General features: G+C 41.6%; 53 protein-coding genes and 1 pseudogene (1 of these 54 running past the window's edge). 29 read left to right on the forward strand and 25 right to left on the reverse strand.

Going from position 1 to position 57,671, the window contains the following annotated elements:
- The 5 genes and pseudogenes from F8S12_RS16560 to F8S12_RS16580 form a co-directional block, all read right to left on the reverse strand.
- Positions 1 to 176: pseudogene (locus F8S12_RS16560) on the reverse strand (IS701 family transposase); the annotation flags it as partial.
- 206 nt (positions 177 to 382) lie between these two features.
- A complete protein-coding gene (locus F8S12_RS16565) occupies positions 383 to 1,084 on the reverse strand; it encodes a Uma2 family endonuclease (RefSeq protein ID WP_196517242.1) in 702 nt (233 codons plus the stop codon).
- Positions 1,085 to 1,187: 103 nt separating this feature from the next.
- On the reverse strand, positions 1,188 to 1,931 hold the full coding sequence (locus F8S12_RS16570; protein ID WP_196517243.1) for a Uma2 family endonuclease: 744 nt from the start codon (positions 1,929 to 1,931) through the stop codon (positions 1,188 to 1,190).
- Between the two features lie 68 nt (positions 1,932 to 1,999).
- Positions 2,000 to 2,170, reverse strand: a complete 171-nt coding sequence (locus F8S12_RS16575; RefSeq protein WP_196517244.1) for a hypothetical protein — start codon at positions 2,168 to 2,170, stop codon at positions 2,000 to 2,002.
- A gap of 56 nt (positions 2,171 to 2,226) precedes the next feature.
- Positions 2,227 to 2,553: a hypothetical protein gene (locus F8S12_RS16580; RefSeq protein ID WP_196517245.1), complete on the reverse strand. Its 327-nt coding sequence runs from the start codon at positions 2,551 to 2,553 to the stop codon at positions 2,227 to 2,229.
- Positions 2,554 to 2,703: 150 nt separating this feature from the next.
- Between F8S12_RS16580 and F8S12_RS16585 the strand changes: the two genes are divergently transcribed.
- The 4 genes from F8S12_RS16585 to F8S12_RS16600 all read left to right on the forward strand — a co-directional run bounded on the left by F8S12_RS16585 (position 2,704) and on the right by F8S12_RS16600 (position 7,502).
- Positions 2,704 to 4,053, forward strand: coding sequence for an FAD-binding oxidoreductase (locus tag F8S12_RS16585; RefSeq protein WP_196517246.1), 1,350 nt, complete (start codon positions 2,704 to 2,706; stop codon positions 4,051 to 4,053).
- Positions 4,054 to 4,111: 58 nt separating this feature from the next.
- Positions 4,112 to 5,467, forward strand: coding sequence for a (Fe-S)-binding protein (locus F8S12_RS16590; protein ID WP_196517247.1), 1,356 nt, complete (start codon positions 4,112 to 4,114; stop codon positions 5,465 to 5,467).
- A gap of 247 nt (positions 5,468 to 5,714) precedes the next feature.
- Positions 5,715 to 5,948, forward strand: coding sequence for an EF-hand domain-containing protein (locus F8S12_RS16595; protein ID WP_196517248.1), 234 nt, complete (start codon positions 5,715 to 5,717; stop codon positions 5,946 to 5,948).
- 255 nt (positions 5,949 to 6,203) lie between these two features.
- Positions 6,204 to 7,502, forward strand: coding sequence for a cation:proton antiporter (locus F8S12_RS16600; RefSeq protein WP_196517249.1), 1,299 nt, complete (start codon positions 6,204 to 6,206; stop codon positions 7,500 to 7,502).
- Between the two features lie 119 nt (positions 7,503 to 7,621).
- On the opposite strand, the gene F8S12_RS16605 is transcribed toward F8S12_RS16600, so the two are convergent.
- The 3 genes from F8S12_RS16605 to crtD all read right to left on the reverse strand — a co-directional run bounded on the left by F8S12_RS16605 (position 7,622) and on the right by crtD (position 11,037).
- Complete coding sequence (locus F8S12_RS16605; RefSeq protein WP_196517250.1) at positions 7,622 to 8,011, reverse strand: hypothetical protein; 390 nt, start codon at positions 8,009 to 8,011, stop codon at positions 7,622 to 7,624.
- 216 nt (positions 8,012 to 8,227) lie between these two features.
- A complete protein-coding gene (locus F8S12_RS16610) occupies positions 8,228 to 9,334 on the reverse strand; it encodes a saccharopine dehydrogenase family protein (protein WP_196517251.1) in 1,107 nt (368 codons plus the stop codon).
- A 179-nt stretch (positions 9,335 to 9,513) separates the two neighbouring features.
- A complete protein-coding gene (gene crtD, locus F8S12_RS16615) occupies positions 9,514 to 11,037 on the reverse strand; it encodes a C-3',4' desaturase CrtD (RefSeq protein WP_196517252.1) in 1,524 nt (507 codons plus the stop codon).
- 671 nt (positions 11,038 to 11,708) lie between these two features.
- On the opposite strand from crtD, the gene F8S12_RS16620 reads away from it, so the two are divergent.
- On the forward strand, positions 11,709 to 12,989 hold the full coding sequence (locus F8S12_RS16620) for a M16 family metallopeptidase (protein WP_196517253.1): 1,281 nt from the start codon (positions 11,709 to 11,711) through the stop codon (positions 12,987 to 12,989).
- Between the two features lie 216 nt (positions 12,990 to 13,205).
- Here F8S12_RS16620 and F8S12_RS16625 read toward each other — a convergent pair whose 3' ends face one another.
- Complete coding sequence (locus tag F8S12_RS16625; RefSeq protein WP_196517254.1) at positions 13,206 to 14,333, reverse strand: metallophosphoesterase family protein; 1,128 nt, start codon at positions 14,331 to 14,333, stop codon at positions 13,206 to 13,208.
- Positions 14,334 to 14,564: 231 nt separating this feature from the next.
- Between F8S12_RS16625 and trmB the strand changes: the two genes are divergently transcribed.
- Positions 14,565 to 15,224: a tRNA (guanosine(46)-N7)-methyltransferase TrmB gene (trmB, locus tag F8S12_RS16630; protein ID WP_230968059.1), complete on the forward strand. Its 660-nt coding sequence runs from the start codon at positions 14,565 to 14,567 to the stop codon at positions 15,222 to 15,224.
- Between the two features lie 68 nt (positions 15,225 to 15,292).
- On the opposite strand, the gene F8S12_RS16635 is transcribed toward trmB, so the two are convergent.
- From F8S12_RS16635 to F8S12_RS16670, 8 genes are all read right to left on the reverse strand, one after another.
- Positions 15,293 to 16,603, reverse strand: coding sequence for an aminopeptidase P N-terminal domain-containing protein (locus F8S12_RS16635; RefSeq protein ID WP_196517255.1), 1,311 nt, complete (start codon positions 16,601 to 16,603; stop codon positions 15,293 to 15,295).
- 58 nt (positions 16,604 to 16,661) lie between these two features.
- Positions 16,662 to 18,608, reverse strand: coding sequence for an amino acid transporter (locus F8S12_RS16640; RefSeq protein WP_196517256.1), 1,947 nt, complete (start codon positions 18,606 to 18,608; stop codon positions 16,662 to 16,664).
- A gap of 380 nt (positions 18,609 to 18,988) precedes the next feature.
- Entirely contained in the window at positions 18,989 to 20,494 is a 1,506-nt protein-coding gene (locus F8S12_RS16645) for an HlyD family secretion protein (protein WP_196517257.1), read from the reverse strand.
- 14 nt (positions 20,495 to 20,508) lie between these two features.
- Positions 20,509 to 21,300: an IS4/Tn5 family transposase DNA-binding protein gene (locus F8S12_RS16650; protein ID WP_230968060.1), complete on the reverse strand. Its 792-nt coding sequence runs from the start codon at positions 21,298 to 21,300 to the stop codon at positions 20,509 to 20,511.
- Between the two features lie 81 nt (positions 21,301 to 21,381).
- Positions 21,382 to 22,146: a ferritin-like domain-containing protein gene (locus F8S12_RS16655; RefSeq protein WP_196517258.1), complete on the reverse strand. Its 765-nt coding sequence runs from the start codon at positions 22,144 to 22,146 to the stop codon at positions 21,382 to 21,384.
- Between the two features lie 193 nt (positions 22,147 to 22,339).
- On the reverse strand, positions 22,340 to 22,954 hold the full coding sequence (locus tag F8S12_RS16660; protein ID WP_196517259.1) for a J domain-containing protein: 615 nt from the start codon (positions 22,952 to 22,954) through the stop codon (positions 22,340 to 22,342).
- 230 nt (positions 22,955 to 23,184) lie between these two features.
- Positions 23,185 to 23,796 carry an ATP-dependent Clp protease proteolytic subunit gene (locus F8S12_RS16665; RefSeq protein ID WP_196517260.1) on the reverse strand — a complete coding sequence of 204 codons (612 nt, stop codon included), beginning with the start codon at positions 23,794 to 23,796 and terminating at the stop codon, positions 23,185 to 23,187.
- A 113-nt stretch (positions 23,797 to 23,909) separates the two neighbouring features.
- The gene (locus F8S12_RS16670; RefSeq protein ID WP_196517261.1) at positions 23,910 to 24,572 is read right to left on the reverse strand and encodes an ATP-dependent Clp protease proteolytic subunit; all 663 of its coding nucleotides are present in this window, start codon (positions 24,570 to 24,572) and stop codon (positions 23,910 to 23,912) included.
- 243 nt (positions 24,573 to 24,815) lie between these two features.
- On the opposite strand from F8S12_RS16670, the gene F8S12_RS16675 reads away from it, so the two are divergent.
- From F8S12_RS16675 to F8S12_RS16695, 5 genes are all read left to right on the forward strand, one after another.
- On the forward strand, positions 24,816 to 26,072 hold the full coding sequence (locus F8S12_RS16675) for a vWA domain-containing protein (protein ID WP_196517262.1): 1,257 nt from the start codon (positions 24,816 to 24,818) through the stop codon (positions 26,070 to 26,072).
- A complete protein-coding gene (locus tag F8S12_RS16680) occupies positions 26,069 to 27,349 on the forward strand; it encodes a vWA domain-containing protein (RefSeq protein ID WP_196517263.1) in 1,281 nt (426 codons plus the stop codon). Before F8S12_RS16675 ends, F8S12_RS16680 begins: the two co-directional genes overlap by 4 nt.
- A 16-nt stretch (positions 27,350 to 27,365) precedes the next feature.
- Complete coding sequence (locus F8S12_RS16685; protein WP_196517264.1) at positions 27,366 to 27,713, forward strand: hypothetical protein; 348 nt, start codon at positions 27,366 to 27,368, stop codon at positions 27,711 to 27,713.
- Entirely contained in the window at positions 27,710 to 28,108 is a 399-nt protein-coding gene (locus F8S12_RS16690; RefSeq protein ID WP_196517265.1) for a HEPN domain-containing protein, read from the forward strand. Before F8S12_RS16685 ends, F8S12_RS16690 begins: the two co-directional genes overlap by 4 nt.
- Before the next feature lie 302 nt (positions 28,109 to 28,410).
- Positions 28,411 to 28,548 carry a hypothetical protein gene (locus tag F8S12_RS16695; RefSeq protein WP_196517266.1) on the forward strand — a complete coding sequence of 46 codons (138 nt, stop codon included), beginning with the start codon at positions 28,411 to 28,413 and terminating at the stop codon, positions 28,546 to 28,548.
- Between the two features lie 93 nt (positions 28,549 to 28,641).
- Here the strand turns inward: F8S12_RS16695 and F8S12_RS41655 are convergent, their stop codons facing one another.
- The 3 genes from F8S12_RS41655 to F8S12_RS16705 are packed head-to-tail and all read right to left on the reverse strand — an operon-like array spanning position 28,642 to position 29,557.
- Positions 28,642 to 28,770, reverse strand: a complete 129-nt coding sequence (locus F8S12_RS41655) for a hypothetical protein (protein WP_269144826.1) — start codon at positions 28,768 to 28,770, stop codon at positions 28,642 to 28,644.
- 15 nt (positions 28,771 to 28,785) lie between these two features.
- Entirely contained in the window at positions 28,786 to 29,256 is a 471-nt protein-coding gene (locus F8S12_RS16700; protein WP_181931243.1) for a hypothetical protein, read from the reverse strand.
- Positions 29,234 to 29,557: a type II toxin-antitoxin system Phd/YefM family antitoxin gene (locus F8S12_RS16705; RefSeq protein ID WP_181931244.1), complete on the reverse strand. Its 324-nt coding sequence runs from the start codon at positions 29,555 to 29,557 to the stop codon at positions 29,234 to 29,236. Before F8S12_RS16705 ends, F8S12_RS16700 begins: the two co-directional genes overlap by 23 nt.
- A 464-nt stretch (positions 29,558 to 30,021) precedes the next feature.
- Here F8S12_RS16705 and F8S12_RS16710 point away from each other — a divergent pair, with 464 nt between their 5' ends.
- The gene (locus F8S12_RS16710) at positions 30,022 to 31,620 is read left to right on the forward strand and encodes an AAA family ATPase (protein WP_196517267.1); all 1,599 of its coding nucleotides are present in this window, start codon (positions 30,022 to 30,024) and stop codon (positions 31,618 to 31,620) included.
- Positions 31,617 to 32,480 (forward strand): HNH endonuclease, encoded by an 864-nt coding sequence (locus tag F8S12_RS16715; RefSeq protein WP_196517268.1) that lies wholly within the window; start codon positions 31,617 to 31,619, stop codon positions 32,478 to 32,480. The genes F8S12_RS16710 and F8S12_RS16715 overlap by 4 nt, the downstream gene beginning before the upstream one ends.
- A 240-nt stretch (positions 32,481 to 32,720) precedes the next feature.
- Here the strand turns inward: F8S12_RS16715 and F8S12_RS16720 are convergent, their stop codons facing one another.
- Positions 32,721 to 33,362: a restriction endonuclease subunit R gene (locus F8S12_RS16720; RefSeq protein ID WP_196517269.1), complete on the reverse strand. Its 642-nt coding sequence runs from the start codon at positions 33,360 to 33,362 to the stop codon at positions 32,721 to 32,723.
- 192 nt (positions 33,363 to 33,554) lie between these two features.
- Between F8S12_RS16720 and F8S12_RS16725 the strand changes: the two genes are divergently transcribed.
- Positions 33,555 to 33,800, forward strand: a complete 246-nt coding sequence (locus F8S12_RS16725) for a type II toxin-antitoxin system RelN family antitoxin (RefSeq protein WP_196517270.1) — start codon at positions 33,555 to 33,557, stop codon at positions 33,798 to 33,800.
- Positions 33,793 to 34,158 carry a type II toxin-antitoxin system RelE family toxin gene (locus F8S12_RS16730; RefSeq protein WP_196517271.1) on the forward strand — a complete coding sequence of 122 codons (366 nt, stop codon included), beginning with the start codon at positions 33,793 to 33,795 and terminating at the stop codon, positions 34,156 to 34,158. Before F8S12_RS16725 ends, F8S12_RS16730 begins: the two co-directional genes overlap by 8 nt.
- Positions 34,159 to 34,811: 653 nt before the next feature.
- On the opposite strand, the gene F8S12_RS16735 is transcribed toward F8S12_RS16730, so the two are convergent.
- The gene (locus tag F8S12_RS16735; protein WP_196517272.1) at positions 34,812 to 37,016 is read right to left on the reverse strand and encodes a vanadium-dependent haloperoxidase; all 2,205 of its coding nucleotides are present in this window, start codon (positions 37,014 to 37,016) and stop codon (positions 34,812 to 34,814) included.
- Between the two features lie 763 nt (positions 37,017 to 37,779).
- On the opposite strand from F8S12_RS16735, the gene F8S12_RS16740 reads away from it, so the two are divergent.
- The 4 genes from F8S12_RS16740 to F8S12_RS16755 all read left to right on the forward strand — a co-directional run bounded on the left by F8S12_RS16740 (position 37,780) and on the right by F8S12_RS16755 (position 41,914).
- A complete protein-coding gene (locus F8S12_RS16740; protein WP_196517273.1) occupies positions 37,780 to 38,793 on the forward strand; it encodes an iron ABC transporter substrate-binding protein in 1,014 nt (337 codons plus the stop codon).
- A gap of 120 nt (positions 38,794 to 38,913) precedes the next feature.
- The gene (locus F8S12_RS16745) at positions 38,914 to 40,611 is read left to right on the forward strand and encodes an ABC transporter permease (protein ID WP_196517274.1); all 1,698 of its coding nucleotides are present in this window, start codon (positions 38,914 to 38,916) and stop codon (positions 40,609 to 40,611) included.
- A gap of 145 nt (positions 40,612 to 40,756) precedes the next feature.
- Positions 40,757 to 41,494 (forward strand): COG4280 domain-containing protein, encoded by a 738-nt coding sequence (locus F8S12_RS16750; protein ID WP_196517275.1) that lies wholly within the window; start codon positions 40,757 to 40,759, stop codon positions 41,492 to 41,494.
- Positions 41,495 to 41,614: 120 nt separating this feature from the next.
- The gene (locus tag F8S12_RS16755) at positions 41,615 to 41,914 is read left to right on the forward strand and encodes a hypothetical protein (protein ID WP_196517276.1); all 300 of its coding nucleotides are present in this window, start codon (positions 41,615 to 41,617) and stop codon (positions 41,912 to 41,914) included.
- A 327-nt stretch (positions 41,915 to 42,241) separates the two neighbouring features.
- Here the strand turns inward: F8S12_RS16755 and F8S12_RS16760 are convergent, their stop codons facing one another.
- On the reverse strand, positions 42,242 to 42,673 hold the full coding sequence (locus tag F8S12_RS16760) for an MAPEG family protein (protein WP_196517277.1): 432 nt from the start codon (positions 42,671 to 42,673) through the stop codon (positions 42,242 to 42,244).
- Positions 42,674 to 43,632: 959 nt separating this feature from the next.
- Here F8S12_RS16760 and F8S12_RS16765 point away from each other — a divergent pair.
- Together F8S12_RS16765 and F8S12_RS16770 are read left to right on the forward strand one after the other, a co-directional pair.
- Positions 43,633 to 44,310, forward strand: a complete 678-nt coding sequence (locus F8S12_RS16765) for a potassium channel family protein (protein WP_196517278.1) — start codon at positions 43,633 to 43,635, stop codon at positions 44,308 to 44,310.
- Between the two features lie 5 nt (positions 44,311 to 44,315).
- Positions 44,316 to 44,888, forward strand: coding sequence for a DUF3124 domain-containing protein (locus F8S12_RS16770; protein ID WP_196517279.1), 573 nt, complete (start codon positions 44,316 to 44,318; stop codon positions 44,886 to 44,888).
- Positions 44,889 to 45,122: 234 nt separating this feature from the next.
- On the opposite strand, the gene F8S12_RS16775 is transcribed toward F8S12_RS16770, so the two are convergent.
- Positions 45,123 to 46,676, reverse strand: a complete 1,554-nt coding sequence (locus F8S12_RS16775) for a cation:proton antiporter (RefSeq protein ID WP_196517280.1) — start codon at positions 46,674 to 46,676, stop codon at positions 45,123 to 45,125.
- A gap of 951 nt (positions 46,677 to 47,627) precedes the next feature.
- Between F8S12_RS16775 and F8S12_RS16780 the strand changes: the two genes are divergently transcribed.
- From F8S12_RS16780 to F8S12_RS16790, 3 genes are all read left to right on the forward strand, one after another.
- Positions 47,628 to 50,612, forward strand: coding sequence for a bifunctional YncE family protein/alkaline phosphatase family protein (locus F8S12_RS16780; protein WP_196517281.1), 2,985 nt, complete (start codon positions 47,628 to 47,630; stop codon positions 50,610 to 50,612).
- Between the two features lie 178 nt (positions 50,613 to 50,790).
- On the forward strand, positions 50,791 to 51,327 hold the full coding sequence (locus F8S12_RS16785; RefSeq protein ID WP_196517282.1) for a PEP-CTERM sorting domain-containing protein: 537 nt from the start codon (positions 50,791 to 50,793) through the stop codon (positions 51,325 to 51,327).
- 317 nt (positions 51,328 to 51,644) lie between these two features.
- Positions 51,645 to 52,472, forward strand: coding sequence for an Rpn family recombination-promoting nuclease/putative transposase (locus tag F8S12_RS16790; RefSeq protein ID WP_196517283.1), 828 nt, complete (start codon positions 51,645 to 51,647; stop codon positions 52,470 to 52,472).
- 73 nt (positions 52,473 to 52,545) lie between these two features.
- Here the strand turns inward: F8S12_RS16790 and F8S12_RS16795 are convergent, their stop codons facing one another.
- A complete protein-coding gene (locus F8S12_RS16795; protein ID WP_196517284.1) occupies positions 52,546 to 53,622 on the reverse strand; it encodes a PIN/TRAM domain-containing protein in 1,077 nt (358 codons plus the stop codon).
- A 241-nt stretch (positions 53,623 to 53,863) separates the two neighbouring features.
- Between F8S12_RS16795 and hemW the strand changes: the two genes are divergently transcribed.
- From hemW to F8S12_RS16820, 5 genes are all read left to right on the forward strand, one after another.
- Positions 53,864 to 55,045 (forward strand): radical SAM family heme chaperone HemW, encoded by a 1,182-nt coding sequence (hemW, locus tag F8S12_RS16800; protein WP_196517285.1) that lies wholly within the window; start codon positions 53,864 to 53,866, stop codon positions 55,043 to 55,045.
- Between the two features lie 10 nt (positions 55,046 to 55,055).
- Positions 55,056 to 55,946, forward strand: a complete 891-nt coding sequence (locus F8S12_RS16805) for a UTP--glucose-1-phosphate uridylyltransferase (RefSeq protein WP_196517286.1) — start codon at positions 55,056 to 55,058, stop codon at positions 55,944 to 55,946.
- A gap of 65 nt (positions 55,947 to 56,011) precedes the next feature.
- Entirely contained in the window at positions 56,012 to 56,230 is a 219-nt protein-coding gene (locus F8S12_RS16810) for a hypothetical protein (protein WP_196517287.1), read from the forward strand.
- Positions 56,231 to 56,281: 51 nt separating this feature from the next.
- A complete protein-coding gene (locus F8S12_RS16815; protein ID WP_196517288.1) occupies positions 56,282 to 57,406 on the forward strand; it encodes a THUMP domain-containing class I SAM-dependent RNA methyltransferase in 1,125 nt (374 codons plus the stop codon).
- A gap of 49 nt (positions 57,407 to 57,455) precedes the next feature.
- Positions 57,456 to 57,671, forward strand: partial view of a hypothetical protein gene (locus tag F8S12_RS16820; RefSeq protein WP_230968061.1) — the 5' portion only. Its footprint extends 48 nt past the window's final position; 216 of the gene's 264 nt are visible here — the first part of the coding sequence; the start codon lies at positions 57,456 to 57,458; its stop codon lies off the right edge, out of view.

Below are 57,671 nucleotides of genomic sequence, written 5' to 3' on the forward strand. Positions count from 1 at the left end.
AACCAAAATAGTAAGAGTGGTTGGGCAATGAGACGCAGATTATTTAAAGTATTCTTCCATCCGCATTCATGGTTCCATTGTTGATGATTAGAAAAATCAACATCACTATTTTCTTGTACCTCAGTTTCAATTTGACGAGATTTATTTAAGCCTAACAAGGCTGGAGAATTTAAACTATGGTAGCAACTGTTGGGTGAGCATCTCTTGCCAAATGTTTCAAGATTTGTAATTCTACATCCATTGCCCTATTTACCTTTCAGGGTTTTATTTTTTTATTCTTTTATTCAGAATACCCGGAAAGTGACAGAAGAGGGATACTATATTGGTCAACGCTTTATAAAAACAGGCGATCGCTTACGGTATTAGATGCGATCGCAGTAATCTAAATTATATCTGGATCGATGTTTAATTCTCGCAGTTTTACTGCCAAACGTTCTACTTTTTGTTCTGCCTGTTCCATTCTTTGTTCTGCCTGTTCTGCCGTTTCTTCAGGTGTTGGCACTAGTTGCCCAACAGGTGTAAAAAACCGCAATAGTCCCTGATAAATTCCCAAATATAAACCTAGCTGATGACTCCACAAATGTCCTTGTTCATTTGCTAGTAAAGGTTGATATTTTCCATCTACTAAATGAAATCCGGCAAATTCTTGTGTATAAGGGTCAAACCAAAAATAATCAGGGGTGCGGAAAATATCTTGATAAATTTCTTTCTTTAAACCTTTATCTGTTTTCGCTGTTGATTCTGACATCATTTCTACAATGACATGGGGATATTTGCCATACTCTTCCCAGACTACCCAACTTTTTCGGATTTTACGTTCTGTTTTTAATACTACAAAAAAGTCTGGGCTACTAAGGTGTCTTGATTTTAGTTGTTGCGTATTGTAATAAATAGTCAGATTTCCCGTCGCATAAAAATCATTTCTGTCTCGCCACAACAATTTCAGGCATTCTAAAAGTAAGATTAGTTGTTGCATATGCAGTTCTGTTTCCCAGGGAGGTTCGTCACTATATAAATCACCTGGTGGAAATATCACATCTTTCGAGATGTCTTCTTGAGAATCTAATTCTTGAGCAATGGTCATAGAATCGATACTGCATCAAGTAGTTATGGATTTATTTTATCACTAGCGATCGCATAGCATTCCGTAGGCGATTACCTACGGTACGCTACGCGAACGCAGCAGTCTAAATTGTATCTGGATCAATATTTAACTCTCGCAGTTTTACTGCTAAACGTTCTGCCTTTTGTTCTGCTTGTTCTGCCTTTTGTTCTGCTTGTTCTGCCTTTTGTTCTGATTGTTCTGCCTTTTGTTCTGCTTGTTCTGCCGTTTCTTCAAGTGTTGGTACTAGTTGCCCAACAGGTGTAAAAAACCGCAATAGTCCCTGATAAACTCCCAGATATAACCCTAGTTGATGACTCCACAAATGTCCTTGTTCATTTGCTTGTAGAGGTTGATATTCTCCATCTACTAAATGAAATCCCGCAAATTCTTGTGTGTAAGGGTCAAACCAAAAATAATCAGGGGTGCGGAAAGTATCTTGATAAATTGTTTTCTTTAAATCTTTGTCAGTCTTCGCTGTTGAGTCAGACAAAATTTCTAGAATTACATTTGGATATTTGCCATCTTCTTCCCAGACTACCCAACTTTTACGAGTTTTGCGTTCAGTTCCCAGTACTACAAAAAAGTCTGGCCCCCGGAAGTGTTCTGATTTAAGTTGGCGCGGACTATAGTAAATAGTCAGGTTTCCAGCTGCATAGAAATCGTTTCTATCTCGCCATAGCCATTTTAGGCATTTGAGTAAGAGCATAATTTGCTCTAGATGTAGTTCGCTTTCCAAGGGAGGCTCATCACTATATAAATCACCAGGGGGAAAAATAACATCTTGACAGATGCCTTTTTGAGAATCTAATTCTTGAGCAATGGTCATAGAATCGATACTGCATCAAGTGGTTATGGATTTATTTTATCAGTTTTGTAGTAGGCGATCGCTTATTTTTAGGGCAATGGTAAATAAACTATTCGGTCTTGATATTCATCTTCTTCTGAAGCCAAAGCAGCTATTATTAATTCTTCTATATTTTCACCAATACTCAAATTGGGATTGAGGATACAAATTCCTGGTATATAACGCTTAACAGCGATATGATCAGCTAAATATCCCGGCATAGAAGTTCGGTTGTTTGTCACAAGTACAAAACTATTCTTCTCACACCAACACAGAATTACTGGATCAAGTGTACTTGTAGGTGGAGTTCGACAACTTTTTTCATATTAATAGCTCCAATAACTGTAATGAAACTATATTTATCTAACCCCACACTACAATGCAACTTTCTGAAGTTGAAGAGATGCGATCGCTTATACTTAGAGTGGTTTTGGGGTTGTCTGTGGTGCATCGTTAAATAGCCTCGATTCAAAGTCCCAGGTAGAAAACCCAGGTAAAGACTGCTGCTAGAGTGAAGCAGGGGCGAATTTTCCGAGATGTTTAACTCAGTATTGCAGAACGTCAAGGAACCTTTGGTTGTCTGGAACTCATAGAAGTACCTCATGCCCTTTTGGGTGTAACGCCAATGGAAGTTGCGAGTTTTACCGATGAATTCGGAGCAAACTTACCTAAGCGTATGAATAGAAATGCGCTTTTTGGTCAGGTTAACCAGTAAATTAGAGGTAGGGTGTAAAAAATAAACTAAATCAAAGTAATGTCTAACGACAAGCCGCAAGCCGTCTGCGCGTCTCATCTTGCATCTATCATCGGTGAAGAAAATGCTGTTTGCCTGTGGGAAAATATCGAAGTAGGTCAGCAAGAACGTATCCAACGGGCTGTAGCTTCTGGAAATTATCCCAGTTGTATCGTTTATCCGCGTACCCAACAACAGCTAGCCGCAGTCATTGCAACAGCTCACAGTCACAACTGGCGCGTACTCCCCTGCGGTAGTGGCAGTAAACTTAGCTGGGGCGGTTTAGCTAAGGGCATTGATGTCGTAGTTAGTACAGAACGTATTAACCAACTGATTGAACACGCTGTTGGCGATTTGACAATCACGGTAGAAGCTGGGATGAAGTTTTCTCATCTCCAAGCACTTTTGGCAAACTCGCGGCAATTTCTTGCCCTTGACCCCACAGCACCAGAGTCGGCAACCATTGGCGGTATTGTTGCCACAGGTGATACAGGTTCTTTGCGGCAACGTTATGGTAGTGTGCGTGACCAGTTACTAGGTATTACCTTTGTGCGTGCTGATGGACAAGTCGCCAAAGCTGGGGGAAGAGTAGTTAAAAATGTTGCCGGATATGATTTGATGAAGTTGTTTACTGGGTCTTACGGCACATTAGGCTTCATTAGTCAACTAACTTTTCGGGTGTATCCGCTACCAGAGGCATCGGGGACAGTGGTACTGACTGGCACGGCGGAGGCTGTATCTCAAGCGGCTGATATCCTCCGAGGTTCGGCGTTAACACCAGTCCAAGCTGATTTGTTATCAACTAAATTGGTGTCTAGTTTAGGGTTGGGTCAAGGGCTGGGATTAATTGCCCGCTTCCAAAGTATTAGTGAGAGTGTTAAAGAACAGTCAAACCGAGTTTTGGAAGTAGGGCAAAAATTGGGCTTAGATGGGGCAATTTTTGCCGATGGTGATGAAGCTAATCTATGGCAGAGATTGCAAGAACGAATACATACTGCTGCTACAGAATCTGTAATTACCTGCAAAATAGGAGTGTTACCTACTGCTGCTGTAGAGATTTTGACTCAAGTGGAGTTAGGTTTGATTCATATAAGTAGTGGTTTAGGTTTGTTACAATTAGAGGATAAAAATCAAGTTTTGAAAGTGCGCGATGAGCTACACTCCGCCGGAAGCGATGCCTACGGCGGGCTGCGCCTACGCACTCAAGGTTACAATGGGTTTTTAACAATTCTGGAAGCACCAGTAGCAGTTAAAGAACAAATAGATGTTTGGGGTTATATGGGGAATGCTTTGCCGTTGATGCGCCGTATTAAAGAACAGTTTGATAGTAAAAATATTTTAAGTCCTGGTCGGTTTGTGGGTGGGATTTAGTATTAACTTGCCGCAGGCTACCGATAAGGATATTAAGGAAGAGAGAGAATAAATAATTATGCAAGTTTCAGAAAATTCTGTTAATAATACGGCTAGTTTAAAGAATTTAAAGGGGTTTGATGAGAATCATCCGCCTGACCCGAAGTTGATTGATAGTTGTGTACATTGTGGGTTTTGTCTCGCAACTTGTCCGAGCTATCGGGTGCTTGGCAAGGAGATGGATTCTCCTAGAGGACGCATCTATTTAATGGATGCAATTAATGAGGGTGAAATTGCCCTGAATACAGCAACAGTAGAACATTTTGATTCTTGTTTGGGATGTCTTGCTTGTGTAAGTACTTGTCCTTCTGGTGTGCAGTATGACAAGTTGATTTCTGCAACTCGTCACCAAGTTGAACGGAATTATCCCCGCAGTTTGCCAGACAAATTCTTTCGTCAACTAATATTTTCTTTGTTTCCCTATCCCAATCTTTTACGATTTTTATTAGTTCCGTTGTTAGTTTATCAAAAGTTGGGGTTTGCTAAATTCTTTCGCGTTACAGGTTTACTCAACAAAATATCGCCCCGTTTGGCAGCAATGGAATCAATTCTGCCAGAAATTACTCTCAAATCTTTTCAAGATAATTTGCCTACTATCATCCACGCTCAAGGTGAAAAGCGTTACCGAGTTGGGATGATTTTGGGTTGCGTGCAACGGTTGTTTTTCTCTTCAGTGAATGAAGCGACGGTGCGAGTTTTAACGGCGAATGGTTGTGAAGTTGTCATTCCGAAATCTCAAGGTTGTTGTGCTGCGCTTCCCGAACACCAAGGACAAACAGAACAGGCAAAAGCTTTAGCAAGGCAGATGATTGATAGTTTTGCTGATACTGATGTAGATTTTGTAATTATCAACGCTGCTGGTTGCGGTCATACTTTGAAGGAATACGGCCACATTTTAGAAAATGACCCAGAATATCGGGAAAAGGCGAAGGATTTTGCAGCTAAAGTTAAAGATGCTCAAGAGTTTTTGGCAACTGTTGGCTTAACAGCGAAACTTTCACCATTGGCTGATAAACCCTTGAATTTAGTTTATCAAGATGCTTGTCATTTATTGCATGGCCAAAAGATTAGCGTGCAACCGCGTCAGGTATTGCGACAAATTCCCGGCGTGAAGTTGACAGAACCAATAGATGCGGCTTTGTGTTGTGGCAGCGCTGGGGTTTACAATATGCTGCAACCGGAAGTGGCCGATGAATTGGGTCAGCAAAAAGTGCAGAATTTACTAAATACTGGTGCTGAATTAATTGCTTCTGCTAATCCGGGGTGTACTTTGCAAATTACGAAGCATTTGCAGTTGCAAGGTAAGAAGATTTCAGTTATTCACCCGATGGAGTTGTTGGATTATTCGATTCGGGGTGTGAAGCTGGAATTATAGATATTTCTTGTGGGTTGGACATTTTGTTATTAATGTCAACTTAACGTAAAAGTTGGTAGACCTCTAGCTGGAAAAATCTGTTTGGCGTAGGCGAGACAATGCGATCGCGGCGCTACGACCCTGTATCACAGCCTACACCTAATCTAAGCCCCAGCGATACCCGTTTCTACGTCTAAGGATATAAGTTTGTTTAATTTTGAGATATTTAATGAGATATTAAATTGAAAATGAATTCAGATAGAAACTTATGACAACTGAGCAAGAGCTTCAATCTCTTTTTAATAGTTTAGATCGCGATCAAGACGGCAAAGTCTCCATTCATGAGCTTTTTTTAAGTCCTGGCTTAAGTGCAATCATCTCATCAGAAACAAATACCAGTAGCCCCCAGGAATTACTAGTACGGTATGATGCGGACGAAGACGGTAGTATTACCTTTGAAGAGTTAAAGGAAGCAGTTGAGAAAGCTAGTAATTTAACCTAGCGGTCAAAAAAACCAATACCCAAAATCCCTCTCCAGCCCACGCTTTGAGGGATTTGCAATTTTCATGGTCATTGGTGACTCGCTAGCCCAAAAGAGAATTGAACTAATTGATCAAGTTGTTGATAAAGGCGATCGCAGTGGATTCATCAATAAAGCCGGATAATTTTCATAAAATCTACCTATAGGTGATTTCTCACAATAAGCTATTGCAACTAAGCTGACAGAGAAATACCTAATTTTTATATACTTTTCTATATGGTAGATATCTATATCATTAACCTATTTGTGATTGGTCTACTTTTGCTGATGGTCACATTAGGGTCAGGTTGGATTTCTCGCTTACCTCTTTCTTTTGCCATTATTTATTTAGTGGTTGGTATTTTGCTAGGCCCTTATGGCTTAGGATTGATTCAATTACGTCGAGATGAAGTTTTCAACGCCGAATTGCTGAAGAGATTAACAGAACTTGTAGTAATTATCTCTGTGTTTGGCTGCGGCTTAAAAATCGTTCGCCCTCTCAAGTTAAGGCATTGGGATATTACGGTGCGATTGATTGGATTTCTAATGCCAATTTCAATTTTTGCCCTGGCTGCTGTGGGTAAATTGTTTTTAGGTATGAATTGGGGCGAGGCGATTTTGTTGGGAGCAATTCTCGCACCTACAGATCCAGTATTAGCATCAGAAGTACAACTGACCGATACTAACGACCAAGATGAGTTGCGCTTTGGTTTAACTTCTGAAGGGGGGTTAAATGATGCTTTAGCTTTTCCCTTTGTTTATTTTGGCATTCATGCGCTAAAAGATGACAACTGGGGCAACTGGTTTCAGCAGTGGGTTTTGGTTGATTTGATTTGGGCGATCGCTGCTGGTATAGTAATGGGAATTGTTGTAGCTAAAGCAATAGTTTGGATTGAACAAAGACTTGCAAAAGGCCGTCCTGCTGATGAGTTAATGGAAGACTTTGTGGCTATCAGCACGATTTTACTAAGTTATTCCTTAACAGAAATTGTTAATGGTTATGGATTTCTGGCAGTATTTGTGGCTGGGTTAGTTGTTCAACGCAGTTATAGAAATCCTGAAAAACCACTGGCACAATTGGAATTTATTGAGCGAATTGAAAAGCTACTAGAAGTTGGGACAATTTTGTTATTGGGTTCAATATTGTTATTTCAGCCGATGGTCAATTATGCTGGTCAATCTTTGTTAGTAATAATTTTATTATTCTTCATCATTCGACCCGTAGGAGTTTGGATTAGCACCATAGGTAAACGTTCTCTAGACTCACACCGTCGAACTTTGCATCCAGGAACTCGTTGGTTATTTGGATGGTTTGGGATTCGCGGTGTTGGCTCTTTATATTATCTAGGCTATGCGTTTGGTAATGGTTTAAAAGGTGAAGCTGCCGAAGAAATTGCCTGGATAACTTACACTACTATTGTGGTTTCTGTGATTGTGCATGGAATTAGTGCAACTCCTTTAATGAAGTGGTATGAGCGCAATATTGCTAATCAGAGAAACGCTACTCCTCGCGCCACAATTAATGAATTTAAATAGGGTGTGTTTAATACGCTTGGGTTAAGATCCCCCCGCCTGCGGCGACTCCCTTAAAAAAGGGGTAAAAGAGATATGAGCAAGCTTTATATGACTAACCCAAGCGTATTGGTTGAGATTTCCTATTTACCTGTCACCTTTTCAATAACTTCTTTCGCTTTTTCGCCGAAACTTGCTTGCGGCTTTTGTTCTTGTTCAGCTTTTAAATTCCTTTCGTAAGTCTTCTGGATAGTATTAAGGTTTTCTCCATCTTTTATTGCTTGCTCATAAGCTTCTTGGCGTTCTTCTTCTTGAACGCCAACACCTGGATCATATTCGTTAGCACGATTAATTTGTTCTTCGGAATTTGGTTTATACTCTGGAGGTACTAACTTTAATTCTTCAAGAGTAGTTGCATAACTAGCTTGCTGAACAAAAATGAACGAACTCGACAAGCTGATGAAAACCATCAAGCCAACAACCAAAATGCTCGAACGTAACGCCTGTTTTAAAGTTAATAGAATTTTTTGCATGGAAAAACCCTCCTAATTTTCTGTTATGAGCCTTTGTTATGTATAAATAGATTCGATAACAAATGCTCATTCAGGCATCGTAGATGTTTAGGTACAGTTCTTCCTTCTACCGTAGGATATATTAATTTTTATCCAATACGTTTTGGTTAAGGCAAGAGACGCGATAAATCGCCGTCTCTACATGAGGTCTTTGGGTTTATACCCAAGCGTGTTGAGCTATAACCAACTGTGATTAATTTTAATTCCTCGGCTTTGCATTATATCTTCAAATAGATTTGTTGGTAATGCTTCTTCCACAGGAAAAACACCTGGTTTATTGAGTTTACCTTCCAGCAATAATTGGGCAATACTACCCGTGCCATAACCAGAAGCGATCGCTGTATTTTCATGCACTATAGTTGAACAATAAACGGCTGTTTCACCATTTTTTTGTCCGGTAATTTCTGAACGAACTGCTACGCCAATTCCACTAAAGTTATTGGTAACATCTGTCATCGAATGGCTGACATGAGACAGAAATTCAATCATGTAACGACGCTGCATTAACCACTTGGGAAAAATGTGTGCCGCAATCCAAGTTAGGTGATTGTAAAAATCGGGAATAGAGCCAAACTTGGTAATAACAGTTTTCACTGATGGGAAGGCGTTGGGTAATGTAAAGGTTTCTGGCATATCAAACCAGTAAACTCCACTGCGTTCATAAGGAGGCGGAAACTTAACTATCTCCCTTTCACTATAAGGCTTAACTACCTGCCATTTTCCATCTATCCAAGCCTCAAAAGGATACTGCAATCCGAGAAATGTTGTCCGCATCACTGTAATGCCAGCACCACCAGAACCAGAAACCAAATAACTTAAATGGATCTTTTCTGCTTTATCAAATTGTTCAACACCCTGACGTACCATGCTGTTAGAAATACCAGGAAAAATCCCAGTATTAATAATTGCCGTTACGCCAGCAGCAGCAGCTTGTTCATGATATTTGAGAGCCTTACTGGTATAAGAACGGTGATCGCTGACATCTATATAGTTAACGCCTTGAGCAATACAGGTTTCGAGAACATTAGTATCTCGATAGTGAAATGGCCCCGCACAGTGGACGACTAAATTAGAGTTTGCGATCGCATCTCGTAGTTTGTCAACTTCTGCCAAGTCCAATACCAAAAACTGCACTTGTCCCCCCGAAGACAAGCTAACAGCCCTCCCAAACTCGGCAGAACGTCCAGTAATTGTAATTTTTGCCTGGGTGTGGGTAGCTAGATCGTGGGCAACACTACTACCAATCCGCCCCCGTCCTCCAAGAATTAAAACGCTGTCTGTCATTACTCCAGTATTAGCGATACTAACCTTATTTCATCAATTTTCTATTGTGTTTGCCATCGGTTATAAGTATGACTTGCTTGCCAATAAAGGAAGACTTTTCAATTATTGGTAGTTGCAGGAGTTACGCAAACAATAGCTAAAACCCTGATTTCCAGGTAGGGGCAATTCATGAATTGCCCCTACCGCGTGTAGTTTTGTGCTTCAATTTGCCTGACTACCGTTAGCGCCGAATAACTTACCCCAGCAGTGCCTTCGCCTGGGTGGGTGGAGTCACCAACTAACCATAAATGATCGATGGGTGTACGATTGGCAAATCCGAAGGGGCCAAAGGTGGGTATTCTTTGACCAATGCCCCCAACTATACCGCGATCGCGAGCTGTGAAATGGGCAAAGGTGCGGGGTGTTGCGGCTTCTACGTGAATAATAGTTTCTGGTTTGAGATAGAAGTATTGGGCAAGATGGGCGATCGCTTCTTGGGTATACTTTTGTTTGAGTTCTTCATAATTATCAGTCTGCCACCACGGTGTCGGATCGACAAATGAAGAAGCGATAATTGTCGCTTTCCCCTCCGGTGCGCGGCCATCTCCTGGATGACTGACGGAAACAAACAGGGAATTATTCTCACCAATGGGACGATCAGCATCATACATAAATTGTAGGTGGGGTGGACATCCTAGCGGAATAGCACTGGCATCTACACCCAAATAAACCACAAACGCACCTGATGCTTGAGGCAGTTTTTCCACGCGGTTTTTATAACCAGATGGCGCTTGTTCTCCCAATAACTGCACCAAATTTTGTACGGTGACGTTGCTAACTATATGGTCGGCTGCTTCTGTCCACACTTCGCCAGTTTTCTGATTTCTAATCACTACAGCATTGGCTTTGCCGTTTTCTACTTTGATTTCTTCTACAGTGTGACGCATCAATAGTTTACCACCGTCTTTTTCTAAAGCTTGTACGAGGCGATCGCTTAATACTTGCATACTACCTTGGAGGTGAAATAATCCTTGGGGTAGTTGCGATACACTCAACGCTGTGGCAGCGTAAAGTAAAGCTGTCTCCTCTGCATTCACCTGGGAATACAACTTTAGTTGCAAATCCAAAAAGGTTCTCAGCCGTTGATCATTTCCCAGTCCACATAACCGTAAGGCGTCTCCCACCGTAAACAATGTGAATGGTACGGTAATTAATGTACTAAGACGTACCGCTTGCACTAGCTGCCATAAATCCCATAAATTACGCGGTGGTAGCACCGGATCGCGTCCTTGAAATTCCCAACTAGCATTAAATAAAGTTGTCATCAATTGCCAAAATAATTCGCTACCAGGAAACTGTTTTTGCCGTTCCTCTTGCCATTTCTTTTGGTCGCGCCAAACGTTGATAGGCGTACTTTCCCCAGGTAAATATACTGCACAAGCAGGATCACAAGGCGTTGCTTCTGGTAAATTGATTGACAATTCTGAGAAAATCCGGTGGTGAATTCCCCCTGCTTCTAACCCCGCCACCTGAGTTGCTCCCACATCAAAGGTAAATCCTTGGCGTTTAAAGGTCGAAGCACAGCCTCCAGGTACAAGGGCTTGGTCTAGGATGAGGACGCTGTAACCTCTATGGGCTAATAATGCTCCAGCAGTCAGTCCACCTATTCCTGCACCGATGACGATTACACGAGTTTTACTTTTGTCAAGAGAAATGCTGGACATTGATTAGTTTCTTTAAATTTCTTAATATTTTTACTTATAATTTTACCTTCTCTGAAAGTTAAATAGATTGCGAAAGGTGCGATTTTTCAGTTGAGTCTAATACAAACCTAACCCTCAAGCCGTTCTCTATAAGGGAAGGAGAGTAAGATTCAAAGCCTCTCTCCTTTTGTGTCTCTTGAGGCAATTTACGATAGCCCAAAGAAACCTCACCCTGGTTCTGCTACGCAAAACCTGTCCCTCTCCTTAGTAAGGAGAGGGATGTCCGTCAGGACAGGGTGAGGTTTTCCAAGGATTTCGGGTAATTCGATGACTTGTGTGTACACCGTAGCGTTTTAGGAGAAAAGTTAAGCTGTAGTTATCAATATTGCAACGGGAGCGGTATTTCTTGCAACGGGAGCGGCATTTCTTGTAACGGGAGCGGCATTTCTTGTAACGGGAGCGGCATTTCTTGTAACGGGAGCGGTATTTCTTGTAACGGGAGCGGTATTTCTTGTAACGGGAGCGGTATTTCTCGTAACGGGAGCGGTATTTCTCGTAACGGGAGCGGTCTACCTCATAGTTGCTGTGTCCCTACCCTAAAAGTGGTCTATATTCCATGCAATTGAGAACCGCTATCTTTAAAGTCACGGATAAGATAAAGGAGTAACATAGCTCCTCACACAAAAGTAGCAATGACCTCAACCCTGCGGAAATTTACTCGTCTCAATGCCCCGACGCTGCATCAGTTGCCCAATGGTTTGACAATCATTGCCGAGCAAATGCCAGTTGAAGCCGTAAACCTCAATTTGTGGATTAAAGTTGGCTCCTCTGTGGAATCTGATGCCATTAACGGCATGGCTCACTTTTTAGAGCATATGATTTTTAAGGGAACAGAACGACTGGCTAGTGGCGAGTTTGAACGTCGAATTGAAGAGCGGGGTGCTGTAACTAATGCCGCTACTAGCCAAGATTATACTCATTACTATATAACTACTGCACCCAAAGATTTTGCCGAGCTTGCGCCACTACAAATAGATGTAGTATCTAATGCGAGTATTCCTGATGATGCCTTTGAACGTGAGCGATTGGTAGTCTTAGAAGAAATTAGGCGTTCAGAGGATAATCCTCAACGGCGGACATTTAGACGGGCGATGGAAACAGCCTTTGATGAGCTACCTTATCGCCGTGCGGTGTTGGGGCCAGAATCAGTAATTGCTGAACTTAAACCCCAACAGATGCGGGATTTTCACAATAGTTGGTATCAACCCCAGTCAATTACTGCTGTGGCTGTGGGTAATTTGCCCGTGGAAGAATTAATTGCAATTATTACTGAAGGATTTACAAAAGCTAATAAAGGTCAGCGTTCAGTGGTCAGTAGTCAGCATACAACACTGAATCCTGAATCTCCATTTACAGAAATTGTTCGTCGAGAATTTATAGATGAAAAGCTGCAACAAGCTAGGCTCGTTATGGTTTGGCGGGTTCCAGGAATGACCCAGCTAGAACGCACCTATGCATTAGATGTCTTAGCAGGAATTTTGGGGCAGGGACGGACATCAAGACTGGTACGAGATTTACGAGAAGAACGGGGATTGGTTTCCTCAATTTCAGTGAGCAACATGAGCAATCAACTGCAAGGAACATTTTATATTTCAGCTAAATGTGCAGTGGAAAATTTAGCTGAAGTTGAGGATGCGATCGCCCTACACATTAGTAAATTACAAACAGAGTTAGTCACAGAAGCAGAAATTGCCCGTATACGGCGGCGAGTAGCTAACAGATTTGTTTTTGGCAACGAAACACCAAGCGATCGCGCTGGGTTGTACGGGTATTATCAATCTTTGGTAGGTAATTTGGAACCCGCGTTTAACTACCCAGATAATATTCAGAGCCAAGATGCAACAGACTTGATGCAAGCAGCCAAAGAGTATCTTTGCCCAGATGCTTATGGTGTCGTTGTTGTTAAGCCATAAATTAGGAAATGGGACATTATCAAAATTAGGAGTACCTGTGTTATGGCGTTTCCTAATCTAGCGAGGTACAGCTTAACCTCACCCTGGTTCTGCTACGCAAAACCTGTCCCTCTCCTTACTAAGGAGAGGGAAAGATTTACCTTTGGGTAATCTTGGGTGAGGTTTTAATATGTACTTCATTTACCAGGGAACCGCTATAACGTGTACTCCTAACTCCTAACTCTTATTAAGTAAAAGTGTGCTGTTATTATCAATCAAAGTAATATCTCCGCCAGTGGCGATGTCTCGGTTGGGCTGCGATGCACCATAAGTTTGAATGTAGCGCTGCACCTCTAGGGGAAAATGGGGGTAATCTAACACCGCATCTCCATCGGCAATAGTTGCCCAGAAGTCGCGCAAACTAGGAGCTAATTCTTTTGCCTGTGATAATGGTAAGTTTAATGGAGAGTTAGTTAGTAGCCTGATTAAAAAGGGGAAAGAGCGATCGCCCATCCACTGCCGCGATGATTGTTGCAAGTCGGGGAACTCAGCCACAGACTCTACCCGATGAGATAAAATTTGCAACCATTGTTTACCTTGGTTATCCTGATTAAACTCTAGCACCCGATAAGGGTGAGGATAGCTAACTAAAGAACCAGTGGTAATATCATATACTCCGTCTGAGTAAGCAACATCCTGAACGTGCAAATGCCCCGTAAATACTAGCTTGACTCCGTACCGCTTTAGCAACTGCAACAATTCTGCTGAATTCGCCAACATATAGCGATTTGCCAGTGGGTGGTTCGACTGATTGGGCAAATGCTCGACGACATTATGATGCACCATCACCAGAACTAATTCATCACCAGATGCCGCTAGCACCTCTTCTAACCAGCGTAGCTGTTTGGTATCCAAACAACCCACCTGCTCATCTTGGTCATTGAAGGAGTTAGAATTAAGTCCAATCAGCTTAACTCCAGGTAGCAACTGACGAATGTAGTAAATCTGCTGTGGATCGTCATAGCCAAACTTAGTGTAATAGTAGGGAAAATCTGCAAAAGCAATTGATTGCTGATCAGCCAACAGCACAGGAACGTCATGATTACCAGGAACAACATAGACAGGAAAAGGTAGCTGGGCTAACCGTTGTTGCAACCAGGCGTGGTTCTCTGGTTCGCCATGCTGGGTTAAATCTCCTGGTAGCAAGAGGAAATCTAAATTGAGTTGTGTTAGATGTTCTAGGACACTTTCAAACGCCGAGATACTGACTTCCACCAGATGAAATCGGCTAGGATGATTCCAGATTGTGTGGGGGAGTGCCAGGTGTAAGTCACTGACTACCGCAAAGCGAAAATTGAGAGTCATCGATTTCTGAAAATGTTAAAATCAGGGGTTAAAACAAGCCTTTTCCCAAAAGTATAACGCTTGCTTTGTTTGCCTGCTGAGGAACGCATCCACTTAACATTTGTATACGGTTCATTTTATCGTTGTAGAGAATGCCCCTCGACTACACCATTGAGGAAGCATGAAAAGGTTTTAAGCTTAATCTAGTTCGGTTTAAAATAAGCATTTGAGAAAAATTAAAGGCTAAAACTATTGATATTACGTAAGAAAGTCCGAGTCCGCCAGCATGTTAACCCACTTGGTAGCAAATATCAAACACCAGCGAGTCCCCTTGACTGGGAAAAAGTTTATGCAAAGCCAAATCAACCACTACATCTAGATATTGGCTGCGCGAAGGGACAGTTTTTATTGAATATGGCAAATATAGAACCCAACTGGAATTTTCTCGGCTTGGAAATTCGGGAACCCCTGGTTATGGACGCGAATAAGTTACGTTATGAGTTAGGTTTAACAAATCTGCACTACTTATTTTGTAATGTGAATAATTCCTTGCCGCTATTATCTTCCCTCCCTCCAGGAAGTTTACAGCGCGTTACAATTCAATTTCCCGATCCTTGGTTTAAAAACCGTCACGCTAAACGTCGTGTAGTGCAACCCGAATTAGTAGCGGAATTAGCTAATTATCTGGCGGTTGGTTCCATTGTATTTCTGCAATCAGATATGGAATTTGTCGCCGTGGAAATGCGCGATCGCTTTGCTGAAAATCCAGCTTTTGAGAAAATGGGTATAGGAGAATGGCTATCTGAAAACCCGCTACCAGTCCCCACAGAACGGGAAATATATACCCAAAGTAAAGGTGAGCCTGTTTATCGAGCTTTGTTTGTTAGGCGAGAAGTTAGCAATGAGGGGTAATGACGAGCGCTCGTCTAGCGCATACATAATAATTTTAGTTTGGGGATGGTACACACCATCCCCATTTTTTATCTTTCCAGTTCATCTACTGCCTTGGGAACTCCCGCAGTTAATACCTCATGTCCATCAGGTGTAACTAACACATCATCCTCGATGCGAATACCTATGCCAACCCATCGAGGATCAGTTTCTGGTTGTTCTTCTGCTAGTTTAGTATTTGGCACAATATATAGTCCCGGTTCCACTGTTAGAATTTGACCTGGTTGTAAAATCTGCGGTTTGTCTTCACCGTGTTGATAAACTCCCACATCATGGACATCTAAACCTAACCAATGACTGGTGCGGTGCATATAATATGGCTTGTATTTCTCTTCCTCAATTAACTTGTCAATTTCGCCTTTGAGGATGCCAAGTTCAACTAAACCTTCAGTGAGGACGCGCACTGCTGTATCATGAATTAATTTGAAGGGATTACCTGGTTGCACTTGAGCGATCGCTTGTTTTTGCGCCTCTAAAACAAGCTCATACAGTGTCTTTTGTTCTGGCGTAAATTTACCCCCGACAGGAAATGTCCGGGTAATATCCGAATTGTAATAACCGTAAGTACAACCGGCATCAATTAGCAGTAATTCCCCATCCTGCATTTGACGATTATTTTCAATGTAGTGGAGTACGCAAGCATTCACGCCAGAAGCCACAATTGAAGGATAAGCCGGCCCTAACCCACCCCGCACTCGAAAGATGCGTTCCATCTCCGCCTGGATTTCGTACTCATAACGTCCGGGTGCAGCGATTTTTTGGGCGTAATTGTGTGCTTCAGTGGCGATCGCTACTGCTTGACGCATCAATTCCAACTCAGCTTCACTTTTGATCAATCTCATGCTGTTGAGGACAGGGCCAGTATCTTCAATGGCGATTGGCCCTGTGCCGCGCTTTGGATAAGTCCGCAGTAAACTTTGGTAATGTCCCAAAATTTGGTCATTGAAGGTGCGATCGCGTCCTAAATGATAGTAAATGCGGCTGGCTTTTTCTAAATACTGCGGCAACTTTTCATTTAACTCGCTAATCGGGTACGCTTCATCAGCACCATAAATTTCCTTCGCTGCATCTACCCCACAAAGATAACCAGTCCATACTTCCTTTTCACGATCCTTCGGTTGGACAAATAGCACAAACCGATGTTCTGAATGATGCGGCGCTAACACTGCTACTGCCTGTGGTTCATTAAAACCAGTCAAGTAGAAGAAATCACTGTCTTGGCGATAAGCATACTCGACATCGTTGTGCATCACTGCCATTGGCGCACTGCGAAAAATGGCTGTGCCATCACCAATTTTTGCCATTAACTGCTCGCGACGCTGCCGATATTCTGCTTGCATAGCTGATGTATTTATGAAAATATTGTTTTATTTTACACTTTTGACTTTGAATTGCTTCTCAACCTCCAACATGAATACCAGGTCGTCTCTGGGGATTCTTTTCAGCGCGCCGGAGTACTTCACGGGTAACTACAGCGATATCACCTTCACCAAACAAGATAAAACGCAGTAGGTATTGGATCGGGTTTCCCTCAGCCCAGCCAAAGTAAGCATGGGGAATTTTACCAGTTTGGTCACGAATATAAAGCAGTAAAGCTGCGATCGCATTTGGGACTGCTGCACTCTGGGCCCGGAGGATGCGATATTCACCAACTTGCACCCCTCTTACTGTCATAACTTCTGCAAATTCTGAGGCATCAGATATCATAATTTCTAAAAACAGAATTGGATCGGTGGGCGGAATATGGTTGTCTTCGCGCACCTCTTTCTCTTTTAAAAAATACTCCAGGGCATCGCCAGCACTAAACCGATTAGCAATCAGTCTGATCGCACCCTCGCTTTCTTCGGCAAGAAATTGGCGGGCATTTTCGTCAATTTCGATTCGGTCTACTCGCAGTTCGGTCGATCGCCAAACGCGAGAAATCAGCGAGGTAATAATGATTGCACTGATAAAAAATCCAGCAATTTTAATACCTTCGGGTCTTTCGATGATGTTTACAACAGTAGTATATATAAACAACAGCGTAATGATGCCAAAAGCAAGTCTTCCTCGAACGGCTCTTTGACGGTGGGCTGATAAGGCGACAGCAAAAGCACCTGAACTCATCAATACAAGTACACCAGTTGCGTAAGCCCCACCTTGAGCTTCCACATTTGCCCGAAAGATAATTGTGACAACAAAGGCGATCGCTGTATAGACCAACACTAGAGGTCGCGCCACTAGTGCCCAATTGGGTGCCATGCCATAGCGTGGCAGGTAGCGAGGCACAATATTGAGTAGCCCTGCCATTGCAGATGCACCTGCAAACCACAGAATGGAAATGGTACTTAAATCGTAAATTGTGCCGAAGCTATCGCCTAAATATAGATGTGTCAAATAAGCAAGGGCCCGTCCGTTGGCTTTGCCCCCAGATGCAAATTCTGCGGTAGGAATTAGTAAAGTGGTTATAAAGCTGCTGGTGAGCAAGAAGAAGCTCATGATCACAGCAGCAACAGTCAGTAGCTTGCGTGTATTCCGAATACGTCCCATAGGCATTTGAGGATTGTCGTTGCTACTACCTTGGACAAGGGGCATAACGGTTACACCAGTCTCAAAGCCTGATAATCCTAGTGCTAGCTTGGGAAATAACAAAATAGCTATGCCAAGTATCGTCAAAGGGTTAGAACTACGAGCAAAAAGTGCAGTCTGCCATTGAGCGATCGCTTCTGGGTGAATTAGGATTTGATAGAAACCAACGCCAATCACAATAAAGTTTAATAGTAGATAAACTGCAACCAAAAATACTGCAATCCCGATCGCTTCTCTAAAACCTCTGAGGAAAACCGCGCTCAGTAATGTAATTAAGATTAGGGTGATCGCGATCGCCTGATCGTGAAGTATGTGTGGAGTTAGCGGATTTTCGATAATATGAGCCGTGGCATCAGCAGCCGACAAAGTAATGGTGATGATGAAGTCGGTTGCTACAAAGCCGAGTAAGCACAGCACGAGTAATTTGCCTTGCCACCAAGAAAGCAAATGCTCAAGCATGGCAATGGAACCTTCGCCATGAGGACTTTTGGCAGCAATCCGCCCATAGATTGGCAATGCACCAAAGAGTGTCAGTAAAACTAGAATAAGGGTAGCTAGAGGAGAAAGAGCGCCAGCTGCCAATGCAGCAATACCAGGTTGATAGCCAAGGGTCGAGAAATAATCTACACCTGTCAAGCACATGACCTGCCACCACGGATGTTGGCGGTGCGGTTCTTCTTTGCGGTAGGGCCCTTCCTTCTCTCGTCGATCTTCTTCAAGCAACCAGTGGATAAACTGTCTGCTGAACGCTTTTGTTAAAAAAATTGGTTTAGCCATCAAATATAGTTGGATTGAAAAAATTGCTTTTGTGATTTAATAAAAATTTTGCCTTATTAAAGACACTAAAGCACTAAAGAAAAAAAAGTGGTCTATATTGCAATACAGTTCAGATAAGACCAAAACATTTGTAGAGACGGCGATTTATCGCGTCTTTCGATCTAGAATTTTCATCAAAAAACCTTAACCGAACTGTATTGAGTCGGGCAGTGCCTGCAATTGCTATTTGACCTCAGAATCCCCCGTTTAGAAAACGGGGGAGTATGTCAACAGGCTGATTACTAATTGCGCTGGTTGCGATCGCTTGCATTGATCTTCTTTATTTCATTACGTGCTTTGTATCCAGTGCCTTTACTCTTCTTGGGTGGCACTAACTCTAATCACAAATCTGTTAAAATTCTTGCCTTTTTTAGGATAAACTGTAGCACTGTTTCTTGAGAAGAAATAATGTCTGCTCTACCTTCCATACCAGATTGAATTGCACACTTGCGTAGCTTGCCCCCATAGCGATCACCAACAGTTAATACTAGGTTTTCTGGCTGGATAGTCACCTCATAATTAGCAATAGCGTTTTTATCCTTGCTTGGGGATGTTATTGTATCTGGAGAAACGGCACTCACTTTACCTTTGAGAGTCCCATATTCAGTATAGGAACAACCAGAAACTCGCAGTTGCACTTCTTGGCCCTTTTCTACCTTACGGATATCCTGAGATTCCACCAATGCCTTAATTATTAAAGGTGAATCATTAGGAGAAATTTGAGCGACAATATCACCCGATCGCAACACTTGCGAAGGATTACGCAGATTTAATTCCTGGATAATACCAGATGCAGAGGCACGAATCACTGTGTCTGCAATCTCTCGAATAATTTGTTTAAGTTCTTCTTGATCGCGGCTAAACTGCTTTTGGATTTCTACTTTTTGCTGGACTAATTGCTCTCGTTCTTGATTTAATTTTCCCAGGTTGACTTTACCTGTAGCGCTTTCGACAGCAATTTTTTCCTGAGAAATTGCCACATTAGCATCACTAGGATTAAGGCTAGGAAATGCCCCTTGTAGTCTAGCTGTGGCTGCTTCTACTGCTTGTTGTTGTTGTTGAATTGCTTGTTGTTGTTCTTCTACATTAGCTTTTTGTGATTCTAGGAGTTGTTTTTGTTGTTCAACAGCTAGCTGCACTTCTTGGAATTGATCCTGAGAAATCGATCCGGTTTGGACTAAGGGCTGATATCTGTCTCGCTTTGCCTTTGCTGCTTTTAAAGAAGCCCCACTAGACTTAAAATTCGCTATTGCTGATTTTAATTGTGTGTGAGTTTTTTGTAATTCTTTTTGAGCTTGCTTTACATTTGCTTTAGCTTCCCTGACTTGGGCAATTGAAGTGCTTTGCCTGTCTTGTATGTCGCGTTGACTGCGATTAAGTTCAGCTTTAGCTGAGACAATAATCCGACTGGTGCGATCGCTTTCTGCCACTATCTGCCCATCTAAAGCCAGAATTTGGGCATCAAGTTGAAACAATTGCAGTTCAGCTTGCCTCATATTCGTTTGCAGTTGGCTCTTTTGAGTCTGAAGACGGTTATCGTCTATCAGGGCAATCATATCTCCTTTTTTTACTGGCTGATTTACCTGTACGGCAATGCTTTTAATCGTTCCTTCTGTTGCTGCTTGTACTAGGCGCAGTTCTCCGGCAGGACGAATAGTTGCTGGGACTTTGACGGTAATTTTATATTTTAGGATACCTGCCAGGATAATAGTAGCACCAAAGATGGTAAGGAGAACTATTCCCCCGATTGTTGTCCAACGACTAATCGGGGGCAAAAATTCGTTTGGGGTGGCGGGGTGGAGAAAGTCTGGATTAGTCACTCCCTCAGCGTTGGGATGAGAAGCCATTTTTGAATTCAATGTTAAAGCATTTTTTCCAAGAACTGCTTGGCGCGATCGCACTTAGGATTGTGGAAAAATTCGTTAGGAGTAGTATCTTCTGCTAAACTTCCTTCATCAAGGAACATAATCCGATTGGCAACAACTCTTGCAAAGCCCATTTCATGAGTGACGATCGCCATTGTCATTCCAGATAGTGCTAAAGTTTTCATGACTTCCAGCACATCTTTAACCATCTCTGGATCTAGGGCTGATGTGGGTTCATCAAATAAAATCATTTCTGGTTCCATTGCTAATGCCCGAGCGATCGCTACTCGCTGCTTTTGTCCCCCGGATAGTTTAGATGGATAGACATCTGCTTTTGGCTCTAAACCTACCTTAGTAAGCAATTCTAAGCCCTGCTTTTGGGCTTTTTGCTTGTTTACTCCTTTCACCTTTATGGGTGCATAGGTGACATTTTCTAGCACTGTCATGTGGGGGAATAAATTAAAATGTTGAAATACCATTACCAAATGCTGGCGCACTTTAGCAATGTTAGTTTTAGGCTTGGTGATTTCTTGCTCGTGAAAGTAGATTCTGCCTCTAGTAGGTTGTTCTAGCAAGTTCATGCATCGCAGAAAGGTAGACTTACCTGAACCAGAAGGGCCGAGTATGGCAACTACTTCCCCCTGGTAAAACTCAGTGGAAATATCTTTGAGTACGTCGAGTTTGCCAAAAGATTTACACAAGAATTCCGTGCGAATTATTGCGCGCTCATTTAATCGGCGATCTCCTAACTCAGAGGTCGCAAAATTTTTCTCCCACCAGTCCAGCATTGCTTGTCACCTTTAACACCGAATTTCAATTACTGTACCGTATATGCGAACCGCTATAATTTACGTTACGAATAGACTATACTACCACTGATATCTTTCTGGTTTCATTCGCTCCCAGGCAAAATTCATTTTTACCCAAGCATCCCGCCAGTAACTTTTGAAACTATGTCCTCCGGCTCTGAGTGCACGATGATGACCAATCCAGACTAAAATCACTGGTACATAGTAAAGAATATACTGTATAAAATAAGTAAGCTTCCGTAACCATGCAGGGCGATTTCTGTGCAGAATTGCTAAACGCTCGTATTGAAAACGAATATGCTTTACTTCGTCCCTTAATATTTGTTGACACAACTGCTTTAGAACTGGGGAATTTGTTGCGTTTTTAATTGCTTTATAATAAACCAGTGCTAGAGTCTCAACCATGATGACCGGAGTTGTCCACATCTCCATCGTTGGGATTGCATAGCGTATTTTACGAAACAGCGTGTCGCCCCAGTTACGCTGCAACCGAGGGATTTGAGCAAGGTCAAGAAACCTTCCTAAGTCGCCTCCATGACGTTGTTCTTCTTTAATAAATAGTTCAATCGCATCAACATATTTAGGATCTTTGATGCGCTGTGCATAATTTTTACCAGCAGTCAGCAAGTGCAACCCATCCGATGTCTCACCCAATTGCCAAGCTGCTAAAGAATCTGCTATGGCATTTTGCTCATCCTTTGTAATTTCTGCACCACTTTCCCAAGGAATCTTTAATTGAAACTCAGCGTTGGTTTTGTAGTAGGTGTACCACTGATCAGATGTTGTGATTGAAGATAAGGTAGGTAACAGCTTATGAGGATTCATTAAAACTCAAAATGTGTGTAGCATTATGTTGTTTTAATGATTCCCAAAACTGACTGCAAACTTTTTAGACCATTTGAGTTAATGATTGTAACTCATCCTTGGGTAAAGACGCGATTCATCGCGTCTCTACAAATGGTTTATTTGTCGCATTCTTTGTTCAAATTGGTAATGCATATTTCCTGTCTCTACTTCTTTAAAAAATTTGTTCCAAGCGTTGGAAATCGCGTTGCACTTCATAGGAGAGACTTTTATTATGGGGGTCTGTCTTCAGGGCTTTTTTGAGATAAATCCTCGCTTTGAGCAGCTGGTTTTCGGAAATTAGCGCTCTTCCCCAAATTTGATAAGCGATCGCTAGCCATTGACGGACTTCTGCATCTGTTGACATCCGATCTGCTAAAGCTTCTGCCAGTGCGATCGCTTGAGGAAATCGTCTTTCTTGCAAAAATCGCTGTAATTGCTCATAAGTCTTCCACTTCAGCCGTTCTTCTATTTCCAATAGATTCGGCGGCTTCAGTGTGGCTGATTGTTGGCTTGTCACCGTTGTTACTGGTCGATGCGTTGCCTTTGCCTGATCAAGCCCAGATGTTGACATCTGATTTGAATGTGCAGCTGTTTCTTCTGGTAATACTACCGTCAGCAGAAGTTTGTAAGCCTCTGTCAAGGCGATAAACTTATCTTTGGCTTTGTTGTCATCTGGGTTGATATCGGGATGATATTGCTGCGCCAGTCGTCGGTAAGACGCTTTGATGTCAGCAAAAGAAGCTCCCGATCTTAAACCCAGTAAACGGTAACAATCTCCAAGATCCATCTTGAACTATCAGCTATCGAATATTTAGCTATCGGCTATCATCTGTCAGTATCAGCTTTAAGCCTGGACTACTAATGATAAAGGCTAATTTCCTATTTTAAAGTCCAATTTTGACAGTTTGTTTTGGGAAGGGAGTGGGGAGTGGGGAGTGGGGAGTTTTAGGAGTTAGAATTCTTCCCCTGCTTCCCCTACTCCCTATTCCCTACTCCCTACTCCCTACTCCCTACTCCCTACTCTGGTACTAATATAGAGGTTCGTTCTTCAATCACACGGTCAATTAAACCGTATTCTTTTGCCTCTTCGGCAGACATGAAAAAGTCGCGATCCATATCTTTTTCAATCTTGGCTATGGTCTGACCGGTTTTATCGGCATAAATTCCATTGAGCTCGTGACGAATCCGCAGAATCTCTCTAGCTTCAATTTCGATATCGCTTGCTTGTCCACGGGTGCCACCTGAAGGCTGGTGAATCATAATCCGTGAGTGAGGCAATGCTAGCCGTTTGCCCTTGGTGCCAGCTGCCAACAGGAAAGACCCCATTGAAGCAGCTAAACCCACGCAAATAGTTACTACATCTGATTTAATATGTTGCATGGTATCAAAAATAGCCATGCCAGATGTAACCATCCCACCAGGAGAATTGATGTATATGTAAATATCTTTACCTGGATCATCTGAGTCCAGATACAACATTACAGCGATAATTTGATTGGCAATTTCATCATCAATATCTCGCCCCAAGAAAATAATCCGTTCCCGGTAAAGGCGATCGTAGATGCTAATCCAATCTGTATATTGTCCTCCGGGCATCCGGTAAGGAACTTTAGGAACGCCTATAGGCATTTTCGTTCTCCATTATTAATAAACTGGGGATGATTCGGAGAGTTAGGAGTTAAAAGTTAGGAGTGAGGAGTTTTCAATAACTCATAACTCATAACTCATAACTCATAACTAAATTAAAGGACACCAGCAGGAAGTGGCGGATTGGCGAGTTCTTCTTTCTCAAAAACTCGGTCAATTAAACCATATTCCTTCGCTTGGTAAGGTGTTAGATATAACAGCCGATCCATATCTTTGATAATTTTTTCTGGAGGCTGTCCAGTAGTACGATGCAAGATATCAACCAGCGCGCCTTTATTTACCAAAACTTCCCTCGCCCGAATTTGAATATCCGTTGCTTGACCTTGGGCGTAGCTCTTCGGCTGATGCAGGATAATCGAGGAGTGAGGCAAACTAGCGCGGCAACCTTTTGTACCAGCACTGAGGAGCATCGCTGCCATACCCATCGCGGAACCGACGCAGATGGTGTGAATAGGAGGCTTGATATATTTCATGGTGTCAAAGATGGCGAAGGCTTCAGTTTCAAAGCCAATGGGTTCGCCACTATAACCGGAAGTGCCGGTGGAGTTTATGTAGATTTTAATTGGCTTTTCGGGGTCGTCGGACTGCAAAAACAGCAGTTCGGCCACGATCAATTCGGTGACAGCAGGCACCAGTGGCATCCCAATATAGACAATTCGCTCCTTCAACAATAGGGAAGGTAAATCTGGTGGCGGTGTCCGGTAGAAGTTATCGCCGTAATATGGGGCTTGAACAGCCTTGATTGGGGAAATGTCCATAGCAACTGATCGCTTGAAACTATGCCGTTAACTGTAATACATCCTAGCGCGATGCTAGCTTTCCTCAAGGTGCGGATTTCTCCCTAATGCTTAAAGTAGCTTCGCATCTGCCAATGCTTGGCTTCTAAGATATTCTGATTATATTAATGTATTTATGTTGGATAAGTTTTCCGTAGAGCTAAAGTAGTGCTTTGAAGTTATTTATTTAATATGTATGTATATCCTGAATAGGGACTTTGAGTTATGAAGGTTAGCTTGCAGCCTGCCTTGAATGATGGTAATTTGGACGCGAATCAACTGAACAGTCAACGTCAGTTGGGAATTTCGATTTCAGCGATCGCAGAAAACCAAGACCGCAATGTACCACTAAATTTATGTTTGATTCTCGATCATAGTGGTTCTATGAACGGGCGACCGCTAGAAACGGTCAAAAAAGCAGCGATTCGTCTGGTGGATAGACTCAAGAATGGCGATCGCCTCAGTGTTGTAGTTTTTGATCACCGTGCCAAAGTCTTAGTACCCAGTCAAAGTATCGAAGATCCAGAGAAAATCAAACAGCAAATTAACCGCCTAGCTGCCGATGGTGGAACTGCGATTGATGAAGGACTACGCTTAGGGATTGAGGAGTTGGCGAAGGGCAAAAAAGATACTGTTTCCCAAGCCTTCCTATTAACCGATGGCGAAAATGAACACGGTAATAATGATCGCTGTTTGAAGTTCGCACAATTGGCGGCTAGCTACAATTTGACTTTGAACACTTTGGGATTTGGTGACAATTGGAACCAAGATATTTTAGAAAAAATTGCTGATGCTGGTTTGGGTACTTTATCTTACATTCAAAAACCCGAACAGGCAGTGGATGAGTTTAATCGGCTGTTCAGCCGCATTCAAACAGTAGGATTGACTAATGCTTATCTGCTATTATCTCTAATGCCTAATGTTCGGCTAGCGGAACTCAAACCCATTGCCCAAGTTTCCCCAGACACAATCGAGTTACCACTGGAAAAAGAAGCTGATGGACGTTTCGCTGTGCGCTTGGGTGATTTAATGAAAGATGCGGAACGGGTGATTTTAGCTAATATTTATTTAGGACAATTGCCAACAGGTGAACAAGCGATCGCTAATGTCCAAGTCCGCTACGATGACCCAGCCGCTAACCAGGTAGGTTTATTTACACCGAATCTCCCAGTTTATGCTCGTGTAGTGAAAAATTACCAAGCAGACCCGAATCCCCAGGTGCAACAATCTATTTTAGCGTTAGCGAAGTATCGTCAAACCCAGCTAGCCGAGACAAAATTGCAACAAGGCGATCGCAGTGGTGCGGCGACAATGTTACAAACGGCTGCTAATACTGCCCTGCAAATGGGAGATAAAAGTGCGGCGACGGTGTTACAAACTTCTGCTACCCAGTTACAAGCTGGACAAGATTTATCTGAAAGCGATCGCAAGAAAACCAGGATTGTCTCTAAAACAGTTTTGCAAGATAATCCTCCGCAATGAAAGTTAAATTGCTATCGGCGTTAAATGATTCTAATGTTGATGTGGCTCAAACAAGTAGCCAACGTCAATTGGCAATGACGATTTTTGCTATCGCTGGTGAGTTTGACCAAAATCTCCCCCTTAACCTCTGCTTGATTCTCGATAAAAGTGGTTCCATGCATGGACAACCAATTAAAACGGTAATTCAGGCAGTGGAAAGATTAATTGATCGGTTGAAAGTAGGCGATCGCATTTCAGTTGTGGCTTTTTCCGGTTCTGCGGAAGTCATTATCCCCAACCAAGTCATCGAAGACCCCGAAAGCATCAAAGCTCAAATTAAAAGCAAACTCAGCGCTAGCGGCGGTACTGTCATCGCTGAGGGTTTGGAACTGGGAATTACAGAACTGATGAAGGGGACAAGAGGTGCTGTTTCCCAGGCGTTTTTGCTTACAGATGGACATGGTGAAAGCGGTTTGCGGATTTGGAAGTGGGATATTGGGACAGATGACAACAAACGCTGTCTTCAACTTGCACAAAAGGCTGCCAAGTTGAATCTAACTATCAACACTTTCGGATTTGGCAATAGTTGGAATCAGGATTTGCTAGAAAAAATTGCTGATGTCGGTGGTGGAACTTTAGCCCATATTGAGCGCCCTGAACAAGCTGTACATGAGTTTAGCCGCTTGTTTGGACGGATTCAATCTATTGGGCTAACTAATGCCTACTTGCTGTTATCTCTAGTGCCGAATGTCCGATTAGCAGAATTTAAACCCATTGCCCAAGTTGCCCCAGACACAATCGAGTTACCAATGGAATTAGAAGCTGATGGTAGCTTTGCTGTACGTTTGGGGGATTTGATGCAGGATGTAGAACGGGTAGTTTTGGCTAACATTTATTTGGGACAGTTGCCAGAAGGGAAACAAGCGATCGCACATCTGCAAATCCGTTATGATGATCCGCTAGTTAACGAACAAGGTTTACTTTCGCCCCTTGTACCAGTGTATGCAGACGTGGTACAGGCGTATCAACCAGCGTTAAATTCCCAGGTGCAACAATCTATTTTGGCATTAGCAAAGTATCGGCAAACTCAGTTAGCTGAGGTGAAATTGCAACAAGGCGATCGCACTGGTGCAGCTACAATGTTGCAAACGGCAGCTAAAACCGCTTTACAAATTGGAGATAAAGGTGCAGCAACAGTGTTGCAAACTTCCGCCACTCGCTTGCAAGCTGGCGAACAACTGTCGGATGCAGACCTCAAGAAAACTAGAATTGTATCAAAAACCGTTTTACAGGAATAGATAATTAATAAGTTTTATGAAAACTACTGATATATCTCATTACTTCAACAAAATCTCTAAATTCTACACCATAGAAAACATTGATGATATACTAAATTTCTTACGAAAGCATCCAAACTTGGTAGATGTATTACTCAAGGCTCACCTAGAAATCAGAAAGTATTTTCCATCCGAAAAGTTACGATTAAAGTTGTCTGTTGATCCTGAATCTCCTCAATGGGAGAAACTATTACTTTCTATCTATACCAGTCCAGAATCTAGCAATGAAGCTTTAAGTAAACTAGACGAGTTTGATCATAAATGGTGGATAGAAGCTTCATTAGGAGTTGCTGTAAATCTTTGTATCAATTTGGAATTTGAATGAAATTCGACTGGTCAAGTTATTTAAAGCTTGCACAAACTCTGTTTGATGAAGCAAGTAATTCCTTAAGTCAGACAAGTGATTCATCAATTAATGAAGCAAAGATACGCTCTTCTATTAGTAGAGCGTATTATTCAGCTTTTTGTCTAGTTAGAAACTACTTACGTGATATTGAAAAATACAGTAATTTAAAGACTGATAAGATTGGTATCCATGAATACGTAATTAAAGAGCTAGAAAGTAGTAAAAATGCAGATAGAAGATATTTAGGACAATGTTTATCTCGTCTACGTGGATTGAGAAATGAAGTTGACTATGAAGATTATATAGCTTCTAATCTTCTTATTCCTAAGGCAAAGAAAACTTTGAACGATGCTAATAAGGTTATTGAATATTAAATAAATTAACTAATAGTCAAAAACCATAAAAGCTTTTATTAAAAAATAACTGCATATTATTTATGAAAATTACTGGTATTCATCATATTGCTATTATTTGTTCTGATAGTCTCCCTAGAGAGTGAGGCATAATGAACGAAGTTGAAACCCTCGCAGAACTACTTATTGATTAACAACTACCGAAGAGTTTGACTTATGCTGATCCAGAAGATTCTCCAAGAATTGCAAGACATCCCTGATGCCCTTCTTGGACTAAGGCGATCGCTTCTCGCTTAGAGGATGTTTGAAAAGTCATCCAACGTATGTTTGACTACTCTAGCTATCGAGAAGTTGAACGAGAGAATGAGGGTTGTGGAACTTGCGATCGCTTCTCTGAGTTGCATTTAAGGCTCAAGCTGACACTTTTCAAACAACCTCTTAAAGTTGGCTTGTTGGATTAGCTGAGAAAGCTCTTGGTTGTCGCGTATATTTGCTTCTAGCATATAATTTGCTGTTTTGAAGTCAGTTATAGTTCTATGTTGTTACGCGATCGCCTATTTCCTTGTTCTTAAGTTATCAGCAAAACCTCTAGCAGTTACATAATTGAAGCGATCGCCTAACGCTTTACGACTCACAGTGCGATCGCCTTTAGGAGATGGATATTGATGCGATCGCTCAAACAAATCAGTTTATCTAGCTTATGGGGCATATTTTTGTAAGAACTCGCTTGGAGTGAAACATTCAAATTCTTCAGTTTGCTCGACAAGTGCGCGAATTAGTTTGTAATTTCTGGATACAAAACATTTTGCTTTTCCTTGCTTGGCAGTCAGGTAAACACCTGCATCTTCACGGGGAATTATGCCAGCATCAGCGATCGCTTGAATATCTTGGTCTTCTACAAATATGAAATCTACTTTCAATTGCTGCCAAAGTCTTGTTAACAGACCACTTGACCAGTCTTTGTTTTGCAAGCGTTTACCAACTCGTAAGATTTGATCGATAAGTTCTTGAGAGAAGATAACTCTAGTTTGCTCATCGCTATTTTCATCACTTACTAGCAAGGATAAAATTTTGCTTTCATCGCTGGCTAAATCAAGCGCTCCCAGAATGTAGATATTTGTATCGAGAAATATTGATTTGGGCAAACTAAACTTTGATTTCACCGTCATTTAGCCTTTGCTCTCTTTCTGTTGATATTTCTTGTTTTACATCCTGAATAAGTTCCATAATTTTGTCGGTCGAGTCATAGCCATATTTGGTAAAAAGTTGATGCGACATAGTTGCAAATGCTTCGTTTGATAGCTGTTCTCGGCGATCGCTAATCCCTATCAAATGTTGAAACATTTCTAAACTTAACAGCACTGCTTTTGGTTGCCCTTCTTGGACTAAGGCGATCGCTTCTCGCTTAGAGTTGGCTTGTTGGATTAGCTGAGAAAGCTCTTGGTTGTCGCGTATATTTGCTTCTAGCATATAATTTGCTGTTTTGAAGTCAGTTATAATTCTATGTTACGCGATCGCCTATTTCCTTGTTCTTAAGTTATCAGCAAAACCTCTAGCAGTTACATAATTGAAGCGATCGCCTAAAAATCACGACTCACAGGACTAGCGATCGCTTGTGGAGGAAAAATAGATAGATGCGATCGCCTAGAAATCACGATTCACATTAATTGCGATCGCTTGTGGAGGAAAAATAGATAGATGCGATCGCCTAGAAATTACGACTCACAGAAATAGCGATCGCCCTCAGTAAATATTTAATAGATAGATAATTGAAGCTATCGCCTAAAAACCACGACTCACAGAAATAGCGATCGCATACTACAAAACCTTTAGCAGATAGATAATTGAGGCGATCGCGTTTAAATTAGAGTTAAAATCTATAGTAATTTATGGTTAACGCCAAAATTACAATGTAATTGAGTAGGAACCGTATAATGGCACTGACCTTTCAAAAGCTAGAGCTAGGAAGAAGCTTAAACGTTTTTCCAGATCAGGCTCCTAACACGGGTTATCTAAGCCCCGATAATTGGGATGATTACGGTTATAAAACCTTATTTCTCCTCACAATCTTTGATGAGCAAGGTAATAAGCAGACTATAGGTAATATTAAAATAGGCTTTGTTGGTCAAAATGGGGGATGGACTCAAGAGCGAATTCCAGAGCAATTTGATGCGTTGTCTGTAGATTTTTATTCTCTTGGTGAGGATGCTGATTATTATCAAAATATAATAAAAATATTGTCGCCAGAAATGGCGGCTAATTTGCTAGACGCTCTCGGCGATGTCGTACACGATCCTAATCGACTTCAGGTCGCCAAAACCCAGAGTGCTTTTAATACTTCTCTACTTAGGTATGTAAACCCCACGACTATTGAAAATCAATTCAGAAGGATTTTGCGCTATGGAGCCCCACTCACCGAGTACAAATTCTTTTATGAGAAGGCTGCTAACGAACGTTATTCTGGAATAAAGGTCGAATTTGCTGTTGAGCCAAATACCAAACCTTCTTCCAATATCCATATATTAATTGGTCGTAATGGCGTGGGGAAAACAACTCTTCTAAATAATATGGTAGATGCGCTTCTTCCTGATAGAGGTGCTGTGGAAGAAACTGGATATTTTGCGAAACCATCTCAATCGTTTGAAACTAAATCACTCAACGATGATTATTTTGCTGGTGTTGTTTCTGTTTCCTTTAGCGCTTTTGATCCTTTTACTCCTCCCAATGATCAGACCAATGCGAATATTGGAATGCGCTATTACTATGTAGGGCTGAAAAAGCGTGTTTCTCAACAAGAAGATCAGAATCTTTGGGGACTAAAAAATAAGGTTGATTTATGCCAAGACTTCATAAAGAGTTTAAAGATATGTTTTGTGTTAACAGCGAAGAAAGCCCGTTGGATAAATGCGGTTAAGACGTTAGAGTCAGATTTTAATTTTGCTGAGATGGATTTGCGTGAACTTAATAACGTATATGCGGCAGATCAATCCGACAATCAACAGACGTTTTCTGAAAAAGCAACAGCACTTTTCCAACGAATGAGTTCAGGTCACGCCATTGTACTTTTAACCGTTACAAAACTGGTTGAAACGGTCGAAGAAAAAACTTTAGTCCTGCTTGATGAACCCGAAAGCCATCTTCATCCACCATTATTATCAGCATTCACGCGAGCGTTATCTGATTTGCTGGTTAATCGTAATGGTGTAGCGATCATCGCAACCCATTCGCCAGTGGTGTTACAAGAAGTGCCTAAATCTTGCGTTTCGATACTACGAAGAACTAGGCTCATTGCAAATGTTGATAGACCAGAAAGTGAGACATTTGCAGAAAATGTGGGGATTTTAACGCGAGAGGTTTTCGGATTAGAAGTTTCCAAATCTGGATTTCACAACTTATTGGAGAACTCTGTCGCTGAAGGTAAGAGCTACGAAGAAGTAGAACAAGAATATCAGCATCAACTTGGTTTTGAGGGGAAAACTATTTTACGTTCGATGATAATGATTAGAGATTCGCAATTGGGAGCTATCGAATGAGGGCTTTAGCTACACCAAATGACGATCCTCAAGAAGTATATCAAAAATGCATCAATAGCATTACAGATGAAGATTTACGCACACGCCTCAATCTGGTAACTAACGAGATTGTGGTTGCAGCAACCAATTACAAGCAAAAAGTAAAGGCTAAACAGCTTTATTCCATTCCACCAAATAACTGCGAGGATGATAAAAACGCTTTAGGCACAGTGACTAAAAAGGAGCTGAAAGATGTTTATAGCTCACATATGGTAGGAAGATCAAAACCAGCAAGAGCGATCTATGACTCATTGTTATCACAGTCTCCTTTAGGTAAATGTCCATTTTGTGGTTTTGGTCAAGCTTCTACTTTAGATCATTACTTGCCTAAAGCTAAATATCCTCAATTCTCGGTTCTCCCGTTTAATTTAGTACCATCCTGTAAAGATTGTAATACAGGTAAAAGCACGGCAATTGCAACTACAGCAGAAGGGCAAAGCCTACATCCTTATTTTGATCATCAGAACTTTATTGATGATCAATGGCTCTATGCGGAGGTAATACAAACGACACCTGCATTTATTCGCTTTTCTGTTAAAGCTCCAGATCACTGGGATGATGTATCTAAAATACGAGTTCAGTCGCACTTTAAAGCATTTAAGTTGGCTTCACGATATTCATTGGAAGCAGGTAATCAACTAGCTTGCCTGAGATATTCATTAGTCCATTCTCATCAGTTATGGGGACTAGATGGCATAAGAAAACAGTTAACTATAGAAGCCCAATCTTATTCTCGTCTGCATAGTAATTCTTGGCAAACGGCTATGTTCCAAGCTCTTGTAGCAAGTGATTGGTATTGTAATGGTGGCTTTCAATTATAGATGGTTGGCTTGGTTTTTAAGTTTTAATAGGTTCTAGGCGATCGCAAAAAGAAATAATTGTTTAGCGATCACCTTTAGAAGATAGATTGTTAATGAGATCGCCTAAAAATTACGACTCACAGGAATAGCGATCGCCTTTAAAAGATAGATTGTTGATGCGATCACATACCGCAAAGCCTTTAGCAGATAGATAATTGAGGCGATCGCCTAAAAATCACGACTCACAGAAATAGCGATCGCCTAACTTCTCAAATCGCCAATATAAGCCCCAATTTGTTTAAGTCCCTGCAAAACTTGGATACGTTCTGATGTATTTTCAAGTAACCGATAAGTATGGGATCTAGTATATTGAGGGACATTTTGGTGGCGATCGCATTTCAAAAACAATACTTCTCTTCCGTTTGTAACCATTGCATAACAACTTGACTGTAAGTTGGGAGCGCTCAACAAATAAGTAAGTGCTTGGGGAATTCCCGCCGTAACGTCTAGTCTTGCAGGTTTTGACTCGATTACCAAAATCCAAAAACTATCTTGAATCACCAAAATATCAATCCTGCCTTGAACTGCAATAGCATTAGCTTCGTCTGCAACTTCGATATTGGTACTTACTTCTGCTTTTACCAAAAAAGGAAACTGATAGAAACCTGCTAAATCTAGCAATGGTGATATAACTATAAGCTTAACAATTTCTTCGAGAGGTGGTTCTTCTTGACTGAGATAGGTATAGTTTCGAGTGAGGCGATCTAGTCCTTGTAGTTCCGCTTCGGTTAGAGTCGGCGCATTATTTAACCATTCATCAAAAAAGCGATCGCTAGAGTCTAGTCTCAAGCCAAAAGTTTGACGGAGAGCGCCAAGGGTAAGGCTACTAGCATTTGTAATCACGGTTAAATTCTTGTAGTAATTACATGAAGTTTAAAAGTCTAGACATTTGATCTAGGCTCCAATACCTAATATACGATATATATAAGAGCAAAAGAGCGATAGCCTAAAAATCACGATTCACAGTAATAGCGATCGCTCAAGTAGGACGATGCAAAAATTAAGGCTTGCTGAATATCTTTATCTGGAGTCCCTATGAAAGCAATTAAAGTTATGGCAACCATTGATGAGCATGGACAACTTACTTTAGATCATCCTTTAATGACTGATAAGAACAGTCGTGTTGAAGTAATTGTCCTGATCGCAGAAGCAGCAGAAATTGATGAAGATGAGCCATCTAAAGAAGTGATTGTAGAAGATTTTCGTCAAGCTTGGCATGAAGCTATGACCGGACAAACGATTCCCGTGGCTCAACTTTGGGCAGTACTTGAAGATGTCTGAGCAACCGTTTATTCAAGTTGAAACCGCGCCAACGTTCAACCGGAATTTACGCACCCTCGCCAAGAAATATCGGAGTATTCGTAATGATATACAACCCGTAATTGAACAACTTGAACGGGGAGAGTTACCTGGAGATCAAATATCTAAGATTGGTTATGCAGTTTTTAAGCTGCGAGTCCGAAATAGCGATGTTCAAAAAGGTAAAAGTGGTGGCTACCGTCTGATTTATTACATTAAAACAGCAATGGGGATTATTCTGCTCACTATTTATACTAAATCTGAACAAGCTGATATGGCAGCAGATGACATTAGGAGCATTATTACTGAGTATGAACAAAGTGCAGTTGAAGACCAATAAATTTTATAAGCAAATTTCTAATTAAGATCATTTAGGCATTGTAGCGGTTCCCAAATGGGTAAGGTATGGAAAGAAATAATTAACCACAAATAAACGATACACCAAAATAAATGTGTGAATTACTTAAATAAACAAGTAAATAAGCCAATTTAGTAAGTTAAAGCTCATTTGACTTGCGGAAAATACCAAAATGAGTAAGCAAAATGCCAATTTAGTAAGTCAAACCTCATTTTGCTTAAGTCAAAGCTCATTTGACTTGCGGAAAACACCAAAATAAGTAAGCAAACTGGGGTTTGAATAAGTCAAAGCTCATTTGACTTGCGGAAAACACCAAAATGAGTAAGCAAATTGGAGTTTGAGTAAGTCAAAGCTCATTTTGCTTAAGTCAAAGGTCATTTTGCTTATTGAATATGAAGTTTTAATAAAGCAATCTGCCTTTTTGCTGATTAAATATAAATTTGAATTACCCAAAAATCTTGAAAAACCTCACCCTGGTTCTGCTACGCAAAACCTGTCCCTCTCCTTACTAAGGAGAGGGAAAGATTTACCCTTGGGTAAAGCTAGGGTGAGGTTTTTAAGACTCAAAGCCTCTCTCCATGTAGGAGAGAGGCTTTGAGAGAGGTTAAAAGTGTACTAAGCCAAAGCGAGAACCACTATATAGAAGGTTCAGCAGAAGGTTCAGCTAAGGAAGATTCAGCTAAGGAAGGTTCAGCTAACAAAGAAGGTGCAGTTAACAAAGCTGGGGCTATCAAAGATTGGTCTAATATAGGTTGGGTTATTGTCGGCTGACTGAACAATTTAGCTACGCTGTTAGCCATTAGTTTACCTACTTGAATTTCGGTATCTTTTGCGGGATCTAGAGCAAAAGTACCTTCAGGGGTAGTGAAAACATTACGCATAACTTTACCGTCTGCCATTACAGCTGTTGTACCCTCTGCGGTTGTAGTTAGTTTACTTGTTGTGATTGGTATCTCAACTATTGCAGAAGATGGGAGATGAACCCCGCCGAAAACACGGCTTGCGGCATTGTCCTCTATTGCTTCGGAAATGGTGTTGAACGTCTCAGCCACACCTGGTAAGTCTTGTGAAGGGACTGTGAAAGGTGTGTTGTCCCCGAAGAAGTTTATCAATACTTGACCTGCTGCGGAACCAAATGCAGCGTGTCCTGAGTTGTAGTCTGGGAACGGTGGGGTTAAGGGAGTATTAAAGAAGGTTTCAGGCTGATGATACGATATCAGTGGCAGCCAGTTCACATCACGCCTTACTCCTGGTGCCACATCGAGGGGATTGGTTTGGCGGATTGCAGCAATTGGTCGCAATTGATTGTAAAAATACTTAGAATCCCACGTCAGAATCCCCACATCAGCTTGTGCAACGGTCAACTGAGCAAACAAGAGGGCGTTCTGAGATAGATTATTGCCCCTATTCAAAGAGATTTGTTGTGCATACTGGTTCCACTGACCAGGTGGTCTGAAGGTGTTTGGACGATCAAGTGCCCAGAAGATAGCATCTTGTGTATTGCCAGAAGTGCGGAAAATTGTAGTAACGCTAGTGTTGGTGAAAGCCCCTACTTGGCGAACAAGATTCTCTTCGTCTACGAACTCTGGGCTAGCAAATGGAACAGGGCCAGTCAGTCCGAACTGTATCAAGCGAGCTTGAGGATTTGCTGGGTCGCGATCGGGTACATTAGGTGAAAAGGGAAGAACTGATCCCCACGCTGGGTTTAATGCAGGTGTAAAATCGGGGAAAGTTGGTCGCCATCCGCCTAGTGTATTTGCTGTGAAAGGTACCTGCGCCTGAGCTGAACCATCGCTGTTCCGCAAGGCTAGTATTATCCGAGCAACTTCTCTTCCTATAGACCTACCGTTGCTCTTAGCGGTACTGTTAGGTATTGCTGCCAAAGAAGTTGATAGCTGTCGGTTGAGTAGAGCTTTTACAGCTATTTTAGCTGCTTGAACTTGTTGCGTATCTCCTACTTTTGCAGTTGTGAATAGATTGAGTAGCGTTGTATATGCTGCTTGCACAGCTGCTGCTGGTGCTGACGCACCGCCCGCAATCCGAGGATCAGAGGGACTGATTCTTACAGCATAAGCCTGACCAATCTGGTTAATTGCGTTTACAGCATCATAAACTGCCAACTGAACGATCGCCTGATTGCGTGAACCTAGTGTGGGCGGAGTTCCACCTCTAGCTGTCAGAACGCCATTTGCATCACGGGCAATTCCTGTAACCAAGATGGAATTCAGAAGCGTTGCATTCCAAACAATTACAGCGTCACCAGCATTAACTATCCGATTGACTAATTTACCGTTTTTAGTCGCTTGGGGAATGGTGGTGTTAACCTCAGCAATCAGGTGGTAAGCTCCAGGTGCTACAACACTTGGACTACGGAAAGCAGGAGTAGTAAAGTCTACGGTAACAGTTTGGGATGCACCAGGAGCCAAGCTAACACTTGGAAGGCTTCGAGTTCCGAGTAACTCATCTGTGCCCACCAAAGGGGAATTTGATGTAGTACCCGAAATTGATACTTGAGTGATGACTCTAGGGGTACTGAGGGGGTTTTTATCGAGAACTGCGTCCGGGGACGCATATATATTGAGATTTAAAACTCCTTGAAAAGCTGCCGTACCGCGATTAGTAACAACCAGGTTAAATCGCCCCTGTTTAACTGCTTCACCTAATAGTGTAGGTCTCTGAAAGTTAGTGTTAGTAAATCTGATTTGGATATCTGGTGTTGACGTGGTTATCTGAGCATGAGCTGCTGGGATAACTGCTGTACCAATTACAGATGCAGCTACTACGCTCTTGATGGAGAACGAAAGCAACTGAAAGATGGTATTTACTTGAGAATTTGCCATGAGTTTGTTCTTGCAGAAGAAAGGATGTTTTTTGGGATGAATGGTTGTGTTGCAGTAGTGAATCGAGAACAGAGTAATTTACTCAATCCTTGCTATAACTAGCCCTTTGAAGGTGAGCATATTTAATATCAAAGTTTTGATTCTATTTCAGCTACAAGGTAGAATAGAACCAAAATTTTAGGCATTAAACTCCAAATTTTTGCTCTGTAAATTAAGCGATGCCTACGCATTTGCCAATTTGAGTTAATGACATTACTTTTTCACGGTGGAAACTTTGGACTTCAGAGACTATTGATAAACCAGATATGTCTTTTAAAGGGCTACTTACTATAAGTTACACATTGACAAAAAATATAGTTGGTCAATGTGTAAGTCATAAGTTGCTATGCGGTAATTCTAAAAACTTGAAGCAGGAACTCTACTTGAGCTTTGCTTTTCTTGACTTTGTTTTCCGTTTTCAATCATTATACTAATAAAAGTAGGTTGTAAAAATTAAATTTAGGTAAACAAAATTTTAAAATATTAATGTTTGGTTAATAAAAAATTATCTGCAAAAAAATAAAACGAGTATTTTTTCAAAGTTAAGTGATTTAATGAGTAATATTTTCTTAACCTGTAGATTACCTAAAATTAACCTGATCCATGCCTTGATGTAACCTATCCTTACCTCAGCTAACCGTTAATCTTCTTATATATCTGCAATCTGACAAATTTTTGTCAGAAATATTGATCTACAAAGCTGATCTGGGATCGGAGTTAATTAATGGTGCCAATTCGAGTGCGGCAAATCTCATTTGCAATTACTGCTGTGCTTTTAGGCTGGGGAGTGGGAATTTCGGTAGTAGAAGCTGCCCCGAAAACACTTACAGTTTATTCAGGGCGAGAAAAAGATATTATGAGTCCCCTGATTGAAAAAGCTAAGAAAGATTTGGGGATAAATATTGAGGTACGCTATGGTGACTCTACAGAATTAGCGATCGCACTCATCGAAGAAGGTAAGAATAGCCGGGCTGATATATTTTACGCTCAAGATGCTGGTTCATTAGGAGCGATCGCTAATGAAAACCGAACCTTAGCTCTCCCGACTCAATTACTCAACAAAGTTGATCGGCAATTTCGCTCTTCCACAGGGCAATGGATTGGCATCTCTGGACGCGCACGAGTAATTGACTACAACACCAAGCTTGTCAAAACCAGCGAACTCCCCAAAAGCGTCATGCAACTGAGTGATCCGAAGTGGCGAGGTAAAGTTGGTTGGGCACCCACAAACGGTTCTTTTCTATCGTTCCTGACGGCAATGCGACTCCTAGAGGGCAATCAAAAAACTCTGGAGTGGTTGAAAGCAATGAAAGCTAATAATACTAAAGCTTATAGCGGCAACAGTGCCATTGTTCAAGCTTTGGGACGGGGAGAAATCGCTTTAGGGCTAGTAAATAACTATTATTTATATCGATTTATCGCAAAAGACCCGAAGTTTCCCGTAGCTATCCATCACACACGGGGGGATGCAGGAGCGTTGATTAACGTTGCAGGTTTAGCAGTGCTAAAGACAACTGACCAAAAAACTGATGCAGAAAAGTTTGTTGCTTATATGCTCAGTCCAGATGTGCAGAAGTTCCTTACCCAAAAGTTTTACGAATATCCCTTAGTGAAAGGTATTCCAGTATCGCAAAAACAAATTCCGCTCAATCAATTGCAGTCTCCTCAGCTTGATCTGAGCAAATTATCAGATATAAAAGGAACGCTTTCGTTAATCCAGGAGGCAGGTTTATTGTAATTAGAAGCACAAGAGATGAAAAGGATGAATGTCTCACGCAAAGGCGCAAAGACGCAAAGGGAAATCCATAAAATCATCCCTTGATCGCAATCACAAGCCACGTAAGTCATGAACTAAAGGATGAAAATCCCTCCCAGCATCACCGAGTTACCCCGTCGCCGCTTCTATTTTTCTAAAAGAAGCAGAAAAGCCGATTATCCACCTTTGTTTCTTCTAGTCCCAGCTGGATTGACGGCTGTAGCGATCGCATTACCTCTTACTTACTTAGTGATGCGGATGGCTGGTGTAGGCGCAGAAGAGTTGTTGACTTTGGTATCACGTCCGCGGACGATGGCAGTGTTGTTAAACAGTATTGGGTTAGCTGTAGCCAGCACTTTACTTTCAGCTGCGATCGCCGTACCATTAGCGTTTCTGACAATGCGGACAGATTTACCTTGGCGGCGATTTTGGCTGATTATTACCACATTACCCTTAGCAATCCCCGACTATGTAGGTGGTTTTGCCTTAATTGCGGCTTTTGGCCCCAAGGGTAGCTTATTGCAACTCTGGCTAGAACCTTTAGGAGTGCAAGAGTTACCAGAAATCTACGGCTGGACTGGAGCAATTTTAGGACTAACTTTGTTTTCCTATCCTTATTTATTGCTGAGTCTCCAAGCTGGATGGCAAGGTATTGATCCGGGGATGGAGGAAGCTGCTAGAAGTTTAGGTTCTAGCCAACGAGAAATCTTGTTTCGCATTACCTTACCTGCACTGCGTCCGTCAATTGTCGCAGGGGGATTGTTAGTAGCACTGAATGCCTTACAGGATTTTGGCACAACTTCATTGATGCGATTTGATACATTTACGCGGGCAATTTTTCTGCAATACAGATATACATTCGATCGCAATCAGGCGGCAGCATTAGCTTTGATGCTGGTGAGTTTAGTGTTGCTGTTGTTGTGGTTAGAATATAAAGCGCGATCGCGGGCAGCTTATTACAGTCGTGCTACTAAATCCTATCGTCTGCAACCATTGGTTCATCTCGGTGTTTGGAAAGTCCCGGCAATTTTGTTTTGTTTCACCGTGGCTACTTTAGGTCTAGTGTTACCAATAGGTGTGACTTTGTTTTGGCTGATGCAAGGATTAACAGGCACAAGTATGGGTACAATTGTTTCCGTACCAGAACTGATGCAATTAGCTAAGGATTCAGTGATAGCCGCAGGATTAGCAGCAATCATAGCTACCCTCTGCGCCCTGCCAGTCGCAATCCTTGCAGTGCGGTTTCCTAGTCGCATAACTACCGCCATTGAGCGCTGTAGTTATATTGGCTTTGGTTTACCTGGAATTGTCGTTGCCTTTTCGCTGGTATTTTGGGGAGCAAATTACTTGCCTTGGTTATATCAAACTTTGCCAATGTTGGTATTTGCTTATTTAGTGTTATTTGTTTCTCAATCTGTCGGCACATTGCGAAGTTCACTGCTGCAAGTCAATCCCCAATTAGAAGAATGTGCCCGGAGTTTAGGCAGAACCTCTTGGCAAACTTTCACAGAAATTACCTTACCCATAGTAACTCCCGGTGTGTTTGGTGGAGCAGCATTGGTATTTCTCACAGCAATTAAAGAATTACCAGTAACCTTGCTCCTAGCTCCAATTGGCTTTGATACCCTAGCTACGCACATTTGGAAAGCAACTGAGAGTATTTCTTACAGTAATGCTGCTGCTGGCGCACTAGTGATGCTGGTGATTTCAGTTAGTTCCACCTTATTGGTGCTGTCTCAAAATCGCAGTACAGGACTTTCCATAGAAGTAAGCCGGAGTTTGCAAAGGGAGGTTGATTAAATAATTCGTAATTCGGGCGTTGCTGAATCAAGGGATGAAATTTTATGTATTGAAATCTAAAACTCCTTATCCTCTCTGCGTCTCTGCGCCTCTGCGTGAGATAAAAAAATCTGGTTCATTAACCCCTAGACAACTATAAAACCTTATGAATTGGGAAATCTTTCTTGCTAGTTTTGCCGGCTCTCTAATAGAATTAGTCGAAATTCTGGGCATAGTCCTCATTGTCGGTAGGCTAGCAGGTTGGCGTAACGCCTTAGTTGGTTCAGGTAGTGGCATTGCTTTAACAATACTTCTCTCACTATTTTTAGGGAAAAGTTTGACGCTCATCCCCGTAGACATTCTTAGGATTGTTGCAGGTACTTTACTGCTGTTGTTTGGGCAAAAGTGGACACGCTCAATTATTAAATATTACGGCGGCATTCCCAAGCGTGGAGGTGACAAAGAAGACAGATTAGAAGCAGAACTAGCAAAAGAAGACAATCAATCTGGCTGGAACTGGTTTGCTGTAGTCACCACATTTAAAGGTGCGCTGTTAGATAGTGTAGAGGTTGCGATCGCAGTAGTCACCTTAGGGGCTGCTGGAGGCAAATGGATAGATGCCATTAGTGGTACTTTAACTGCTGCAATTGGTTTAGGCGTAGTAGCATTTATATTCAGAACTCCCCTCAAGCAAGTTCCTGTTAAGCCGATGAAATTTGTCGCAGCTATGCTACTGATGGGATTTGGTACTTACTGGTTAGGTGAAGGACTAAATGTAGAATGGCCAGGTGGTGATTGGGCGATCGTTTGGTTGCCCCTAGTTTGGGGTTCTTTTATGGCTATTACTGCTGCATTCCTGCGCTGGCAGATTGGATTGCAGAAGCCGGAGGAGATTGTTAGTTAGGTTGCATCTACAACAAAGTAAGCCTGGGTGTAAATAGTTTTACACCCAGGCTTTTTGTATTGCTCAGTCTCCTTGTTTGGTTGGAAAAACGATGTCTACGATGGTGACTGAGCTTTGTCGTTGGCGCAGCCTAAGAAGAGAAGTGCAAGCTACACTGTTTCTATTAGTCTTGCTAACCAGCAATCTTTAGGAATTCGTGACTTTATAGATAATAAAATTATCAAATGCTATTTTCCAGACAGCCTTTTTGAAACAGCCAGAAATGCATTAGGCAAAAGAATATATGTTTTTGGTATAATCCGGCAACGAACACATGGGACGAAAGTCAATATTAAAGTTGCAGAGCTAAAAGTATTACCAGACTCTAGTGAAATGCCTAGCCTGATAGATATTTTCCGAAATCTAGGGGGTAAAAGTTGACAAAGCAACGCCACTACTGTGATTCATGTGTTTTCTTAGGATTTCTTAATAATGAATCCGATAAAATTTATGAATGTAAAACAATCCTTCAGGCGGCAGAAGAAGGAGTAATAGAGCTTTTCACTTCAGCTTTCACGATCTCTGTGGTTTTTTCTTTTGGGGCAAGTAGGCGATCGCCTTACATAGATTTTAATCAATAACCATCAAATAATAATAATAAAATTACTTATAAAATTGAGCGCAAGTAAGAAGAAAAATTAAGCAATAAAATTTCTGGTTTGCTTAAAGCGACGTGTTTATCAAGGTTGTAGCTAAGTGCGATCGCAATTAGATCACACTGAAGTGGATAAGGGCTGCACGGATTGCAATGAACCACACCGCAAGCGTAGCAAATAGATAGAGGTAGAACCGAAGCATGATGAGATTGAATGTGCAATGGACAATACTATGCAATGCGCGAAACACAACAAAGACCCATGCAGCATTCACATACACCGAATCCACCTGATTCGTGATAAAAAGATATAGCACAAGGGCATAGAAAAGTACCGGAATCTCGAACAGATTCTTTAAGTTATCTGATGGATTGGATACGTTGGGTGGCGAAATCTGCGCTAGTGTGCCAGGTACAGCAAGGTCTTTCGGGCTAACCTTTATACTTGTGATGAAACTGATCCGACGGATGTACATATACACCCAGACTAGGAGTGTTAGAAACACTGTCGCAAAGAAGGGACTGAAGATTGCATCTTGCGTCATTTCCACCTCTCAAAATTGATCATTGGTGATGAACCTTGCTCTACTTAAGTTAGTAGACCTCTTGCAAAAGTCCTTCTTTTCGCTTTTTTCTTTGCGCCTTTGCGCCTTTGCGTGAGACAAAAAATTATTTATGCAAGAGGTCTAGTGTCTTTAGGGCTGGTGCTATCAAGGTTTACATTTTTAAGATTAGCACTTTGAAGATTAGCGTTGATTCAGACCAGCAAACCATAAATCAATGCTTGCTGCTCTAGCTGCCTCAAGATTAGCATTCTATAATAATGCGTAGGCGTAGCCCGTCGTAGACATCGCTAGCTTTCAACTCAAAGATACACCAAATCAATGCGTGAATTACTTAAATAAATAAGTAAACAAGCGAATTTAGTAAGTAAAATAAGCTTTTACTTGCGAAAAACACCAAAATCAGAAAGCAAACTGGGGTTTGAGTAAGTCAAATGAGCTTTTGCTTGCGGAAAACACCAAAATGAATAAGTCAAAGTAGCTCTTGAGTAAGTCAAATAAGCTTTTGCTTGCGGAAAACACCAAAATGAGAAAGCAAACTGGGGTTTGAATAAGTCAAAGGTCATATTTAGTAAGTTAAATGAGGTTTAACTTACTAAATATGAAGTTTTAATAAAGCAATCCACCTTTTTGCTGATTAAATATAAATTTAAGTTAAATGTGCGTTGGCTTTGCCCACCGCAGGCATCGCAATTAGGAGAGATTAAGCCACTATGCTTTTTTCTTCTGGGGGAAGTAGGCGATCGCCTGACATAGATTTTAATTGATGCCCATCAAGTAAGAAGAAAAAGTCAGTAATGAAATCTCTGACTCTCTTAAAGCGCCGTATTTATCAAGGTTCTAACTAGGTACGATCAATCTGCTATTAAGTTATACCCTCACCACTTTGCTAATTTGTTAATTAAAGTGAAATAAGAAGTCTTGGAGTATTAGGAGCAGCCATGTACGTGCTAATTGGTGGAGCAGGCTTAGTGGGGCTTACCTTGGCTCAAAAATTGGTAGAACTAGGGCATACTATAGCCGTCATTGACATTGATCCTACCGCTTGCCGCTATGTCCGTGAACAAGTAGGCGCGATGGCTTTTGAAGGCAGTGCTGTCAGTACAGAAGTATTATTAGAAGCGGGAATTCGTAAAGCCGACTCTTTAGCATCTGTCTTAAGAAGTGATGCTTTGAACTTGGCAATGGTAACTCTCGCCAAACACTACGGCGTTTCTCATATTTTGACTCGCATGCGTCACCCCGATTTTGCCGAACCGTTGCGTATAGCAGGAGCCAACCATATTGTTAGTACCGTTGAACTCGCAGTTTCCACAATGGTGAATGCTATTGAGTATCCGCAAGTGAAATCAATGATGCATTTTGAGCAGGGACAGATTGAGGTTTTAAAACTTTCTATTCCCAACAGCTGCTATGTAGCCAATCGTAGCGTTGCCGAAATTGCTCAAGATTCTCAGTTTCCTAGTGGTTCTCTAATTATCGGCTATCAACCTCACCCTCACGACGATTTAATGATTCCTAATGGCAGTACAGTAATAAAACCGGGTTCGACTCTACTGATTGTGACCAAACCAGGGTCTTTACATCAAGTTATTAATTTTATTGAAGGCTGTAAATAGTTTTAATGAAGCTTTATCCACGTATTTATTTAGTAATTGCAGTTATTCTGCTTGCGTCTTGTGAAGCAACTCAAATTCCACCAAAGTCACAACCAGTTACCGATCAGGCAACCCCAGCTAACAAGATAGTGACTTTAGATAGTAATTTCAAGATAGCAACGGGTCAAACTATTTATGTACCTGTATATTCTCATATTTATCATCACAATCGACAGGAGATTTTTAATTTAGCGGCTACGCTTAGTATTCGGAATACAGATTTGGTAAATCCGCTTATTATTACTTCTGTGCGCTACTATGACTCGGCAGGGAAATTAGTTAAGCAGTATTTAGAGCGTCCTATTCAACTTGATGCGTTAGCTTCCACAGATTTTTTTATTAATAGAAATAACACCAGTGGCGGCTTAGGCGCAAACTTTATTGTAGAGTGGGTATCTCAAACAAAAATAGCTGAACCGATAGTAGAGTCAATCATGATTGGTACTGACTTTCAGCAAGGAATTTCGTTTACCAGTCCTGGTAAGGTGATTAAAAGTCAAAACAACGACAAACTTTCATTGCCGAAACAAGAATCTTGAACAGCTTTAACTGCTGTTCGTGGATTTAAGTCAAGAGCGTTGGGGTTTAAATCCCTATTGCAAAACTTAATTACGAATCAATACTTTTCGGTTAAGGTACACAGTCTTTAATGATCCCCCTTAGTCCCTCTTAAAAAGGGGGAAATAGAGCCATTCTTAGTCCCCCTTTTTTAAGGGGGGTTGGGGGGATCGAGTCTTATCCGAAAAGTATTGAATTACGAATTACGAATTATTTTAATCATCATCAAGTCTGAGCAACTGTTCATCAATGATTTGTATCCGCCCTCGCACAATATCTTCCGAAAGAATTCGTTTACGCATTGCTTCGTTGAGCGCTCCTTTTTCGGCTAATAGTAAACGACGGCGAATAGCATCAAGTTTAATGCCCTCACCACTTTTAGCTTCAAACTCATCGGGACGGCGATTATAAAATTCTCGTAGCGCCTTTTCTGCCCCTGCTATTCGGACTTGATAAGCTGAACGCATTTCTTCATAGATAGCTCTTGGTAATACTCCTGACTTCAATAAGCTATCTAATTCATCCTGTGCTGCTTTACCTGTCATCAGTTGAGCTTGTAATTCTTCAACCTGCTGCTGAACCTCTGAAAATTGAGATAATTTTAAGCGTTTTACCAACCAAGGCAAGCTTAAACCTTGTCCTACTAATGACACCAGCACACTGCCGAAGACTAAAATAATCAAGAATTCTCGTCCTGGCAGTGTGGTAGGTAAACTCAATGCCAGAGCCATCGAGAGTGAACCTTTGATGTTACCTAAAAAGAGTAAATGTTGCCAGCGTAGTGGAATTGGGCGGTCAAACCAACGAATTCCTGCTAGCAGAGGATAAACTGTAAAAACTCGCCCGACTTGATAGGCCAAAACTGCAAGTAGAATTGCAGGTAAAGTCTTCCAGAGTGTCACTAGGTTTATTTCTACACCAATCAACAGAAAAATAAACGTGTTGGCACTAAAACTGGCATATTCCCAGAAACTTAACAAGGTGATGCGACTAGAAGCAGAAGTATTACGAGAAAGCCCAAGATTCCCAAAAATTAATCCAGCTACAACTACAGCCACCGCACCAGATACACCTAAAAATTGCCCTACCTGAAAAGTTCCTAATGCAACTGCAACTGTCAATAAAAGACTACTAAGGGGATCATCTAAACGGGCAAATATAGGTATGCTCAAGTAGCTCAAGACTAACCCTACAAGGCAGCCTCCTAGAGCGATAAATAGCAGTTGTTGAATTCCTTCTAATAATGTCAGCGAACCTGTCGAATATACTTGCAGAATTAGGTTAAATGAAACTAAAGCAGCAGCATCGTTGAATAGAGTTTCTCCTTCAACGATAGTGGAAAGCCGGGAAGGTACTGGTATTTCCTTAAAGACGGCAATCATGGAAACTGTATCAGTATTTGCGAGAATTACTCCGATAAATAAAGCAGGTATCCAAGTCAGCCCCAGCAAAAATTTTAACAGAACGGCAATAATAGCACTGGAAAGCACGGCTCCAGGGCCAGCCAAGAGAGCAATTGGTTTAAATGTGCTGCGTAGGCGGCTGACATCTGTGTTGATACCAGCTTCAAAGATTAGAATTGGCAGGAAAAGATTCAAAACCAAGGATGGGTCTAAACCAATACGACGAGACAATAACTCAGTAATTGGCAGACCAGCTAACACTAAACCCGTGACATAAGGGATGCGTAACCGACGGGATAGCAAGGCTACACCAGTGGCAAGGAGCAGGAGAATAATTGAAATCTTGATTAATTCGGTAACATTCACTTAGATACTGAAAATTTATTTTAGTTTCATTCTATTGAATGAATGCGTATGCGTAGCCCGTCGTAGACATCGCTAGCTTTCAACTCAAAGATACACCAAATCAATGCGTGAATTACTTAAATAAATAAGTAAACAAGCGAATTTAGTAAGTCATAAACCATTTTACTTGCGGAAAACACCAAAATCAGAAAGCAAACTGGGGTTTGAGTAAGTCAAATGAGCTTTTGCTTGCGGAAAACACCAAAATGAACAAGTCAAAGTAGCTCTTGAGTAAGTCAAATAAGCTTTTACTTGCGGAAAACACCAAAATGAGAAAGCAAACTGGGGTTTGAGTAAGTCAAATAAGCTTTTGCTTAAGTTAAATGCCATTTGACTTACTAAGTATGAAATTTTGATAAAGTAATATGCTTTTTTGCTGATTAAATATAAATTTCAGTTAAATATATATTACTTGCGGCAGACGTAACCATCGCCTCACTTGTATTTTTCAAGCTGCAACACAAGTACTTGATGCACTCAGAGCAACAAAATCCTCAAACCATTGCTACGCATATCATAATCGCATTTGTCAAAATTAAATTTAGTTTAAAGGTGAGCGATGTCTACGATGGGCTACGCCTACGCATTGTTATTTTTTTAACTATTATTTACAGTTAAACTCCCAGTACAGTTCGGTTAACGTGTTTATGCCTCAAAGATCCCCCCAACCCCCCTTAAAAAAGGAGGCTTCTAACCCTCTTTTACCCCCTTAGGGGGTTGCCATCGGCGGAGGGATCTTATCCGAACCGTATTAGTTCAACTCCTACTGTGACGCTGTTGAGTGCTGATTTGGAACCACTAGTAAAACAATTTCCTATTGAAATTTTTCAGTAACCTTACCTTACCTTTCTCTTAACCCAAGAATAAGACTATCTGCAATGTAGGTAAAATTTTGACCTTTAAATACAGCAAATGCGAAATTTCAAGCGTAAACGATATCTCCTACTCAGTCTGCTAGCAGTAGTAGTAGTAATCGTAAGTGGTATCCAGGTAGTTAGCGCCGTGCTTCCTACTAGCCCAGTTGGCAACATCTCCGAAGGTGGGGCATTATTACCCACAGGTCAAATAATTACACCCGCAGCAGCACCAGGCTCAACGTTTGGACGTTTAGCGACTGGTTTGCGTCCAGATGGTAATGCTGATGCTGCCGAAGCTGTAACCACAGCTCTTAGCCCTGATGGTAAAACTCTACTGGTGCTTACCAGTGGTTATAACTTGAACTTCCGGGATCAAAATACTGGTGCTAATCTCACTTATCCTGTCTTAGACCCTTCAACTGGCAAACCGAGTGCTGAAACAACTCGAAAAGCCGAATGGGTTTTTGTCTATGACGTTAGCAACGGTAAGTTGGTTAAAAGACAGCAGCTTAACATCCCTAATACATATAATGGACTAGCTTGGGCAAAAGACGGCACACGCTTTTATGTATCAGGCGGGATTGACGATCGCGTTTATGCTTATGCGTCTAATGGCAGCCAGTACTTGCCAGATGCTCCCTTCATTTTGCTAGGACACAATTCCGAACAAACTGCCCCCTTCCCTACCTATGATGGTGGTTTGTTGAAAGACACACCAGCTAAACTTGTCTCCACAGGAGCAGTTGTCGCAGGTCTTGCTGTCAGCAAAGATGGCAAAACTTTAGTAGCTGCTAATTTTGAAAACGACTCAATATCAATTGTTGATACTACTAGCCGTAAGGTACTCAAAGAAATTAAGTTCTTTGTTCCAGGTGGTAAAGTAGCAACCGGAGAATTTCCTTTTGATGTAGCTATCAAGAGTGCAGAAAATGGTGCAGCAGCTAAAGTCTTCGTTACCAGCCAGCGCGATAACGAAGTGGTTGCTGTTAACATTGCTTCTGAGCAAACTACCCGTATCCCCGTAGGTAGCCAACCAAACAAAGTAACGCTTTCAAACGATCAAAAGCGACTGTATGTAGCTAACGGTAATAGTGACTCGGTTTCAGTCATCGACACAAATACTAATAGCGTTGTCCAAACTATCTCTTTATCTCGCTCAAGTGATAAATACAAAGGAGCAAATCCCAACTCTGTAGCGCTAAGTCCAGATGAACGTCAGCTTTACGTGACTCTAGGCGGTGAGAACGCTGTTGCTGTTGTGGACTTGCAATCATCTGGTCGGGTGATTGGACGTATCCCCACTGGCTGGTATCCCAACTCTGTAAGTGTTAGTAAAGATGGTCAAAAGCTGTACGTTGTCAATGCCAAGAGTAACTCTGGCCCCAACCCCTCAGCTAACCGGACAACACCAGAGGGACTAGCACGCAACACAACTTTTAGAAATGAGTACAACTGGGCTTTAGAAAAAGCTGGAATCTCAGTTATTCCAATTCCTAAAGGTGGGGCTTTAGCTACCCTTTCAGAGCAGGTAGATAAAAACAACGGTTTCTACAATCGCCGTCCTGACCGGACGATGAAGTTTCTTCAAGACAAGATTAAGCACGTCATCTACATCGTTAAAGAAAACCGTACCTACGACCAAGTACTCGGCGATTTACCTGTTGGTAACGGCGATCGCGGACTGACTTTATTTCCGCAACCGATTTCACCTAATCATCACAAGTTAGCTCTTGACTTTGTGACTTTTGATAACTTCTATGATTCTGGTGAATCAAGCGGTGTCGGCTGGAACTGGTCTACTTATGCACGGACTACTGATTTCACTGAAAAAAGTCAGTCAGTAGTTTATGGCAACGCTGGATTTAACGGTCTGACATACGATTATGAAGGTCTTAACCGTAACATCAACCTTGTCACACCACAAACTTCCTCTAATCCTTCCCAATTCAATACACGAGCAACGGGAGTATTAGATCCCTCCGGTCAATCTTCTATTTTGCCTGGAGTTCAAGACGTAAATGCTCCCGTAGGTGATGGTGAACTGAATGCAAATGCTATCGGTGGCTATCTTTGGGATGCAGCATTGCGTGCTGGTAAAACTGTACGTAATTACGGTTTCTTCGTTGATGGTTTTTACGGTACTGCTCAAGCAGATGCCACACAACCAGATCCCGCTAACCCGTTTTACATTCCTATCTCTCCAACTCCTGCTGCTGATAACATTCAACAAGCTGTAGCCGCTAAAACTGTATTGTTGGATAAAACTGACATCTATTTCCGCGGATACGACCAAAAGAATCCAGACATCTATCTCTACAACGAATGGGTAAGAGACATTGATAGCTATCTAGCAAGAAATGAATTGCCCAACTTGTCATTAGTACGTTTACCTCACGACCACTTTGGTGATTTCAGTAACGCCTTAGCTGGTTTGAATACTGCCCCACTACAAATGGCAGATAATGATTATGCTGTTGGTTTGCTAGTGGAAAAAATCTCCAAGTCTCCACTGTGGAAAGATACAGCGATCGTTATCGTAGAAGATGATTGCCAAAACGGCCCTGACCATGTTGACAGTCATCGCTCACTAGCCTATATTATTTCGCCTTACACCAAGCGAAATGTCGTAGTCAGCACTAACTACAACACTGTTAGCCTAGTGCGGACAATGGAAGATTTACTGAACATTGGTTATTTAGGAATAAATGATGCTAATGCTAAACCAATGTCGGATGCATTCACTAGAGAACCAAACTTTACTCCTTATAAAGCTGTCGTCCCAGGTAACTTGTGTGCTGATCCTGTAGATCCTACATTAGTACCAGCTTGCCAAGACAATAATGTAGAAAAGACAGCAGCTGTTGCTTCTCTGCATAACCAACAGTGGTGGACGCAAGCAACCAAAGACTTCAACTTTGAAGTTGAAGATAAGGTAGAACCTGAAAAATTCAACCGCGTGCTTTGGGCTGGCATTAAAGGCGATAATGTGCCTTATCCAACAGAGCGCAGCCATGCCGACCTTCGCCAAAATCGCGCGTAACTACTCGAAAAATGGAGTTTGAGTACAGATAACCTTTCTACTCAAGCAAACTAATCAGATAAGTCTTAATTCTTCCTAGCCCTTTTTTAAAGGAGGCTAGGAAGAACATAGAAAATCAGGAATTTTACATAGTTTCGGTGAACATCGCTTGCAGAAATTTATCTTGAAGGGAATTGATATGAAATTGATCTCACAATTAACGCTTGCTACTAGTTGTGCCTTAGTTTTTGCTACCGTAGGTGCTAAATCGGTATCTGCTGCAATTATTAATTACGCTTTCACCGTCGATAGTCCTTTAACTAAAGGAGAAGGCTTCTTTAGCTTTGATGATTCGACTTTTAGTAACGATAATACTTCGGTAGCACTAGTTGAGTCGCTAAGTTTTCAATTCGATAATGACTCTAATATTTACACCGAAAAGGATGATATTGAATATCCTGATTATCCCATTGTATTTCCAACCACATTCTTAACAGGTACGGAATCTGTTGGATTGCAATATGTGTTTGTTGATAAAGCTAATGCTTCTATCACATACACAATTGATGGAGATGAATTTGCGATCGCTTCTGCCGATGATATCCAAAGCAGCCGAAATACAGTTTCTTACAGACAAGTTCCTGAACCTACAATTTTAGGTGGCACTTTCATGGCTTGCGGCGTTGGCTTGCTTATGAAGAGAAAGTTAACATCAGATAAAAAAGTTAAAGCTTAACTTTAGCTTCAGCTTTTCGGGATGGGAAATGTGGTGATGCTAAAATCCACATTTCCTAACTAAAGCCTTTGTATTGCAAAAACTAATAAAATTCTGCTGAAGGCAAATGATTGGTAGCTTGAGAAGTACATGATGAAAACCACTGGTATTTATCATGTAGCCATTATTTATTATGACTGCGATCGCTCCAAAAATTTTATGTCAAAGTTTTAAGCTTTTCGATTATTTAAGAAACATTCCGTGCCGAGAGAAATTCTTATAAATTAGATTAAAAAATTTAAAAAGTAAATGAGCAAGCTGTTTGCTAAAATTTCTAAATGTTTGACAATATCTGCAAATTCTTAGCTGAAAACTTCTCCAGTGACTTTGCCACTTGGTTATTAGGCGAACCCATCACTTTAACCGAATTAAGTCCAAAAGAATTATCTCTCGAACCCATCCGCGCTGATGCCCTAATTCTGCTACAGTCGGAGCAAAACATATTACATTTGGAATTTCAAACCCAACCCGATGCAGAAATTCCTTTTCGGATGATTGACTATCGGTTGCGAGCATATCGCCGCTTTCCTGATAAAGCAATGCATCAAGTTGTGATTTATCTGAAGCAGACAAATTCAAATTTGGTGCAACAAAATACATTTGCGATCGCTGGTACACGCCATGAATTTGCAGTTATCAGACTTTGGGAACAACCAACTGAAGTATTTCTGAGAACACCTGGACTGTTACCCTTTGCAGTTTTAAGTAGTACAATTGATCCAGAAGCCGTGCTTAACCAAGTTGCACGGGAGATTAATAGTATGACAGAATCAAGAAATCAAAGTAATATTGCTGCTTCAACAGCGATTTTAGCTGGTTTAGTATTAGACAAAGAGGTTATCAGACGAGTTTTGAGGTCAGACATTATGCGCGAGTCAGTGATTTATCAAGATATTTTAGAAGAAGGCAAAGCTGAAGGCAAGGCTGAAGGCAAAGCTGAAGGCAAAGCTGAAGGCAAAGCTGAAGGCAAAGCTGAAGCTTTACTTGAAGTGGCAAGCAATCTATTTAATACTGGTATGCCATTAGAACAGATAGCAAGATTGACAGGTTTATCAATTGAACAGTTACAGTATTTGCAGGTAACTGAGTCTGGTGAGTCAAAATAAATAGTCGGTGCAGGTTAACTGCACCGACACTGCGTGTATGCAAGGTGTAACTTGAATTGAACATTCCATTGTTTCACGCCAATGCTGAAGCTTGGGGTTTGGCAAAGATCATTCGTCCTGCTGTGGTTTGCAAAGCACTGGTGACTACCACCCGCAATTCACCACCCACATAACTACTACCTTCTTCAACGACTACCATTGTGCCGTCATCTAGGTAGCCAATGCCTTGACTAGGTTCTTTGCCTTCCTTGAGAATTTTCAAATCAAGGTTGTCGCCAGGTAAATAACTGGGACGGACGGCATTTACTAAATCATTCACATTCAGAACAGGTACTTTCTGGACGCTAGCAACTTTAGATAAGTTGTAATCGTTGGTTAGTAGGGTCGCACTTATTTCTTGAGCAAAGCGGACTAACTTGGCATCCACTGTGGGAATATCTTCGTAGTCAAGTGCATTAATCAGAATGCGATCGGCGTAAGTTTCCTTAATGCGGTTGAGAATTTCGAGTCCTCGCCTTCCCCGCACCCGCTTTAGGTCTTTGCTAGCATCGGCTACTTGTTGCAGTTCTTGCAAGACAAACTGCGGCACAATAATTTGCCCTTCCAAAAACCCTGTTTCTAGTAAAGCTTCAATGCGACCATCAATAATGCAACTGGTGTCTAAGACTTTGGTATTGGCGGGTTTTAACGTCCCTTCTGCAACCATTGACTCTACGGTGTTGGGATTAATGAACCGCAATAAGCCCCGCCCGTGGGTATCTGCCAAATTCATCCCAGTGACGGAGAGGATAATACTACCAACAACTGCCACTAGTGGCTTAATAAATCCAAAATTTGCCGGGATGGGTAGCAAAAATAGTGGTGCCAGCATCAGGTTAGCTAGCAATAACCCAATCACTAAACCAATGGCACGAGTTAAGATTACTTCTAGAGGCATTTCTTTGACTTGCGCCTCTAGGCGACGATATGTCGTCTGAAAACTCAGCCCGATCGCACCACCAATAATAGCGGCAAAGGCGGCAAAAACTAAGCGTAAAGCTTCTAAATTTGTCACCTGTTCTAGGGCACCATTAGGCAGTAATTCAATGCTATAGAACCCTATTCCCGACGCTGCCAGGACAAATGAGAAGATAATAATGGCGTCAAGCATGGTTGTCTTGTTTTCCTGCAACTGTGTTAACCGATAAAGTCAAGTATTTTTTATTTCATCGGTCAAATAAACTAATCAATATTGACTTACACTAAGGGTTTAGGCAGACAATATCTGCAATTATTATAACTAAAGGCATTTATCTTAATATTTTTTTGTAAAACGCTAAGAAGTTGTAAATAAAGTACTCATTTTCATTGTCTCTAATTCGCAGTTGGGTTAACTTAAAACTTTTCGCAAAATGAGTCAAAAATTTAGTGTTTTTGGGATTGCAAGTTCTGCTTATGTACATATTCCCTTTTGCCGTCGGCGGTGCTTTTATTGTGATTTTCCTGTGTTTGTTGTGGGCGATCGCTCGCGGGGTGAAACATCTGGTACTATCTCCCAATATGTTGAGATGTTATGTCACGAAATTGCTATTACACCAACATTTGGTCAACCCTTAAAGACAATTTTCTTTGGCGGTGGTACTCCTTCGCTGCTATCAACGGAACAGCTAGAACGTATAGTGAAAGAGCTAGAGAAGCGTTTTGATATTGCGCTTGAAGCAGAAATTTCAATGGAAATTGACCCAGCCACCTTTGATTTAGCACACATAGCAGGCTATCGCAATGTCGGCATCAACCGAGTAAGTTTAGGTGTACAAGCCTTTCAAGAAGAATTATTGCAAGCTGCCGGGCGATCGCACTCGGTTAAAGATATCTTTACAGCTGTGGAACTAATCCACCAAGTCGAGATTCCCGAATTTAGTTTAGATTTAATTTCTGGGTTGCCGCATCAGTCTTTGGATCAATGGCAAGATTCTCTAACAAAAGTGGTGGGAATTCTACCTACTCACATATCCATCTATGATCTTACCATCGAACCAGGCACAGCTTTTAATCGTTACTACAAACCTGGTGACAGTCCTTTACCGACGGATGAAGCCACAGTCAAAATGTACCAAATGGCGCAGCAGGTTTTGACTGGTGCAGGTTATGAGCATTATGAAATTTCCAATTATGCCCAACCTAGTCATCAGTGTCGGCATAATCGAGTTTATTGGGAAAACCGCCCTTATTATGGTTTTGGTATGGGTGCGGCGAGTTATCTTGAGGGAAAACGCTTCACTCGTCCGCGTAAAACTAAGGAATATTATCAATGGGTACAAGCTGGTGCTGTGATTGATTGTGAAGTAACTCCTCCAAAGGAAGTATTGTTAGAAACGTTAATGTTGGGATTGCGTTTGGCAGAGGGTGTAAGTTTAGCGGCGTTGGCGGAAGCATTTGGGGAAGAAAAAGTAGAGGAGATTTGCAGATGTTTGCAACTTTACATTGATAAAGGTTGGGTAGAAGTTACAGGTGCAAGGTTGCGTTTGAGTGATCCCCAAGGGTTTTTGTTTTCTAATGTGGTGTTGGCGGAGTTATTTGAAAAGTTGGGGTGACGAACTGTTTATGCAGAAAAATCAAGTTAGAAAAGCTGTGATTCCGGTGGCTGGTTTTGGCACTCGGTTGTTTCCAGCTACCAAAGTTGTGAAAAAAGAACTTTTCCCGATTATTGATCGAGATGGTAGGGCAAAACCTGTTATTATAGCAATTATCGAAGAGGCAATTAGTGCTGGAATTACAGAAGTAGCGATCGTGGTGCAGCCAGATGATCAAGAAATATTTGAAGATTTATTGAAAAATCCACCCAAAAAAGAACTTTTAGATAAACTTTCACCACAGAATCAAGAATATAGCCAATATCTGCAAGATTTAGGTAGCAGAATTACCATATTATTGCAAGAGGAGCAATTAGGCTATGGTCATGCAGTATTTTGTGCCAAAGATTGGGTACAAAATGAGCCGTTTTTGCTATTGTTGGGCGACCACATTTATGCATCTGACGTTGAAAAATCTTGTGCTAGTCAAGTTTTAGATGTTTATGAACAAGTTAATCAAAGCGTTGTTAGCTTAACTACAATGCCAGCAGAGATTATTCATAAAGCTGGGTGTGTAACAGGAGTTTGGCAAGAATTAAACTCGACTTTGAAAGTTACACAACTCTATGAAAAGCCTACCATTGATTATGCACAAGAACATTTGCGTGTAGAGGGAATGGCAGAAAATGAATTTTTAGGTATATTTGGTTTGTATTTACTTACGCCGAAAATTTTTGACTTTCTCGCAGAAGATATTAACAAAAATTTCCGAGAACGAGGTGAATTTCAGTTAACATCCTGTCTTGAAAGATTGCGTCAGGAAGAGGGAATGACAGGATATGTTGTTAAAGGCAAGTGTTTTGATACAGGTTTGCCAGATGCTTATCGCCAGACAATGATTGATTTTAGAAGCGTTTTCTAGCTTAAATGAACGGTTGGTAAGGCTTACAGAAAACTTTTCTGTCTAAAGAAATCGGAGGTTAAATCATGGTTTGGAAAATAACTACTGATGAACTGTTGGCTCGTTACAAAGCTGGGGAGCGTAACTTTGCTGGGATCGAACTGTTGCGAATCATCGCCGAAATGGGTGAAAGAGATGGAGTTGATGGTCAGATTACTGGATTCGAAGGTGCTGATTTGCGGGGTATTAACCTGCGGGGTGATAGTCGCAGACTTAACGAGAGAATGTCACCAGATATAAGTTAAGCTAAAGTGCGTCAATAGGTCAGCAGTGAAGACAATGCTTTGGTTTAGAGGATGAATCAGTATTTTGCAACGGTTGCTCGCGGATTAGAAACGATCGCGGCTCAGGAGTTAGAGCAACTAGGTGCCCATTCCGTAGAGCCAGGGTTTTGTGGTGTAGCCTTTGAGGGCGATCGCACCCTACTTTATCGCGTCAACCTCTGGGCTAGGCTGCCGTTTAGAATCTTGGTGAATATCCATAAGTTTCCATGCCTTGATGCTAAGGATCTTTATCGTGGCATTCAGACCATCGATTGGGTAAACTATTTAACGCCAGACATGACGCTGGCGGTGAATACCACGGGCAAAAACGATCACCTCAATCATACCCACTTCACATCTCTCCAGATCAAAAATGCGATCGTTGACCAGCAGCAAGAAAATTTGGGCGAACGTTCAAATGTAGAGCTTCATGAACCAGATGTGCGGATCAATGTTCATATTGAACGTGATTTTTGTACCGTCAAACTCGATAGTTCTGGAAATAGTCTACACCGCCGAGGCTACCGCCCTGCGGTTGGAGCAGCCCCTCTAAAGGAATCTCTAGCTGCTGCCCTCATTCAACTTTCGGGATGGCAACCAAACCAGATGTTCTATGATCCTCTCTGTGGGTCTGGTACCTTACCCCTCGAAGCTAGCTTAAAGGCGCTGAACATAGCACCAGGGCTGTTTCGCGATTGCTTTGGATTTGAAACTTGGCTCGATTTTGACCTGTCCCTTTTAGAAAAACTGCTCCAAGAAGCTAAGGACAGCCAACTGGATATCCTTCCCGCACCTATTTGGGGAAGCGATCGCGATGAAAATATAATTGAGCAAGCAATTAACAATGCTCAAAACTGCGGCGTTGATAACCATGTATGGTTTTCTCAAATGGAGCTTGCCGATGTTGTCGCCCCCGCAGACAGTGGAGTTTTATTCTGCAATCCACCCTATGGCGAACGACTGGGGCGAGATAGCGACTTGGGGGCATTTTACAAACTTTTGGGCGATGTGTTGAAACAACGCTTCAAAGGCTGGACTGCCTTTGTGCTGAGTGGCAATAAGGAACTGTCTCAATCCATTGGACTAAAATCATCCCGGAGGATTGCAGTGTACAACGGAGCGTTGCCTTGTCAGTTAATGAAATATGAGCTGTATTAACACAGAATCGGTCAGATTTTGCGATTTACATGGTATCTCATTCTTACTGATGGATGTTCAAGCAACTAAACAAAAAGGTTTTGCTCATTTTAATTTAGCCGCATATTATAAACGTAAATATCGCGGAAAAGTTGAGCCTGCTGGTTGGTTTTTACTGACTAACCTGGATAGTCTTGCAGATGCTATAAAAGCATTTAAATTGGAGAGTGGCATTGAAGCAATGTTTAAAGATTGTAAGACTGGTGGCTATAATCTTGAATCTACT

Origin of the sequence: Nostoc sp. WHI (assembly GCF_015714725.1) — a bacterium.
In the GTDB taxonomy this organism is placed as follows: Bacteria; Cyanobacteriota; Cyanobacteriia; order Cyanobacteriales; family Nostocaceae; genus Nostoc.

What these genes read in the sequence shown, in the direction of transcription:
- F8S12_RS16815 (WP_196517288.1), top strand. Translation starts at nt 56,282, where the DNA reads ATGAATCAGTATTTTGCAACGGTTGCTCGCGGATTAGAAACGATCGCG.
- F8S12_RS16640 (WP_196517256.1), bottom strand. Translation starts at nt 18,608, where the DNA reads ATGGCTAAACCAATTTTTTTAACAAAAGCGTTCAGCAGACAGTTTATC.
- F8S12_RS16745 (WP_196517274.1), top strand. Translation starts at nt 38,914, where the DNA reads ATGAAAATCCCTCCCAGCATCACCGAGTTACCCCGTCGCCGCTTCTAT.
- F8S12_RS16585 (WP_196517246.1), top strand. Translation starts at nt 2,704, where the DNA reads ATGTCTAACGACAAGCCGCAAGCCGTCTGCGCGTCTCATCTTGCATCT.
- F8S12_RS16565 (WP_196517242.1), bottom strand. Translation starts at nt 1,084, where the DNA reads ATGACCATTGCTCAAGAATTAGATTCTCAAGAAGACATCTCGAAAGAT.
- hemW (WP_196517285.1), top strand. Translation starts at nt 53,864, where the DNA reads ATGAGTCAAAAATTTAGTGTTTTTGGGATTGCAAGTTCTGCTTATGTA.
- F8S12_RS16670 (WP_196517261.1), bottom strand. Translation starts at nt 24,572, where the DNA reads ATGGACATTTCCCCAATCAAGGCTGTTCAAGCCCCATATTACGGCGAT.
- F8S12_RS16770 (WP_196517279.1), top strand. Translation starts at nt 44,316, where the DNA reads ATGAAGCTTTATCCACGTATTTATTTAGTAATTGCAGTTATTCTGCTT.
- F8S12_RS16665 (WP_196517260.1), bottom strand. Translation starts at nt 23,796, where the DNA reads ATGCCTATAGGCGTTCCTAAAGTTCCTTACCGGATGCCCGGAGGACAA.
- F8S12_RS16660 (WP_196517259.1), bottom strand. Translation starts at nt 22,954, where the DNA reads ATGGATCTTGGAGATTGTTACCGTTTACTGGGTTTAAGATCGGGAGCT.
- F8S12_RS16685 (WP_196517264.1), top strand. Translation starts at nt 27,366, where the DNA reads ATGAAAACTACTGATATATCTCATTACTTCAACAAAATCTCTAAATTC.
- F8S12_RS16620 (WP_196517253.1), top strand. Translation starts at nt 11,709, where the DNA reads ATGACCTCAACCCTGCGGAAATTTACTCGTCTCAATGCCCCGACGCTG.
- F8S12_RS16575 (WP_196517244.1), bottom strand. Translation starts at nt 2,170, where the DNA reads ATGCCGGGATATTTAGCTGATCATATCGCTGTTAAGCGTTATATACCA.
- F8S12_RS16710 (WP_196517267.1), top strand. Translation starts at nt 30,022, where the DNA reads ATGGCACTGACCTTTCAAAAGCTAGAGCTAGGAAGAAGCTTAAACGTT.
- F8S12_RS16690 (WP_196517265.1), top strand. Translation starts at nt 27,710, where the DNA reads ATGAAATTCGACTGGTCAAGTTATTTAAAGCTTGCACAAACTCTGTTT.
- F8S12_RS16735 (WP_196517272.1), bottom strand. Translation starts at nt 37,016, where the DNA reads ATGGCAAATTCTCAAGTAAATACCATCTTTCAGTTGCTTTCGTTCTCC.
- F8S12_RS16595 (WP_196517248.1), top strand. Translation starts at nt 5,715, where the DNA reads ATGACAACTGAGCAAGAGCTTCAATCTCTTTTTAATAGTTTAGATCGC.
- F8S12_RS16590 (WP_196517247.1), top strand. Translation starts at nt 4,112, where the DNA reads ATGCAAGTTTCAGAAAATTCTGTTAATAATACGGCTAGTTTAAAGAAT.
- F8S12_RS16750 (WP_196517275.1), top strand. Translation starts at nt 40,757, where the DNA reads ATGAATTGGGAAATCTTTCTTGCTAGTTTTGCCGGCTCTCTAATAGAA.
- F8S12_RS16580 (WP_196517245.1), bottom strand. Translation starts at nt 2,553, where the DNA reads ATGAGGTACTTCTATGAGTTCCAGACAACCAAAGGTTCCTTGACGTTC.
- F8S12_RS16635 (WP_196517255.1), bottom strand. Translation starts at nt 16,603, where the DNA reads ATGCAAGCAGAATATCGGCAGCGTCGCGAGCAGTTAATGGCAAAAATT.
- F8S12_RS16725 (WP_196517270.1), top strand. Translation starts at nt 33,555, where the DNA reads ATGAAAGCAATTAAAGTTATGGCAACCATTGATGAGCATGGACAACTT.
- F8S12_RS16765 (WP_196517278.1), top strand. Translation starts at nt 43,633, where the DNA reads ATGTACGTGCTAATTGGTGGAGCAGGCTTAGTGGGGCTTACCTTGGCT.
- F8S12_RS16795 (WP_196517284.1), bottom strand. Translation starts at nt 53,622, where the DNA reads ATGCTTGACGCCATTATTATCTTCTCATTTGTCCTGGCAGCGTCGGGA.
- F8S12_RS16695 (WP_196517266.1), top strand. Translation starts at nt 28,411, where the DNA reads ATGTTTGACTACTCTAGCTATCGAGAAGTTGAACGAGAGAATGAGGGT.
- F8S12_RS16715 (WP_196517268.1), top strand. Translation starts at nt 31,617, where the DNA reads ATGAGGGCTTTAGCTACACCAAATGACGATCCTCAAGAAGTATATCAA.
- F8S12_RS16625 (WP_196517254.1), bottom strand. Translation starts at nt 14,333, where the DNA reads ATGACTCTCAATTTTCGCTTTGCGGTAGTCAGTGACTTACACCTGGCA.
- F8S12_RS16780 (WP_196517281.1), top strand. Translation starts at nt 47,628, where the DNA reads ATGCGAAATTTCAAGCGTAAACGATATCTCCTACTCAGTCTGCTAGCA.
- F8S12_RS16700 (WP_181931243.1), bottom strand. Translation starts at nt 29,256, where the DNA reads ATGACGGTGAAATCAAAGTTTAGTTTGCCCAAATCAATATTTCTCGAT.
- F8S12_RS16680 (WP_196517263.1), top strand. Translation starts at nt 26,069, where the DNA reads ATGAAAGTTAAATTGCTATCGGCGTTAAATGATTCTAATGTTGATGTG.
- F8S12_RS16810 (WP_196517287.1), top strand. Translation starts at nt 56,012, where the DNA reads ATGGTTTGGAAAATAACTACTGATGAACTGTTGGCTCGTTACAAAGCT.
- F8S12_RS16785 (WP_196517282.1), top strand. Translation starts at nt 50,791, where the DNA reads ATGAAATTGATCTCACAATTAACGCTTGCTACTAGTTGTGCCTTAGTT.
- F8S12_RS16805 (WP_196517286.1), top strand. Translation starts at nt 55,056, where the DNA reads ATGCAGAAAAATCAAGTTAGAAAAGCTGTGATTCCGGTGGCTGGTTTT.
- F8S12_RS16605 (WP_196517250.1), bottom strand. Translation starts at nt 8,011, where the DNA reads ATGCAAAAAATTCTATTAACTTTAAAACAGGCGTTACGTTCGAGCATT.
- crtD (WP_196517252.1), bottom strand. Translation starts at nt 11,037, where the DNA reads ATGTCCAGCATTTCTCTTGACAAAAGTAAAACTCGTGTAATCGTCATC.
- F8S12_RS16650 (WP_230968060.1), bottom strand. Translation starts at nt 21,300, where the DNA reads ATGCTGGACTGGTGGGAGAAAAATTTTGCGACCTCTGAGTTAGGAGAT.
- F8S12_RS16705 (WP_181931244.1), bottom strand. Translation starts at nt 29,557, where the DNA reads ATGCTAGAAGCAAATATACGCGACAACCAAGAGCTTTCTCAGCTAATC.
- F8S12_RS16730 (WP_196517271.1), top strand. Translation starts at nt 33,793, where the DNA reads ATGTCTGAGCAACCGTTTATTCAAGTTGAAACCGCGCCAACGTTCAAC.
- F8S12_RS16600 (WP_196517249.1), top strand. Translation starts at nt 6,204, where the DNA reads ATGGTAGATATCTATATCATTAACCTATTTGTGATTGGTCTACTTTTG.
- F8S12_RS16570 (WP_196517243.1), bottom strand. Translation starts at nt 1,931, where the DNA reads ATGACCATTGCTCAAGAATTAGATTCTCAAAAAGGCATCTGTCAAGAT.
- F8S12_RS16740 (WP_196517273.1), top strand. Translation starts at nt 37,780, where the DNA reads ATGGTGCCAATTCGAGTGCGGCAAATCTCATTTGCAATTACTGCTGTG.
- F8S12_RS16790 (WP_196517283.1), top strand. Translation starts at nt 51,645, where the DNA reads ATGTTTGACAATATCTGCAAATTCTTAGCTGAAAACTTCTCCAGTGAC.
- F8S12_RS16655 (WP_196517258.1), bottom strand. Translation starts at nt 22,146, where the DNA reads ATGAATCCTCATAAGCTGTTACCTACCTTATCTTCAATCACAACATCT.
- F8S12_RS16645 (WP_196517257.1), bottom strand. Translation starts at nt 20,494, where the DNA reads ATGGCTTCTCATCCCAACGCTGAGGGAGTGACTAATCCAGACTTTCTC.
- F8S12_RS16760 (WP_196517277.1), bottom strand. Translation starts at nt 42,673, where the DNA reads ATGACGCAAGATGCAATCTTCAGTCCCTTCTTTGCGACAGTGTTTCTA.
- F8S12_RS16610 (WP_196517251.1), bottom strand. Translation starts at nt 9,334, where the DNA reads ATGACAGACAGCGTTTTAATTCTTGGAGGACGGGGGCGGATTGGTAGT.
- F8S12_RS16675 (WP_196517262.1), top strand. Translation starts at nt 24,816, where the DNA reads ATGAAGGTTAGCTTGCAGCCTGCCTTGAATGATGGTAATTTGGACGCG.